General features: G+C 72.5%; 52 protein-coding genes (2 of these 52 running past the window's edge). 23 read left to right on the top strand and 29 right to left on the bottom strand.

Annotated features, from left to right (window positions below):
* Together GPA10_RS01740 and GPA10_RS01735 are read left to right on the top strand one after the other, a co-directional pair.
* Positions 1-710, top strand: partial view of an MFS transporter gene (locus tag GPA10_RS01740; protein ID WP_157163901.1) — the 3' portion only. Its footprint begins 649 nt before the window's first position; only the last 710 of its 1,359 coding nucleotides appear in the window; the start codon falls outside the window, past its left edge; its stop codon occupies positions 708-710.
* Between the two features lie 237 nt (positions 711-947).
* Positions 948-1,925: a sigma-70 family RNA polymerase sigma factor gene (locus tag GPA10_RS01735; protein ID WP_157163900.1), complete on the top strand. Its 978-nt coding sequence runs from the start codon at positions 948-950 to the stop codon at positions 1,923-1,925.
* Here GPA10_RS01735 and GPA10_RS01730 read toward each other — a convergent pair.
* A complete protein-coding gene (locus GPA10_RS01730; RefSeq protein ID WP_343040186.1) occupies positions 1,836-2,192 on the bottom strand; it encodes an STAS domain-containing protein in 357 nt (118 codons plus the stop codon). The genes GPA10_RS01735 and GPA10_RS01730 overlap by 90 nt on opposite strands.
* 137 nt (positions 2,193-2,329) lie before the next feature.
* Positions 2,330-3,091 (bottom strand): alpha/beta hydrolase, encoded by a 762-nt coding sequence (locus tag GPA10_RS01725; RefSeq protein WP_157163898.1) that lies wholly within the window; start codon positions 3,089-3,091, stop codon positions 2,330-2,332.
* Positions 3,092-3,193: 102 nt separating this feature from the next.
* On the opposite strand from GPA10_RS01725, the gene GPA10_RS01720 reads away from it, so the two are divergent.
* Complete coding sequence (locus GPA10_RS01720; protein WP_157163897.1) at positions 3,194-4,387, top strand: adenosine deaminase; 1,194 nt, start codon at positions 3,194-3,196, stop codon at positions 4,385-4,387.
* 132 nt (positions 4,388-4,519) lie between these two features.
* On the top strand, positions 4,520-5,017 hold the full coding sequence (locus GPA10_RS01715) for an ATP-binding protein (protein ID WP_157163896.1): 498 nt from the start codon (positions 4,520-4,522) through the stop codon (positions 5,015-5,017).
* A gap of 132 nt (positions 5,018-5,149) precedes the next feature.
* On the opposite strand, the gene GPA10_RS01710 is transcribed toward GPA10_RS01715, so the two are convergent.
* The 5 genes from GPA10_RS01710 to afsQ1 form a co-directional block, all read right to left on the bottom strand.
* On the bottom strand, positions 5,150-5,350 hold the full coding sequence (locus GPA10_RS01710) for a PspC domain-containing protein (protein WP_058848281.1): 201 nt from the start codon (positions 5,348-5,350) through the stop codon (positions 5,150-5,152).
* Positions 5,351-5,461: 111 nt separating this feature from the next.
* Complete coding sequence (locus GPA10_RS01705) at positions 5,462-6,070, bottom strand: VanZ family protein (protein WP_343040183.1); 609 nt, start codon at positions 6,068-6,070, stop codon at positions 5,462-5,464.
* A 61-nt stretch (positions 6,071-6,131) separates the two neighbouring features.
* Positions 6,132-6,740 (bottom strand): hypothetical protein, encoded by a 609-nt coding sequence (locus GPA10_RS01700; protein ID WP_157163894.1) that lies wholly within the window; start codon positions 6,738-6,740, stop codon positions 6,132-6,134.
* Positions 6,737-8,350, bottom strand: coding sequence for an ATP-binding protein (locus tag GPA10_RS01695; protein ID WP_343040182.1), 1,614 nt, complete (start codon positions 8,348-8,350; stop codon positions 6,737-6,739). Before GPA10_RS01695 ends, GPA10_RS01700 begins: the two co-directional genes overlap by 4 nt.
* Entirely contained in the window at positions 8,347-9,024 is a 678-nt protein-coding gene (afsQ1, locus tag GPA10_RS01690) for a two-component system response regulator AfsQ1 (protein ID WP_030562528.1), read from the bottom strand. The genes GPA10_RS01695 and afsQ1 overlap by 4 nt, the downstream gene beginning before the upstream one ends.
* 214 nt (positions 9,025-9,238) lie before the next feature.
* Between afsQ1 and GPA10_RS01685 the strand changes: the two genes are divergently transcribed.
* Complete coding sequence (locus GPA10_RS01685; RefSeq protein WP_058848285.1) at positions 9,239-10,003, top strand: SigE family RNA polymerase sigma factor; 765 nt, start codon at positions 9,239-9,241, stop codon at positions 10,001-10,003.
* 291 nt (positions 10,004-10,294) lie between these two features.
* On the opposite strand, the gene GPA10_RS01680 is transcribed toward GPA10_RS01685, so the two are convergent.
* From GPA10_RS01680 to GPA10_RS01665, 4 genes are all read right to left on the bottom strand, one after another.
* Positions 10,295-10,933, bottom strand: coding sequence for a uridine kinase family protein (locus tag GPA10_RS01680; RefSeq protein WP_157163893.1), 639 nt, complete (start codon positions 10,931-10,933; stop codon positions 10,295-10,297).
* Between the two features lie 148 nt (positions 10,934-11,081).
* Positions 11,082-12,311 carry an alpha/beta hydrolase family protein gene (locus tag GPA10_RS01675; protein ID WP_157163892.1) on the bottom strand — a complete coding sequence of 410 codons (1,230 nt, stop codon included), beginning with the start codon at positions 12,309-12,311 and terminating at the stop codon, positions 11,082-11,084.
* A 180-nt stretch (positions 12,312-12,491) separates the two neighbouring features.
* Entirely contained in the window at positions 12,492-13,166 is a 675-nt protein-coding gene (locus GPA10_RS01670; protein WP_157163891.1) for a response regulator, read from the bottom strand.
* Positions 13,163-14,431, bottom strand: a complete 1,269-nt coding sequence (locus GPA10_RS01665) for a sensor histidine kinase (protein WP_343040180.1) — start codon at positions 14,429-14,431, stop codon at positions 13,163-13,165. The genes GPA10_RS01670 and GPA10_RS01665 overlap by 4 nt, the downstream gene beginning before the upstream one ends.
* Before the next feature lie 262 nt (positions 14,432-14,693).
* On the opposite strand from GPA10_RS01665, the gene GPA10_RS01660 reads away from it, so the two are divergent.
* Positions 14,694-15,152, top strand: coding sequence for a hypothetical protein (locus tag GPA10_RS01660; RefSeq protein ID WP_246258607.1), 459 nt, complete (start codon positions 14,694-14,696; stop codon positions 15,150-15,152).
* A 39-nt stretch (positions 15,153-15,191) separates the two neighbouring features.
* Here the strand turns inward: GPA10_RS01660 and GPA10_RS01655 are convergent, their stop codons facing one another.
* The 4 genes from GPA10_RS01655 to GPA10_RS01640 all read right to left on the bottom strand — a co-directional run bounded on the left by GPA10_RS01655 (position 15,192) and on the right by GPA10_RS01640 (position 21,017).
* Positions 15,192-16,091, bottom strand: coding sequence for an aldehyde dehydrogenase family protein (locus GPA10_RS01655; RefSeq protein ID WP_058848290.1), 900 nt, complete (start codon positions 16,089-16,091; stop codon positions 15,192-15,194).
* A complete protein-coding gene (locus GPA10_RS01650; protein WP_058848291.1) occupies positions 16,084-17,529 on the bottom strand; it encodes an aldehyde dehydrogenase family protein in 1,446 nt (481 codons plus the stop codon). The genes GPA10_RS01655 and GPA10_RS01650 overlap by 8 nt, the downstream gene beginning before the upstream one ends.
* Before the next feature lie 5 nt (positions 17,530-17,534).
* Entirely contained in the window at positions 17,535-18,518 is a 984-nt protein-coding gene (gene deoC / locus GPA10_RS01645) for a deoxyribose-phosphate aldolase (protein WP_157164179.1), read from the bottom strand.
* A 165-nt stretch (positions 18,519-18,683) separates the two neighbouring features.
* Complete coding sequence (locus GPA10_RS01640; RefSeq protein ID WP_157163890.1) at positions 18,684-21,017, bottom strand: glycosyl hydrolase family 18 protein; 2,334 nt, start codon at positions 21,015-21,017, stop codon at positions 18,684-18,686.
* 126 nt (positions 21,018-21,143) lie between these two features.
* On the opposite strand from GPA10_RS01640, the gene GPA10_RS01635 reads away from it, so the two are divergent.
* Positions 21,144-21,869 (top strand): PH domain-containing protein, encoded by a 726-nt coding sequence (locus tag GPA10_RS01635; RefSeq protein ID WP_157163889.1) that lies wholly within the window; start codon positions 21,144-21,146, stop codon positions 21,867-21,869.
* A gap of 61 nt (positions 21,870-21,930) precedes the next feature.
* Here GPA10_RS01635 and GPA10_RS01630 read toward each other — a convergent pair whose 3' ends face one another.
* From GPA10_RS01630 to GPA10_RS01615, 4 genes are all read right to left on the bottom strand, one after another.
* Positions 21,931-23,151, bottom strand: coding sequence for a hypothetical protein (locus tag GPA10_RS01630; RefSeq protein WP_343040179.1), 1,221 nt, complete (start codon positions 23,149-23,151; stop codon positions 21,931-21,933).
* 129 nt (positions 23,152-23,280) lie between these two features.
* A complete protein-coding gene (locus GPA10_RS01625) occupies positions 23,281-24,951 on the bottom strand; it encodes a phospho-sugar mutase (RefSeq protein WP_343040177.1) in 1,671 nt (556 codons plus the stop codon).
* Between the two features lie 60 nt (positions 24,952-25,011).
* Positions 25,012-25,836, bottom strand: a complete 825-nt coding sequence (locus GPA10_RS01620) for a purine-nucleoside phosphorylase (RefSeq protein ID WP_058848372.1) — start codon at positions 25,834-25,836, stop codon at positions 25,012-25,014.
* A 386-nt stretch (positions 25,837-26,222) separates the two neighbouring features.
* The gene (locus tag GPA10_RS01615; protein ID WP_058848295.1) at positions 26,223-26,660 is read right to left on the bottom strand and encodes a gamma-glutamylcyclotransferase family protein; all 438 of its coding nucleotides are present in this window, start codon (positions 26,658-26,660) and stop codon (positions 26,223-26,225) included.
* A 155-nt stretch (positions 26,661-26,815) separates the two neighbouring features.
* Between GPA10_RS01615 and GPA10_RS01610 the strand changes: the two genes are divergently transcribed.
* The gene (locus GPA10_RS01610) at positions 26,816-28,264 is read left to right on the top strand and encodes an NAD(P)H-quinone dehydrogenase (RefSeq protein ID WP_157163888.1); all 1,449 of its coding nucleotides are present in this window, start codon (positions 26,816-26,818) and stop codon (positions 28,262-28,264) included.
* 226 nt (positions 28,265-28,490) lie between these two features.
* Positions 28,491-29,480 (top strand): DeoR family transcriptional regulator, encoded by a 990-nt coding sequence (locus GPA10_RS01605; protein ID WP_079086388.1) that lies wholly within the window; start codon positions 28,491-28,493, stop codon positions 29,478-29,480.
* A 420-nt stretch (positions 29,481-29,900) separates the two neighbouring features.
* Here the strand turns inward: GPA10_RS01605 and GPA10_RS01600 are convergent, their stop codons facing one another.
* Together GPA10_RS01600 and GPA10_RS01595 are read right to left on the bottom strand one after the other, a co-directional pair.
* Positions 29,901-30,464: a TetR/AcrR family transcriptional regulator gene (locus GPA10_RS01600; RefSeq protein WP_058848298.1), complete on the bottom strand. Its 564-nt coding sequence runs from the start codon at positions 30,462-30,464 to the stop codon at positions 29,901-29,903.
* A gap of 134 nt (positions 30,465-30,598) precedes the next feature.
* Complete coding sequence (locus tag GPA10_RS01595; protein WP_343040174.1) at positions 30,599-32,371, bottom strand: acetyl/propionyl/methylcrotonyl-CoA carboxylase subunit alpha; 1,773 nt, start codon at positions 32,369-32,371, stop codon at positions 30,599-30,601.
* 357 nt (positions 32,372-32,728) lie between these two features.
* Here GPA10_RS01595 and GPA10_RS01590 point away from each other — a divergent pair, with 357 nt between their 5' ends.
* A complete protein-coding gene (locus GPA10_RS01590; protein WP_343040278.1) occupies positions 32,729-33,151 on the top strand; it encodes a hypothetical protein in 423 nt (140 codons plus the stop codon).
* Here the strand turns inward: GPA10_RS01590 and GPA10_RS01585 are convergent.
* The gene (locus GPA10_RS01585) at positions 33,120-33,752 is read right to left on the bottom strand and encodes a nucleoside triphosphate pyrophosphatase (RefSeq protein WP_157163887.1); all 633 of its coding nucleotides are present in this window, start codon (positions 33,750-33,752) and stop codon (positions 33,120-33,122) included. The genes GPA10_RS01590 and GPA10_RS01585 overlap by 32 nt on opposite strands.
* An 83-nt stretch (positions 33,753-33,835) precedes the next feature.
* Between GPA10_RS01585 and mmpB the strand changes: the two genes are divergently transcribed.
* Positions 33,836-33,964: a morphogenic membrane protein MmpB gene (gene mmpB / locus GPA10_RS43290; RefSeq protein ID WP_281364639.1), complete on the top strand. Its 129-nt coding sequence runs from the start codon at positions 33,836-33,838 to the stop codon at positions 33,962-33,964.
* Positions 33,965-34,042: 78 nt separating this feature from the next.
* Here the strand turns inward: mmpB and GPA10_RS01580 are convergent, their stop codons facing one another.
* Complete coding sequence (locus GPA10_RS01580) at positions 34,043-34,249, bottom strand: acyl-CoA carboxylase epsilon subunit (protein WP_343040173.1); 207 nt, start codon at positions 34,247-34,249, stop codon at positions 34,043-34,045.
* A gap of 57 nt (positions 34,250-34,306) precedes the next feature.
* The gene (locus GPA10_RS01575) at positions 34,307-35,932 is read right to left on the bottom strand and encodes an acyl-CoA carboxylase subunit beta (protein WP_157163886.1); all 1,626 of its coding nucleotides are present in this window, start codon (positions 35,930-35,932) and stop codon (positions 34,307-34,309) included.
* A gap of 127 nt (positions 35,933-36,059) precedes the next feature.
* On the opposite strand from GPA10_RS01575, the gene GPA10_RS01570 reads away from it, so the two are divergent.
* The 5 genes from GPA10_RS01570 to hutH all read left to right on the top strand — a co-directional run bounded on the left by GPA10_RS01570 (position 36,060) and on the right by hutH (position 42,236).
* Positions 36,060-37,031, top strand: a complete 972-nt coding sequence (locus GPA10_RS01570; RefSeq protein ID WP_058848304.1) for a biotin--[acetyl-CoA-carboxylase] ligase — start codon at positions 36,060-36,062, stop codon at positions 37,029-37,031.
* Between the two features lie 204 nt (positions 37,032-37,235).
* A complete protein-coding gene (locus tag GPA10_RS01565) occupies positions 37,236-38,420 on the top strand; it encodes an adenylate/guanylate cyclase domain-containing protein (protein ID WP_058848305.1) in 1,185 nt (394 codons plus the stop codon).
* A gap of 75 nt (positions 38,421-38,495) precedes the next feature.
* Positions 38,496-39,290, top strand: coding sequence for an enoyl-CoA hydratase/isomerase family protein (locus tag GPA10_RS01560; RefSeq protein ID WP_157163885.1), 795 nt, complete (start codon positions 38,496-38,498; stop codon positions 39,288-39,290).
* Between the two features lie 67 nt (positions 39,291-39,357).
* A complete protein-coding gene (locus GPA10_RS01555; protein WP_157163884.1) occupies positions 39,358-40,515 on the top strand; it encodes a GGDEF domain-containing protein in 1,158 nt (385 codons plus the stop codon).
* 182 nt (positions 40,516-40,697) lie between these two features.
* Positions 40,698-42,236 (top strand): histidine ammonia-lyase, encoded by a 1,539-nt coding sequence (gene hutH / locus GPA10_RS01550; RefSeq protein WP_157164174.1) that lies wholly within the window; start codon positions 40,698-40,700, stop codon positions 42,234-42,236.
* 42 nt (positions 42,237-42,278) lie between these two features.
* Here hutH and GPA10_RS01545 read toward each other — a convergent pair whose 3' ends face one another.
* Positions 42,279-42,608: an LPXTG cell wall anchor domain-containing protein gene (locus GPA10_RS01545; protein WP_079086389.1), complete on the bottom strand. Its 330-nt coding sequence runs from the start codon at positions 42,606-42,608 to the stop codon at positions 42,279-42,281.
* Between the two features lie 111 nt (positions 42,609-42,719).
* Here GPA10_RS01545 and GPA10_RS01540 point away from each other — a divergent pair, with 111 nt between their 5' ends.
* The 3 genes from GPA10_RS01540 to GPA10_RS01530 all read left to right on the top strand — a co-directional run bounded on the left by GPA10_RS01540 (position 42,720) and on the right by GPA10_RS01530 (position 48,167).
* Complete coding sequence (locus tag GPA10_RS01540; protein WP_157163883.1) at positions 42,720-43,058, top strand: hypothetical protein; 339 nt, start codon at positions 42,720-42,722, stop codon at positions 43,056-43,058.
* A gap of 247 nt (positions 43,059-43,305) precedes the next feature.
* Positions 43,306-44,553 carry a L,D-transpeptidase gene (locus GPA10_RS01535; RefSeq protein ID WP_157163882.1) on the top strand — a complete coding sequence of 416 codons (1,248 nt, stop codon included), beginning with the start codon at positions 43,306-43,308 and terminating at the stop codon, positions 44,551-44,553.
* 251 nt (positions 44,554-44,804) lie between these two features.
* Positions 44,805-48,167: a S8 family peptidase gene (locus GPA10_RS01530; protein WP_425505638.1), complete on the top strand. Its 3,363-nt coding sequence runs from the start codon at positions 44,805-44,807 to the stop codon at positions 48,165-48,167.
* A 171-nt stretch (positions 48,168-48,338) separates the two neighbouring features.
* Here GPA10_RS01530 and GPA10_RS01525 read toward each other — a convergent pair whose 3' ends face one another.
* Positions 48,339-49,325: a helix-turn-helix transcriptional regulator gene (locus GPA10_RS01525; protein WP_157163881.1), complete on the bottom strand. Its 987-nt coding sequence runs from the start codon at positions 49,323-49,325 to the stop codon at positions 48,339-48,341.
* 147 nt (positions 49,326-49,472) lie between these two features.
* Between GPA10_RS01525 and GPA10_RS01520 the strand changes: the two genes are divergently transcribed.
* The 3 genes from GPA10_RS01520 (at position 49,473) to GPA10_RS01510 (ending at position 53,083) form a co-directional block, all read left to right on the top strand.
* Positions 49,473-50,525, top strand: a complete 1,053-nt coding sequence (locus tag GPA10_RS01520; protein ID WP_058848311.1) for an NAD(P)-dependent alcohol dehydrogenase — start codon at positions 49,473-49,475, stop codon at positions 50,523-50,525.
* A gap of 162 nt (positions 50,526-50,687) precedes the next feature.
* Positions 50,688-51,074 carry a VOC family protein gene (locus tag GPA10_RS01515; protein ID WP_157163880.1) on the top strand — a complete coding sequence of 129 codons (387 nt, stop codon included), beginning with the start codon at positions 50,688-50,690 and terminating at the stop codon, positions 51,072-51,074.
* A 365-nt stretch (positions 51,075-51,439) separates the two neighbouring features.
* Positions 51,440-53,083 (top strand): MFS transporter, encoded by a 1,644-nt coding sequence (locus tag GPA10_RS01510; protein WP_157164172.1) that lies wholly within the window; start codon positions 51,440-51,442, stop codon positions 53,081-53,083.
* 19 nt (positions 53,084-53,102) lie between these two features.
* Here GPA10_RS01510 and GPA10_RS01505 read toward each other — a convergent pair whose 3' ends face one another.
* The 3 genes from GPA10_RS01505 to GPA10_RS01495 all read right to left on the bottom strand — a co-directional run bounded on the left by GPA10_RS01505 (position 53,103) and on the right by GPA10_RS01495 (position 55,949).
* Positions 53,103-53,897, bottom strand: a complete 795-nt coding sequence (locus GPA10_RS01505) for an alpha/beta fold hydrolase (RefSeq protein WP_157163879.1) — start codon at positions 53,895-53,897, stop codon at positions 53,103-53,105.
* An 88-nt stretch (positions 53,898-53,985) separates the two neighbouring features.
* Positions 53,986-54,654 carry a peptide-methionine (S)-S-oxide reductase MsrA gene (gene msrA / locus GPA10_RS01500; protein ID WP_058852764.1) on the bottom strand — a complete coding sequence of 223 codons (669 nt, stop codon included), beginning with the start codon at positions 54,652-54,654 and terminating at the stop codon, positions 53,986-53,988.
* A gap of 176 nt (positions 54,655-54,830) precedes the next feature.
* Positions 54,831-55,949, bottom strand: coding sequence for a hypothetical protein (locus GPA10_RS01495; RefSeq protein WP_157163878.1), 1,119 nt, complete (start codon positions 55,947-55,949; stop codon positions 54,831-54,833).
* A 134-nt stretch (positions 55,950-56,083) separates the two neighbouring features.
* Between GPA10_RS01495 and GPA10_RS01490 the strand changes: the two genes are divergently transcribed.
* On the top strand, positions 56,084-56,152 hold the start of the coding sequence (locus tag GPA10_RS01490; protein ID WP_058852762.1) for a cystathionine gamma-synthase. It continues 1,089 nt past the right edge of the window; the window shows 69 of its 1,158 coding nt (coding positions 1-69); the start codon lies at positions 56,084-56,086; its stop codon lies beyond the right edge, outside the window.

Genomic DNA, 56,152 nt, shown 5'->3' with positions numbered 1-56,152 from the left:
GCTGGGGCGTCGCCGTGGTCGGGCTGCTCGCGGTGGCGTGCGCGCTCGCCTTCCGCGCGCTGCTGCCCGCCCCGCGCCACTTCACGCCGGGCACACTGCACCCGAAGTCCCTGGCCCGCACGGTCCGTTCGCACCTCTCCAACCCGCTGCTGTGCCGCCTGTACGCGATCGGCGCGCTGTTCATGACCGTCTTCGGCGCGGTCTACACCGTGATCGGCTACCGCCTCACCGAGGCGCCGTTCTCCCTCCCGCAGGGCGTCATCGGCTCGATTTTTCTCGTCTACCTCGTCGGTACGGCGTCCTCGGCCGCCGCCGGGAAGCTCGTGACCCGGCTCGGCAGGCGCGGCGCCCTCTACCTCGCCGTGAGCACCACAGCGGGCGGCCTGCTCCTGTCCCTGTCCGACACCCTGGCGGCGGTCCTGCTCGGCCTGGTCCTGATCACGGCGGGCTTCTTCGCGGGCCACGCCGTCGCGTCCTCGTCGGTGAGCCGCACCGCCACCACCGGGCGCGCCCAGGCCTCCGCGCTCTATCAGTCCGCGTACTACGTGGGCTCCAGCGCGGGCGGCACGCTCGGCGCCGTGGCCTTCCACGCGGGTGGCTGGGGCGGCACGGTCGGCCTCGGCGTCCTCGCCGTCCTCGGCGTCGTGACGATCACGCTGTACGGGAGCCGGGCGGCCCGCACGGAACGGCTGACGGCCCGCGCCGCCTAGGGCGGGGACGGCCCGCGCCGCCTAGGGCGGACACGTACGGCGCCGCCTGGTGCGGTCTGGTGCGCTCTGGTGCGGATGGGCACCGTCCCGTTACCGCAACCACCCCTGTGAACTGCCGTTTTCGCCGCTCGGCAGGCCAATGTCAGTGGGCTGCGGTAGCTTCCGAGGTGCTGGGACTTCCGTGGCCGCCATGGCACGGGCACACAGGGGCACGCAGAGGCACAGGGGTGGGTCGGTATGAGCGACAGTGCGACGGTGGAGCTGGACGCGGGGCTGGAGAAGCATCGCACCGAGCTGACGGGGTACTGCTATCGGATGCTGGGCTCGGCCTTCGAGGCCGAGGACGCCGTGCAGGACACGATGGTCCGCGCCTGGCGCAGCTTCGACAAGTTCGAGGGCCGCTCCAGCCTCCGCTCCTGGCTGTACCGCATCGCGACGAACGTCTGCCTGGACATGCTGAACGCGGGCAACCGCCGCGCCCGCCCCATGGACCTCACCGCCTCCACGCCCCTCGCCCAGGCGGCCCTCACCCCCCGCGCGGACAACGTCTGGCTCGAACCGATACCGGACGGCCGGGTCCTGCCCACCGTCGCCGACCCCGCCGAGGCCGCCGTCGCCAAGGAGTCGGTGCGCCTCGCCTTCATCGCCGCCCTTCAGCAACTGCCCGCCAAGCAGCGGGCGGTGCTCATCCTGCGCGAGGTCCTGGCGTGGAAGGCGAGCGAGGTCGCCGACCTGCTCGGCACGACGGTCGCCTCGGTCAACAGCGCCCTTCAGCGCGCCCGCGCCACCCTCGCCGAGCGCCCCGCCGACGACACGGCGACCTCCGACCCGCTGGACGAGGAACAGCGGAAACTCCTCGACCGCTACGTGAAGGCCTTCGAGGGGTACGACATGGCCGCCCTCACGGCCCTCCTCCACGAGGACGCCGTGATGACGATGCCCCCGTTCGACCTGTGGCTGCGCGGCCCGCAGGACATCACGGGATTCATGTCGACCATCGGCGCGGCCTGCGAGGGCTCCCGGCTCCTTCCGGTCGAGGTCAACGGCACGCCGGGCTTCGCGCAGTACAAGCCCGACCCGGACAACGGCGGGTTCATGCCGTGGGCGATCCAGGTCATCGAGATCTCAGCGGGCCGGGTCGCAGGATTCCACTGCTTCCTCGACACCCAGCGGTGGTTCCCGCTCTTCGGGGTCCCGCTCCACCTCGACGCATAGCTCCGCGAGGCCGACGAGACCGAGCAGCGCCCACAGGGCCGGGGTGGGGTCCCGCAACCGCAGCCCCACCCCCGCCCCGCGGGCGGCCAGCCGCAGCCGGGCCACGGCTTCCACGGTGACGAGGTCGGCGGTGGTGATCCCGCCGACGTCGCAGATCACCTCCCCGGTGCCGGGTGCGCGCGCGGCGGCGCACAGGTCGGCGACGAGCCGGGGAATGTCGTCCTGCCGGACCGGCCCGGCCACGGCGAGGAGGTTCGGCGCATGCACTTCGGAGACTGCCACATCAGGGGGACCGCGCCCGAGACCGGAACTCATCGGCAGGGCCAGGGACTTTTCCTGTGCCCCCCGTGCTCCCTGTGGCCCAGCCACCGCCCTGTGGCCCAGCCACCGCGGCAACCGAAACCTCAGCGCAGGGACTTGCCGAACCCCGCGGCCAGCGGCATCCGCAACCCCAGCGGCGGCGGCGCGGCCAACGCGTCCTCCACCGGCCGTGCGAGGGGGTGCCCGAACAGCGACCCCTGGACGAAGTTCGCCGCGAGGGCGAGCACTTCGGCGTGGTGCTGGCTGAGCCGGTGCCCGTCGGAGTGCACCTCGAACCGGCACACGTCCCGGTTCACCTTCTTCGCCCGCGCCGCGAGCCGGAACGACAACTCGGGGTCGGTCCGCTCGTCGTTGGTGCCGTGCACCAGGAGCACCCGCCGCCCCACGAGCTGCTTCACGGGCTCCGGCGGCGCGGCCACGTCCTCCTCGGGCAGCCAGGGGGCGAGCGCCACCACGGACTCGACGGCGGTGTGCCCGGCGGCCCGCAGCGCCGCGCGCCCGCCCATGTCGAGGCCGGCGAAGCACACGGGCACGTCCCCGTAGCGGCGCACGACCTCGTCGGCCGCCCACTCCGCGTCCCGCGCGAGCTGCGCCTCCGGGCCGTTCCAGCCGCCGACGCGATAGTGCACGGTGTGCACCGCGAGCCCGTCGTCGCGGCCCGCGCGGGCGAGGCCGCGCCCCAGCGAACGGACCGCCGCGGCGGCGAGGAAGGAAGGCTTGCGGGCGGAGGTCTCGTGGCCGCCGGGCAACAGGAGCGCCACCGCGCTCACCGTCGAGGGACGCGTGCCCACCACACGCCCGAGCCTGGCCGTACGCACGGGACGGGACGTCGCTTGCTGTGCCATGGCAGAACAGTGTCAGAAGTCATGGTGCATGCCACCCGTCCGCAGGGTCACTGTTACGTATCGACCAGTGAGATCTACGCGCGTAGGCGCTACAGTGCCGAGATGACGAGCCAGACCAGCAAGATCAGCGCAGCGGGCGGCCCCACGGGCCGCGCGAGTCACCCCGGCACCCCCGGCGCGGAGCAGATCCGGCGCGCCCCGAAGGTCCTCCTGCACGACCACCTCGACGGCGGCCTGCGCCCCGGCACCATCGTCGACCTGGCCCGGGACAACGGTTACGAGGGCTTGCCGGAGACCGACCCCGACAAGCTCGGCGTCTGGTTCCGCGAGGCCGCCGACTCGGGCTCCCTGGAGCGGTACCTGGAGACCTTCGCCCACACCTGCGCCGTCATGCAGACCCGCGACGCCCTCTTCCGCGTCGCCGCCGAGTGCGCCGAGGACCTGGCCGAGGACGGCGTCGTCTACGCCGAGATCCGCTACGCCCCCGAGCAGCACCTGGAGGCCGGCCTGACCCTCGAAGAGGTCGTCGAGGCCGTCAACGACGGCTTCCGCGAGGGCGAGCGCCGCGCCCGGGAGAACGGCCACCGCATCCGCGTGGGCGCCCTGCTCACCGCCATGCGGCACGCCGCCCGCGCCCTGGAGATCGCCGAACTCGCCAACCGCTACCGCGACGCGGGCGTCGTCGGCTTCGACATCGCGGGCGCCGAGGCCGGCTTCCCTCCCAACCGCCACCTCGACGCCTTCGAGTATCTGAAGCGGGAGAACAACCACTTCACCATCCACGCCGGTGAGGCCTTCGGCCTGCCCTCGATCTGGCAGGCGCTCCAGTGGTGCGGCGCCGACCGGCTCGGCCACGGGGTGCGCATCATCGACGACATCGAGGTCGCCGACGACGGCACGGTCCAGCTCGGCAGGCTCGCGTCCTACGTACGCGACAAGCGCGTCCCGCTGGAGCTGTGCCCCAGCTCCAACCTGCAGACCGGCGCGGCGGCCTCGTACGAGGACCACCCCATCGGCCTGCTGCGCAAGCTGCACTTCCGGGCCACCGTGAACACCGACAACCGGCTGATGTCCGGCACCAGCATGAGCCGCGAATTCGAGCACCTGGTCGACACGTTCGGCTACACGCTCGACGACATGCAGTGGTTCACCGTCAATGCGATGAAGTCGGCGTTCATTCCTTTCGATGAAAGGCTGGCCATGATCAATGACGTCATCAAGCCCGGTTATGCCGAACTGAAGTCCGAGTGGCTTTTCCGTCAGACCGCTTCCACCAGCGCATCTTCCGCCCCCTGACCGGCGGGACTACGCCAAAGGGACGGCCGGGGACACGAATCCCCGGCCGTTTTCGGATGTTTGCGGGGTGACCTTGAGGGTGTTTACGGTCGAGCACCGCTCAACGCCCCCGTCATCAAGGACGCATTGAAGATGAAGCAGTCTGCTGCCAAGACCCTCGGTGTCGCCGCCCTCGGTGCCGCCTTCGCCGCCACGGGCGCCGGTGCGGCGAACGCGGCCTCGGCCGTGCCGGATGTCGCGGGGACCGTGTCCACGGTCACGTCGGCGGCGCCGGTCGGCGAGCTCGCCGAGACCCTGCCCGACGGCGCGCCCGAGTCGCTCGCCGCAGGCCAGAGCGCGCTCGGCAGCGGCCTGACCGCCGTGCAGCCCACCCTCGACCAGATGGTGCCGCTCGGTGACGACGAAGGCGGGAACGGCGGCGCCGCCGACAGGGCCGTGCAGGGCACCAAGCCCGCTCCCGCCCCGGCCGCGGACCCGGTCTCCGGCCTCCTCGGCGGCCTCCCGGTCCAGCAGGTCCTGGCCAACAACGCCCTGCCCACGGGCGGCCTCCCCCTCAAGGCCCTCCCCACGCAGGCCCTTCCCACGCAGGGCCTCCCGACGGGCGCGCTCGGAGCCACGCCGCTCCTCTGATCCACGCCGCTCTTCTGAGTCGCGCAGCCCGGCGAAGCCGCGCCGCACACGCACGACGGGGCGCCCCCGCACTGGGGTGCGCCCCGTCGGCGTACCGCGACGGGCCCGGCGCGGGCCGGGCCGCGGCCGCCGTCACCAGGCCGTCTTCGTCCGGTTCTCGGTGGGCAGCAGGATCCACAGCGCGATGTACAGCAGGAACTGGGGACCCGGCAGCAGACAGGACACGACGAACACGACACGCATGGTCGTGGCGGACCAGCCGACGCGGCGGGCGAGAGCGGCGCACACTCCGCCGATCATGCGGCCTTCGGTGGGGCGGGCAAGGGCGGACATGGTGGCTCCTTCGCGGGCTGACTCGACGGGCTGGAGGCGTCGGCGGGACCGATGCCCCCTTACGAATCGACTGACCCCAAGGTAGGTCCGCGAAACGGGCAAAGCCTCAGGCTAGGGGGCGATACCGACCCTGGGAATCTTCGGGGTCGCCCCCTGAGAGGCCACCCCCTGAGAAGCCATCCCCGCAGAGGCGGCCCCCTGAGAAGCCGCCCCCTGGGAGGACCCCTGACCGCGGCGGACCCCGGTCGGCCGTCCGTCCCTCCGGCGCCGCAGCCGGGCCCGCACGGCGGGCACCACGGCCAGATGGGCCAGGGCGACACCCAGGGTGTTCAGGAGCAGCGAGTCGACGTCGACCACCTGGCCCGGCACCCCGGTCTGCAACAGTTCGATGCCCAGCGAGAGCAGCGCGCCCACGGCGACCGTGCGCGCGAGCGAAGCCAGCGGCGAGACGACGAGCCGCCCACCGGCCAGCGGCAGCAGCACCCCGAGCGGCGCCAGGAGCAGCAGCGCCCCGCCGATCTGCCGGGCCGCCTGCTCCGGGCCGCGCTCCAGGTCCGCCTTGATGCCCGCGAGAGGTTGCAGGTTCGCCGCGCTCACCCAGGGCACGTCCAGCGGGCGCAGCGTGATCCACGCGACGACCAGGAGATGCGCGGCGAGGAGTACCCCTCCCGCCGCGCGAAAGCGAATGGCGGCTCCGCGCCCGCCCGAGCCTTGACGCACGCCCCCCAAGACGCCGGGCGCGGCGGGATCGGTTCCGCAACTGCCCGTCCGCTTTGGGGAGCTACCGCTCCACCGACTGCGACGGCGGCGCCACCGTGCCGGGCCGGGAGCGCACCGCCTGCGTGCACTCGTAACGCAGCAGCGGGGTGCCCGCGGGGCCGCCGAGGACGACGGTGCCGTCGCTGTCCGCCACCGCGCCGTCCGCGTACGTACAGACGATCTGCGCGAGCGCCAGGGACGACAGGTCCGCGGGGCGGGTGCTCAGCCGCAGCGCCACGTCCGGATCGCCCCGCTGCGGCCCAGAGACGGTGATGCCGCGGCGCACGTCCGTCTCGTACCCGGCCTGCTTGGCGGTCTGTGACGGCGGCGCGGACAGCTCGTCGAGGAGCGTCTGCGCGATGCGGACCCGGTCGGTGGTGGCCTTCTCGCTGGGAATCCGCACCGTCCTGTCGACGGTCACGAGCTGGGACGCGCACACCAGGAAGATCTGTACGGGGACGCCCGTGGCCTCGTCCTGCGTCGAGACGCCCGAGCTCGACGCCACGCACGGCACCCGCGAGGGCGCGGGGCCGAAGTCCGTCGGCACCTCCGTGGAGCGGATGCCGCAGCCGCCGAGCGTGGCCACGAGCACGGTGGCGGCAAGCGCGGCCCTCAGCCGTCGCCCGGTCATGTCGTCTCCTCGCCTTCCTCGGGGCGGCCGCCGCCGGCCTCCGGACCTCCGTCGGACTCCGGGCCCCCGTCCCGGTCCGGGCCCTGCTCGCCCGTCAGCGGCGAGGGGTCCCGGGGCAGGCACAGCGTGAACACCGCGCCCCCGCCCGGCGAGTTCGCCGCGGTGATCTCGCCGCCGTGGATGTGCGCGTTCTCCAGGGCGATGGAGAGCCCGAGCCCGCTGCCCTCCGAGCGCGGCCGGGACGCGCTGGCCTTGTAGAAGCGGTCGAAGACGTGCGGCAGGACGTCCTCGGGGATGCCGGGGCCGCCGTCCCGTACCGCGATGAGCAGGCTCTCGCCGTCGATCCGCACCGAGACCTTCACCGGGGAGCCGCCGTGCTTGAGGGCGTTGCCGATGAGGTTGGCGAGGACGACGTCGAGGCGGCGCGGGTCGAGGCGGACCATGATGCCGCGCTCGGCGTCGAGCTCGACGGCGTCGAGCCAGGCGCGGGCGTCGATGCACGCGGTGATCTGGTCGGCGATGTCGACGTCGTCGAGGACGAGCTTCGCGGTGCCCGCGTCGAAGCGGGTGACCTCCATCAGGTTCTCGACGAGGTCGTTCAGGCGCCGGGTCTCGCTGACCACGAGGCGCACCGCGGGCTCGATCATCGGGTCGACGGAGCCGGTCTCCGCGTCCAGCTCCTCCTCCAGGACCTCCGTCACGGCGGTGATCGCGGTCAGCGGGGTGCGCAGCTCGTGCGACATGTCCGCCACGAAGCGGCGGCTCGCCTCGTCGCGGGCGCTCATGTCCGCGACCTTCTTCTCCAGGTTCTCCGCGGTGCGGTTGAACGTACGCGACAGATCCGCGAGCTCGTCCGTGCCCGACACCCGCAGACGGGTGTCCAGTTTGCCCTCGCCGAGCCGGCGCGCGGCGACCCCGAGACGGTGCACGGGTTTCAGTACGGTCGTGGCGGCCGCCTGCGCGAGCAGGGCGGAGCCGACGAGGGCGAGCGCCGTGGCGATCGCCAGGGACCAGCCGAGCGAGCTGAGGTCCTTGGCCTCCGGTTCTAGCGACTTGAGCATGTAGCCCGTGGGCCCGCCGCCGATCACCTTCGCCCCGCCGACCAGGTACGGGGTGCCGTGGTCCATGGTGCGCTGCCAGTACAGGTGGTACTCGCTCCGGTTGCCGGACGAGACCTCCTGCTGCTTCTTGACGGCGTCCCGCAGGGCCTTCGGCACCTTGGCGAGGGTGAAGGCGTCCAGGTCGGAGTAGCCGTACACGCGCTTGCCCGCGGCGTTCTCGCCGATCAGGAGCACGCTGTAGCGCTGGCTGCTGGTCGCCATCTGACTGGCGGCGACCTGTAGTTCGTCCTGCGTGGCATGGGGCGGGAGGGCGCCCGCGCGGGCCTGGAGCTGCTGCCGGAAGTCCTTCAGGGCCGCGTCCTGGGCGCGCGTGAGGACGGCCTCGCGGTTGAGCCAGTACGCGATGCCGGACGCGGACACGGCTGCGGTCAGCGCCACGAGGGCGAAGACGACCACGAGACGCAGCCGCAGACTGGTGAAGCGCAGGCCCGACAGGAACGCCTTGCGGGCCGCGGGCAGGCCGTGGAGCTTGTCGTGCGCTTTGGTCACTGAGGCGTGTCCAGCCGGTATCCCACACCGCGCACCGTACGGATCAGCGTCGGCGAGGACGGCACGTCCTCCACCTTCGCGCGCAGCCGCTGCACACAGGCGTCGACGAGCCGCGAGTCACCGAGGTAGTCGTGCTCCCACACCAGGCGGAGCAGCTGCTGCCGGGACAGCGCCTGGCCCGGCCTGCGGCTCAGCTCCAGGAGCAGCCGCAGCTCGGTCGGCGTGAGCTGGAGGTCCTCGCCGTTCTTCGTCACCGTCATCGCGGCCCGGTCGATCACCAGCGAGCCGAACGTCGCGGCGTCGTTGGCCTCCCGCTCGCCCCGGCGCAGGACCGCGCGGATACGAGCGTCGAGCACCCGTCCCTGCACGGGCTTGACCACATAGTCGTCGGCGCCGGACTCCAGGCCGACCACCACGTCGATGTCGTCGCTGCGCGCGGTCAGCAGGATGATCGGCAACTGGTCGGTGCGCCGGATGCGGCGGCACACCTCGAAGCCGTCGATGCCGGGCAGCATCACATCCAGCACGATCAGGTCGGGACGCTGCTCACTGAGCAGCTTCAGACCGTCCTCGCCGGTGGCAGCGGTGGCCACCCGGTGGCCCTGGCGCGTCAGCGAAAGCTCCAGGGCCGTCCGGATGGCGTCGTCGTCCTCGATCAGCAACAGGGAAGGCACAAACGTCATTCTGTCCCATGGTGCGGGCCCAGTTCGACTGTTGGTCGGCGTCTCACACCGCACCCACACGAGTCAGCGGGGCTCCCGCCGCCGCGCGAGAGTGCCACGACGCCTGTTGCAGGCCTGTGACAGTCGGCGGACACCGCCATGAAGTGGCTCCGGCAGAGTTCTGGTCACACGGAAATCCCAGAGACTCCACGACGGGGGGCGCGAGATGAACACGCTGCACAGCACCAGCTCAAGCGCAGTTGTCACGCGTCTGCACGACGTCGGCAGGAGTGCTGAGAAGCACGAGAAGTCCGGTGCCGTGAGCGGGCGGGGGTGCGCTCGCGGCACCGGGCGTCAGCACACCGCGTACATGACGGTGGTTGACGCACTCAAGGGCGGCGGCGACGGGGGAGCCGCGTACAGGGAGGCCTCGGGGGAGCGGACGCAGTCCCGGACGGGCAGCGAGGACGCCGAAGCGGCGTTCACCGCCTATGTCCAGGAGCGCCGTGCCTCTCTGTACGCAACCGCCTACCACCTGACCGGTGACCGGTTCGAGGCCGAGGACCTGCTCCAGAGCGCGCTGTTCTCGACCTACCGGGCCTGGGACCGGATCAGCGACAAGGCCGCCGTCGGCGGCTATCTGCGGCGCACGATGACGAACCTGCACATCAGCGCCTGGCGCCGCCGCAAGCTCAACGAGTACCCGACCGAGGAACTGCCGGAGACGGTGGGCGACACGGACGCGATGCGCGGCACCGAGCTGCGCGCGGTCCTGTGGCAGGCCCTCGCCCGGCTGCCCGAGCTCCAGCGCACCATGCTGGTCCTGCGCTACTACGAGGGCCGCACGGACCCGGAGATCGCGGACATCCTCGACATCAGTGTGGGCACGGTGAAGTCCAGCATCTGGCGGTCGCTCCGCCGGCTGCGCGAGGACGAGGTCCTCAGCTTCGGCCGTGACCAGGAGGAGTCCTTCGGCGAACTCGTCGCCTGAGTCGCCCAAGGACGGGGGGCCCGGGGATCAGCGTCCCGGGAAGAAGGGGGAGGGGCCGTCGCTTCGGGGGAAGCGACGGTGGCACCAGCGAGGCCCACGGGGGAACCGAGGGGGGTTCGGGGCCTCGCGCACCAGGGGGGAGCACGGGGGAGAGCACGGGGGAGCACAGGCAGCGGGACCGGAGGGCCGGGGGGTCTTTCCGGGCCCGCTGTTTGCTGTGCGCGTCGCCGTGCCGGGTGCGAGTACGCGTACGGGAGCGGGCCCGCCCGCGTCAGCCCGTGTCAGCCCGTGTCAGGCGGCCGTCGCGCGGGCCTTGACGCAGCGCCCGGCGGCGGCGTCCGTGAGGCGGCCGAGGGCCTCGTCCCTGCCGCAGGCGTGCGCGCCGAGCGCCGTCTGGCGGGCCACGATGGCACGCTCCGCGCGCATCAGCCGCCAGCCGCGGCGCAGCAGGAACGGCACGGACTTGCGGCCCTCGCGCAGATCGCGCAGGAGCCTGCGGCGGAACGTCGTCGAGGGGCGGCCGCGCAGACAGATCGCGTCCGCGAGGACACCCATCTCACGGCAGCGCTCCACGATGTCGGCGGCGAAGATGCCCTCCGCGATGAAGAGCGGCGTGCGCTCGATGTCGAGGGCCTCCTCGCCGACCCGCGAGCTGGACGCGATGTCGTACACCGGGACCCGGGTGCGGCCGGTGCGGCACAGCTCGCCGATCGCGGCGAGGGCGACGTCCGCGTCCCAGGACAGCGGCGAGTCCCAGTCGATGTCCGACGAGCCGGCGACCAGGGGCAGCGACGGGTCGGTGCACTCCTTGTAGAAGTCGTCGAGGCACAGCACGGGCAGTCCCGAGCGGGCCGCGAACGACGACTTGCCCGAGCCTGAGGGGCCGGCGAGCAGCACGACGCGGGTGGGTATCGGGGGATGGGAACCCAATTCTGTGAACCTTCTCACCAGGGGTAATGCCGACGGGCCGGAGGTCGCTGCCGCGTCTTCCGGCACCGCTCGTCGGCGGTGGTCCGGGTCATTATCAACCGGTGCCCCCGGGGTGCCCAGCCCCGGGGCGCCGCCAATGTCCGCCGGGTCAGCGCCCCCGCGGCGCCGGGTCGTGGAAGGCGACCTCCGGGTGGGCCCCGCTCGGTCCGTCGAGGACGGGCCGGGGCAGGCCGCGCAGGTGCCGGTCGAAGAAGGCGCGCACGTAGGTGTTGGTGATCTTCGCGGCGCGGTGCCCCGGCAGGCCGTCGGGATCATCCTCGCCGAGCTGCCCCGCCAGCGGGGCCAGGTCGGTGAAGGCGAAGTGGTCCGTGCCGGACACCGTCGCCCAGCGCTTCCAGCCGGTCAGGGCGCTCCAGGCGCGGTCCCAGGTGCGGTCCGCGCCCGCCGGGGAGTGGTCGGCCGCCGTGCCGAGCATCAGGACCGGCCGCCCGGAGAGGCCCGCCGCGGACCCGGCGTCGGCGAAGGGGCCGTCGAGGTTCGCCACGGCCCGGATCCGCGCGTCACCGGCGGTGGCCGCCGCGGCCCCCGCGCCGCCCAGGGAGTGCCCGGCCGCACCGACGCGCCGCGCGTCGATCAGCCCGCTGTGCCGCCACACCGGCCCCGCGCCGCCGTGCTCGCCGCGCTTGCCGAGCAGCGCGTCTAGGACGAAGGACAGGTCCTTGCCGCGTCCCTTCGCGGCGGCGGAGAAGGTGTTCCCGTCGACCCGGCCGCAGGCCGCGCACGGCAGGATCCCCTTGCCGGGGAAGGAGACGCCCACCGCCTCGTATGCGTGGTCCGTCACCGCGACGACGTAGCCGCGGCTCGCGAGGTCCTCGGCCGGACCCGTGAGCGTGGTGCCCGGTACGGAGAAGCCCGGGGAGAGGATCACCAGCGGATACCGGCCCGGGGCGGGCACGGCGCCGGTACGGCTGTGGGTGCGGGTGCCGCCGAGTACCTGCGCCGGCAGGTCGATGCCCCGGTCCTCCAGGAGGAGCCGGGCGCCCTCGGTGGTCATGTACCGCGACGGGGTCCCGGTGCCCTTCAGCGCGGGGTGGTACAGCGTCACCAGCAGCTCCCGGGCGCCCGCGCCCGGCACCCACGGGTCGCGGCGGGTGTGGTCGGCGAGGTGCAGCGTGGTCCGTCCCACGGCGTGCGGCCCGGTCGGCTCCGGCAGGGAGAGCCGGGCGGCGGCACGGGCGTTCCCGGCGGAGTCGGAGGCGGGGGCGGGCGCCGCGTGGGCCCCGGTGGTGGTGAGGCCCGCCGCCCCGCCCGCGAGGGCACAGACGAGGAGGGCGGCGACGGCTCCGCTGCGGCGGCGCGGCTGCGTGGACGTGAGCATGGACGTGAGCTCCTTCGCTGGCGGCACCGCGGGTCGGCGGTGTCTCGGCCACTTCACCGTAGGAACGGGACGGACCGGGCGGATCCCGCCGCGGAGCCAACTCCGCGCCTGGCTCGCAGGAGTGACCGGGGCTGTCGTCAGGGTGCGGGGCGCCGCCGTCAGGGTTCGCGACGGCCGTCGTCAGGGTGCGGGGCGGCCCGGTACGACGAGCCCGCACTCGTACGCGAAGACCGCCGCCTGGGTGCGGTCGCGCAGGTGGAGCTTGTGCAGGATGCGGCCCACGTGCGTCTTCACCGTCTCCTCGGCGACGGTGAGCGCCGCGGCGATCTCCGCGTTGGACAGGCCCTGCGCGATCCGGACGAGGACCTCGGTCTCGCGCCCTGTGAGCTCCTCGACGCGGGCGTCGGACCGCTGCCCGGGGCCCGCGCCGATGCGGGCGAACTCCCCGATGAGACGGCGCGTCAGATCGGGCGAGAGCAGCGCGTCGCCGCCCGCCACCACCCGCACCGCCTCGGCGAGCTCCCCGCCCGATGCGTCCTTGAGGAGGAAGCCGGTGGCGCCCGCGCGCAGTGCCTCGTACACGTACTCGTCGAGGTCGAAGGTGGTCAGGACCAGGATCCTCGGGTGTGCGTCCGGGGCCGCGGTGATGGTGCGGGTGGCTTCGATGCCGTCGACGCCCGGCATCCGGATGTCCATCACGATCACGTCGGGCCGCAGGTGCGCCGCGAGGGCCACGGCCTCGGCGCCGTCCCGTGCCGTGCCGACGACGTCGATGCCGTCGTGGGCGCCGAGCAGCACCGAGAAGGCGTCCCTGACCATTGCCTGGTCGTCGGCGATCAGCACGCGAATCGTCATGCGGGGGAGTCCTTGTCGGGGAGGTGATCCGGGAGGTGTACGGGAGCGGCGGGCGGTGGTGCCGGGGCGGGCAGGGCCGCGGAGACTTCGTACCCGCCGTCCGGTGTGGGACCGGCGGCGAAGTCGCCGTCGAGCATCGCGACGCGCTCCCGCATGCCGGTGACGCCGTGCCCGGCGCCCGGCGAGGGCGGCGCGGGCGTGGTGGCGGGTCCGTTGGAGACGCGCAGCGCCAGGCCGGCGCGGCCGTAGCCGAGGTCGACGGTGGCGGCGGCGCCCGGGGCGTGGCGCAGGGTGTTGCTCAGCGCCTCCTGGACGATGCGGTACGCCGACAGCTCCACCCCCGGGGGCAGCGCCCGGCGGTCCCCCGTGACGCGCGCGGTCACCGGGAGCCCGGCCGCCCGCACCTGGGCGAGGAGGGCGTCGAGGCGGGCGAGGGAGGGCTGCGGGGCGGTGTCGGCCGCCGGGCCGCCCGGGGCGTCGGCGCGCAGGACGCCGAGGAGTCTGCGCAGTTCGGCGAGGCCTTCCCGGGCGTTGGCGCGGATCGCCGCCAGCTCCGTGACCAGTTCGGGCGGCGGGTCCGGCACCCGGTGGGGCGCGGCCTCGGCCTGGAGGGAGATCAGCGACATGTGGTGGGCGACCACGTCGTGCAACTCGCGGGCGATGCGGGCGCGTTCCTCCAGGACGGTGCGGCGGGCGCGCTCGCGGGCGGTGGCCGCGATCTGCTCGGTGAGCCGCTCCCGGTCCACGCGCCGGCCCCGGCGCGCGGCGCCCAGAAGGACGGCGGCGGCGAAGAGCGCGCAGCCGCCCGCCACCGCGGTCCACGAACCGACGCCCGCGCCCGCCGACTTCAGGACCGCCCCCGCGCCCGCGCTGACGGCCGCCGCCACGGCCGCGGGGACCGGCGGGATCCGCAGGGCGAGGAGGAGGAGCACGCCCGCGTGCACGGTCCACGCCCACAGCTCGTTGGCGTGCGTCGGCGGGTGCCCGACGGCGATCCCGGCGAAGACGGCGAGCGAGAGACCGCACGCGAGGCCGGGCCGGTACAGGGCGAGCACGAGCGTGGCCGCGTGCGCGATCGCGAGCACCCGGGCGGTGGCATCGGCGCCGGTGGCGGCGAGCGCGACCGCGGCGAGCCCGACCAGGGCGTGCGGGAGCAGGCGCAGGGGGCGCGGCCAGGTCAGCGGCGGCAGGGGGTTCCGGGAGGCCATGAGGAGCACGGCACCGCGCAGGCGTCCCGGCTCGGGGCCGCGGGGGTCGTCGGGCACGGTGCGTCCTTCCGGCAGGCGGGGACCTCGGCCCGGTGCCGGTGCGGCCGAGGGCAGGGGCACCGGTGACGCTACGTGACCGGAAGGCGGTGCGGCGTCCCCCTGAGGAGGGTTTCCGGAGCGTAGCTCCACGGAGTTAGGCCTGCCCGGACCGCCCCGGAGAGGGCTGCGCGACGCATCCAGGTCTTTGATACGGACACCCCGCGTCAACTACTCTTCGTGCACGCTCGATTACTTACGTATGGTTCGAAGAGGCGGTCTGATGGCTCCACACCCTGCACGGCAAGCGGCGCGGCACCCGGCGCCGAAGAGTTTCTCCGCGTCCCGGGCGCTGCTGCGCGCAGGGCTCACGGTGTCCGCGGCGGGGGCGGCGCTCGGCCTCGGGACGACGGCTGCGGGCGCGGCGGCGCCACCGGCCCCCGGCCTGGAGACGACGGCGGGAGACGCCGGGGTGGCGGGCGTGGCCACGGCCGGGAACGCGCTGCTCGACGGGTTGCAGCGGGCCACGGTCGGCGGCCTCGGGCCGGTCAGGGACCTGCGGCTCAACCCGTTGGCCGATACCGGCACGGATCCGCTCGACAACTCGGTGGGCACGCAGATCGCCGACTTCAAGCCGGTGTCCACGGGCATGGTCACGAAGCCGCTGACGGAGGGCGGTTCGCTGGGGGAGCTGCCGGTGGCGGACAAGGTCCTCGGGGCGCTGCCCGGTCCGACCGGGTGAACGGCCGCCGCGGGGGCCGGGGCCCCCGCGGCGGTGTGCTCAGTACGCGGAGCCGGAGGCGCCGAGGGAGCCCGTCGGGTGCCAGACGGTCTTGGTCTCCAGGAAGGCGGTCAGGCGCCGGGTGCCGGGGGCGGCGGTGAAGTCCGCGTCGCTGTCCACAGCCTGTGGGCGCAGCACGCGCTTCAGGTTGTCCGCGGCCGCGATCTCCAGCTCCTCGGCGAGGCCGGCGTCGGCGCCGGCCAGGTCGATGCCGTTGACGTCCTGGTGGGCGGCCAGCGGCGTCGCCAGCTCGCCGGTCCTGCCGCTCAGTACGTTGACGACGCCGCCCGGCACGTCCGAGGTGGCCAGGACCTCCCCGAGGCTGAGGGCGGGCAGCGGCGCGCGCTCGGAGGCGACGACGACGGCCGTGTTGCCGCTCGCGATCACCGGGGCGACGACCGACACGAGACCCAGGAAGGACGACTCCTGGGGCGCGACGACGGCGACGACACCCGTCGGCTCGGGCGTGGAGAGGTTGAGATACGGCCCGGCGACCGGGTTCGCCCCGCCCACCACCTGGGCGATCTTGTCGGTCCAGCCCGCGTACCAGACCCAGCGGTCCACGGCCGCGTCGACGACCGCGGCGGCCTTGGACTTGGAGAGCCCCTCGGCGTCGGCGACCTCGCGGACGAACTGCTCGCGGCGGCCCTCCAGCATCTCGGCGACGCGGTAGAGCACCTGGCCGCGGTTGTAGGCCGTGGCGCCCGCCCATCCGCCGAACGCCTTGCGCGCGGCGACCACGGCGTCACGGGCGTCCTTGCGGGAGGACAGCGGGGCGTTGGCGAGCCACTTGCCCTTGGGGTCGGTCACCTCGTACACCCGCCCGCTCTCGGAACGCGGGAACTTGCCGCCCACGTACAGCTTGTAGGTCTTCAGGACACTGAGACGCGCGTCAGACATCGAGGTAAGCCTCCAGGCCGTGGCGGCCGCCCTCGCGGCCGAAGCCCGACTCCTTGTAGCCGCCGAAGGGCGAGGTCGGGTCGAACTTGTTGAACGTGTTGGCCCAGACGACTCCGGCGCGGAGCTTGTTCGCGACGGCGAGGATGCGCGAGCCCTTCTCCGTCCAGATACCGGCCGAGAGCCCGTACTGCGTGTTGTTGGCCTTGGCGACGGCCTCGTCGGGCGTACGGAAGGTCAGCACCGACAGGACCGGTCCGAAGATCTCGTCCCGGGCGACGGTGTGGGCCTGTGTGACATTCGTGAAGAGGGTGGGCGCGAACCAGTACCCGGAATCGGGCAGCTCGCAGGGTGCGCTCCAGCGCTCGGCGCCCTCGGCCTCGCCGGTGTCGGCGAGGGCGGTGATGCGGGCGAGCTGCTCGGCGGAGTTGATGGCGCCGATGTCGGTGTTCTTGTCGAGCGGATCACCGAGCCGCAGCGTCGTCAGGCGGCGCTTCAGCGCGTCGAGCACCTCGTCCTGGACGGACTCCTGCACCAGGAGGCGCGAGCCCGCGCAGCAGACCTGCCCCTGGTTGAAGAAGATGCCGTTGACGATGCCCTCGACGGCCTGGTCGACGGGGGCGTCGTCGAAGACGATGTTGGCGCCCTTACCGCCGAGCTCCAGGGTGAGCTTCTTGCCGGAGCCCGCGACGGTGCGCGCGATCTCCTTGCCGACGGCGGTGGAGCCGGTGAAGGCGACCTTGTTCACGTCCGGATGCGCGACGAGGGCGGCCCCCGCGTCGCCGTACCCCGGAAGGATGTTGACGACGCCCTTGGGCAGCCCGGCCTGACGGCAGATGTCGGCGAAGAACAGCGCGGACAGCGGAGTGGTCTCGGCGGGCTTCAGCACGACCGTGTTGCCGGTGGCGAGCGCGGGAGCGATCTTCCAGGCCAGCATGAGCAGCGGGAAGTTCCACGGGATGACCTGCCCGGCGACGCCGAGGGCCCGCGGGTCGGCGCCGTAGCCCGCGTGGTCGAGCTTGTCGGCCCAGCCCGCGTAGTAGAAGAAGTGCGCGGCGACCAGCGGGAGGTCGGCGTCGCGGGTCTCCTTGATGGGCTTGCCGTTGTCGAGGGTCTCAAGGACCGCCAGCTCACGGCTGCGTTCCTGGATGATGCGGGCGATCCGGAAGAGGTACTTGCCGCGCTCGGCGCCGGGCAGGGCCGACCACTTCTCGAAGGCCTTGCGGGCGGCCCGCACCGCGCGGTCGACGTCGTCCGCACCGGCCTGGGCGACCTCGGAGAGGACTTCCTCGGTGGCGGGGGAGACGGACTTGAAGACCTTGCCGTCGGCGGCGTCGGTGAACTCGCCGTCGATGAAGAGGCCGTAGGAGGGCGCGATGTCGACGACCGAGCGGGACTCGGGCGCGGGCGCGTACGCGAAGATCGATGCCGGGGTTTCCATGGGTGTCAGTCCACCGTCACGTAGTCGGGTCCGGAGTAGCGTCCGGTGGCCAGCTTCTGGCGCTGCATCAGCAGGTCGTTGAGCAGGCTGGAGGCGCCGAAGCGGAACCAGTGGTCGTCCAGCCAGTCCGCGCCCGCGGTCTCGTTGACGAGAACGAGGAACTTGAGGGCGTCCTTGGAGGTGCGGATGCCGCCCGCGGGCTTCACGCCGACCTGGACGCCGGTCTGCGCGCGGAAGTCGCGGACGGCCTCCAGCATGAGCAGGGTGTTCGCGGGGGTGGCGTTCACCCCGACCTTGCCGGTCGAGGTCTTGATGAAGTCCGCGCCCGCGAGCATGCCGATCCAGCTTGCGCGCCGGATGTTGTCGTACGTGGACAGTTCGCCGGTCTCGAAGATGACCTTCAGGCGAGCGGACCCGGACGCCTCCTTCACGGCGACGATCTCGTCGTGCACCTTCAGGTAGTCGCCCGCGAGGAGCGCGCCCCGGTCGATGACCATGTCGATCTCGTCGGCGCCCGCGGCGACGGCGTCGCGCACGTCGGCGAGCTTCACGCCGAGGGCGGCGCGGCCCGCGGGGAAGGCGGTGGCGACCGAGGCGACCTTGACGCCGCTGCCCGCCACGGCTTCCTTGGCCGTGGCCACCATGTCCGGATACACGCAGACCGCCGCCGTGCGCGGCGTCGTACGGTCCGTCGGGTCGGGGTGGACGGCCTTGGCGCCGAGCGCGCGGACCTTGCCCGGGGTGTCGGCGCCTTCGAGGGTCGTCAGGTCGATCATGGAGATGGCCAGGTCGATGGCGTACGCCTTGGCCGTGGTCTTGATCGAACGCGTGCCGAGCGAGGCGGCGCGGGCCTCCAGGCCCACCGCGTCCACGCCCGGCAGGCCGTGCAGGAAGCGGCGCAGGGTGCTCGCCGACGTGGTGACATCGGCGAAGGCGCCCGGGGTGGCCCGGCCGGCCTCTTCTGTCTTTGTGGGTGGAGTCGTCCGCATGGTCACGAGGGGAGCATATCTACGCGCGTAGCGGCTTGTACAGGGCGCCTTCGCCCACAGCGGCACCGCGAGCGCCACGGCCCCGCCACCCCCCGGTGGAGGAGGGGGCGGGGCCGGGCGGCCGGGGCCCGGGTGCGGTTCAGCCCGGCCCGTGTGCGGGTGGGTTTATTTCAGCCCGTTGTCCAGGGCCGTCATCAGCGTCCCCTGCGGGGTGTCGCCGGACATTTCCCAGATCATGCCGCCGAGGAGCCCCTTCGACTTGAGCCAGGTGGTCTTCTTGCCGATCGACCAGGCGTCGTCGAAGCTCCACCACTGGCCGCCGTTTCCGGTGTAGCCGTAAGTGGAGATCGACTGCTCGTCGTGGTGAATGGTCATGTTGGGGACATTCGTGAGCATGTTGTGGTATCCCCTGATTCCGGCCTCCTCGGCGAACTGCCCGGGAGCAGCGCCGTTGGCCGACTGCCACTCACCCTTGGCGCCGCCGTCGGCGACCTCCTTCCAGCCGCGCCCGTAGAACGGGAAGCCGATGGTGAGCTTGCGCGGATTGACGCCCGCGTCCAGATACGTCTTGACGGCGCGCTCGACGCTGAACTCGAAGGAGTACGGGTCCTGGGCGTCGCGGTACAGGTTCGCCTGGTGCCCGGTGCGCTTGGGCTCCCAGGAGTTGTCGCTGCCGGAGCCGTGGAAGTCGTACCCCTGGACGTTGGCGAAGTCCAGGTAGTCGAAGATCTTCTTGATGTCCCACCCGGCCTCGATCTTCGCGGGGTCGGCGGGGGTGAAGGCGGTGAGCAGCTTGTGCCGGCCGCCGGTGGCGTCGAGCTGCTTGCGGAACTCGGCGAGCAGCGCCGTCAGGTTGTCCTTGTCGGCGGGCCCGTAGTGGTTGCCGGGGTGTCCTTCGGACCCGGGCCACTCCCAGTCGATGTCGATGCCGTCGAAGACACCGGCTCCGGTGCCGGGTCCACCCGCGCCACCGGCGACGGGCAGGTCGCCCTTGATCCAGGTGTCGACGCAGGACTTCACGAACTTCTCCCGCGAGGCGGGCGTGGCCGCCGCGTCGGCGAAGAACTTGGAGAACGTCCAGCCGCCGAGCGAGACGACGACCTTCAGGTGCGGGTGCTTGGCCTTGAGCTTCTTGAGCTGGTTGAAGTTGCCGCGCAGCTTGCCCCAGCCGTCGTCCGCGACGCCGTCCACGGACTGGGCGGCGGAGAAGGCCCGCCCGTAGTCGGCCTCGGCGTCACCCGCGCCGGTGCCCTCGTCGGGGTCCTGCGGATTGCCGGAGACGCCCTTGGTCACACCGGCCTGGCAGGTGAAGTTCTTCGGGTCGACGTTCTCGAAGGCGTAGTTGATGACGTCGAGCTTGGCGGCGGCGCCGGAGGTGTCGAGGTTCTTCACGAAGTACTGGCGGCCGTAGATGCCCCACTGCGCGAAGTAGCCCACGGTGAGGTGGTTGCCGGGCCCGGCGGAGTCGTCCGTGGTGACCTGCACGGCGTTCGAGGCGGACGACTCGTTGTCGGCGGTGTCACGCGCCTTCACGGTGAAGGTGTAGGCGGTGGCGGGGGTGAGCCCCTCGACGGTCGCGGTGGTGGTGGAGGCGGGCACGGTCTTGGCGAGGGTGCCGCCGCGGTAGACGTCGTACGCGGCGACGGCGACGTTGTCCGTGGACTTCTCCCAGGACAGCGAAGCCGAGACCTGTGTCTTGCCGGTGGCGCGCAGATTGCCGGGCGCACTCGGCGGTGTCGGGTCGGTCGAGGGGTCGACGGTGGTCGCGGTGACCGCGGGGCTCAGGGGGCTGGTGTTGCCGCGCCGGTCCTTGGCGCGGACGGTGAAGGTGTAGCGGGTGGCGGGGGTCAGGTCGGCGACGGTGGCGCTGTTGGTCGCGGAGGAGGCGACCACGCTGTCACCGCTGAGGACCTCGTACGTGGTCACGGGGTAGTCGCCCGCGCCGGCCGGGGGCCAGGTCAGGGAGATGGTGCGGGACGTGGTGGTGGTGACGGTCGGGGCGCCGGGCGCGGACGGCGGCTTGTCCGGGGTGCCGTCGCACTTGTCGCCGTTGATCGTGCATCCGGTGGGCGTGCCGATCGGGCCGTTGCCGGTGAAGAAGTAGCTGTACGGCTCGGTCGTGCCGTTCGCCGGGACACGCCCGTTGTAGTACGCGTTCTTCACGGTGACGTGCCGCCCGGAGACGGTGGCCTCGCCGTGGGTGTGCCCGCTGACGGAGACGCCTGCGGGCAGGTCGAACTCCAGCGTCCAGCCGGACGCCGCGGCGGAGCCGCTGTTGCGGACGACGTACTTGCCCTGCCAGGACGAGCCGCTGCCCTCGGTGCTGAACGTCGCGGTGAGGGTGCCCGCGGCCGGGGCCGCGCTGGCGGTCAGGGCGGTGAGCAGGGAGGCCGGCAGCAGCAGGGCCGCGAACAGGACGGCGGTCCGGCCGCGCAGGGCTTTGGCGGCTCTTCGTAAGAGTCCTGGTGTTTTCCTGGTTCCTCTTCCGGTTCGGGTCATGACTCTCCTGGGGTGAGAGATCTTCATTAGGCGTACATGACAACTCTCGACCGTACTAGGTCTGGACCAATCCCCATACCCCCGCTGCGCGCGGCCCCGCCCGGGACGTCAGGCAGAATCGGCCCCATGACGAGCGACCCGCAGCCCACACCGCCGGAGCAGGGCCCGGCGGACTCCGTGCCCGAGGACCCGGCTCACCGGGACGCCGCGCGCCAGGACGCCAAGCCGCCGGTGGACCCGGCGTACAAGGACCGCGTGCACCGGTCACCCGCGGCCATCGCCGGTGGAGTGCTGCTGCTCGCGATCGGCGTCTGGCTCGGTGTCGACGCGCTGATCAGGGGCGAGGGGAACACGCCGTGGATCGCGCTCGCGGGACTGCTCTTCGCGGTGCCGCTGGTCGTCGCCTACACCGTGCGGCCCGCGGTGTTCTCCAACGAGGACCGGCTGCGCGTCCGCAACCCGTTCCGGACGATCGTCCTGCCGTGGGGCGCGATCTCCGGCCTGCGCTCCGGGTACTCGAACGAGGTCTTCACGCAGGACGGCACCAAGTTCCAGCTCTGGGCCATCCCCGTGTCCCTGCGGGGCCGCAAGAAGGCCGCGCGGCGGCACGCCCAGCAGGTGGCGTCGGACGACCCCGTGGCGAGCCGCGTCCGCCCCGGCGCCCCGGGCGCGACCCCGCCGAACACCCGGGACGCGGGCGACCAGGCGATGGACGACCTGCGCGAGATCGCCGAGCGGCGCGAGCACGCCGAGGCCGCACAGGGCGAACCCGTGGTGCGCTGGGCGTACGAGATCCTGGGGCCGTGCGCGGCGGGCGCGGTGCTGCTCGCGGTGCTGATCGCGGTGGGCTGAGGGCTCGGGGCGGCTCCGGAGGCGCCCCAGGGGACCCGGAGGCGCCCCAGTGCCAGGGGCCTCAGGGCGGCCCCAGCCACACCAGCAGCATGTGCCCCCCGAACGCGGCCGAGGCGAGGGCCGCGGCCGTGAGCACGGTGGCGGCCGCGCGCACCCGGACCCGGGCGAGGGCGAGCGCCACCGGCAGCAGCAGCGGGAAGGCGGGCAGCAGGAAGCGGGCGCGCGGGAAGTAGACGCCGCTGGAACCGAGCACGATCGCGACCATCAGCCCGGAGAAGACCAGCAGCGGCAGCGGCTGACCCCCTCCGGCCAGGGAGAGCACGTACAGCACGAGGGCGCCGATGAGCACGGCCGTCACCATCACCAGGAACAGCTGTGGGCGCTCCACCAGGAACAGCTTCTTCATCCAGCGCAGGGTGCCGATGCCGCCGTCCCACTCGTTGTGCCACAGCCTCTGCACGGCGAAGTAGCCGTCCCAGCGGCCGAGGCGCGCCCCCACCCAGCTCACGTACGCGAGCCAGCCGAGGGGCGCGAGGACCGCTCCGGCCAGGGCGCGCGCGGCGAAGCGGCGGCGCAGCGCGAGGAGCGCGGCCACCGACACGGCGGCGGCGACGGCCACCCCCGTCGGGCGGGTCAGGCCCGCCAGCGCCGCGAGGGCTCCGGCCCACACCCAGCGGCCCGTGAGGACCGCGTACAGGGACCACGCGGCGAGCGCCGTGAACAGCGACTCCGTGTAGCCCATCCACTGCACCAGGGCGACCGGCAGACATGCCCACGACGTCACCAGGAGCACGCCCACGCGCCGCCCGTGCAGCCGGTCGCCGACCTTGAAGATCCCCCACGCGGCGAGGAACGAGGAGACGAGGGAGACCGCGAGGCCGACCGCGCCGCGCGGCGCCCACGGCAGGAGCGCGTCGCCCGCCCGCAGCAGGAGCGGGAAGAGCGGGAAGAACGCCAGGTTGTTGCGGTCGTAGGCGCGGCCGAGCGTGTCCGCGTAGCCGTGCGCGGCGATCCGCAGGTACCAGTCGCAGTCCCAGGACTCCGCGAGCAGGTGCCACAGCTCGCGGTGCTCGCGATGGGCCCAGACCGCGAGGACGACCAGACCGAGGGCGCGCACGGCGCCGTACGCGAGGAGCGCGGGCGCCGCGTGCCGCAGCGCCGCGGCGAGACGCCGGTGCGCGGCCGCGAGGGGCGCGCTCCCGGGGGAGCGGCGGGACGCGGGGACGCGGGACGGCGCGGGGGCCGCGGGGGGCGAGAGGTCGGCTTGGGGTCCGTACGGCACTTCTGCTCCCGGTACGAGAAGGTGCGCTACCGGTCGACCCTTCCTGAGGGACCGGCAGCGCACCGGGGAGCAGCGTCAGTTGTCGCGGCGGAACCACCCGTTCGGATGATGGCCGCCCGGAGTCCGGGCTCAGATGCCCGCGGCCTCCGCGAGGTCCCGCTTCAGGGCGGCGAGCAGCTCCGCTGCCTTCTCGCGGGCCTGCGGCAGCCCGTCGCGCCCGGTCACCGGGACCACGACCTCCAGGTAGCACTTGAGCTTCGGCTCGGTGCCGCTGGGGCGCACGATGACGCGGGCGCCGTCGAGCGTGTACCGCAGGCCGTCCGTGGGCGGCAGCGTCGCGGTGCCCTCGGTGAGGTCCTCGGCGGATGTCACGGCGAGACCGGCGAGCCGCTCCGGCGTCCGCTCGCGCAGACGGCGCATCGCGGCGGCGATCAGGGACAGGTCCCGCACGCGGACCGAGAGCTGGTCGGTGGCGTGCAGGCCGTGCTCCACGGCGAGGTCGTCGAGCAGGTCGAGCAGGGTGCGGCCCTCCTCCTTCAGCTCGGAGGCCAGCTCCGTGATCAGCAGGGCCGCCGTGATGCCGTCCTTGTCGCGTACGCCCTCGGGGTCGACGCAGTAGCCGAGCGCCTCCTCGTAGCCGTACCGCAGGCCCTCGACGCGGGCGATCCACTTGAAGCCCGTCAGCGTCTCCTCGTGGCCGAGGCCCGCCTTCTCGGCGATGCGGCCGAGCAGCGACGAGGACACGATCGACTCGGCGAAGGTGCGCGGCCCGTCCGCGGCGACACCGCGGCGCACCAGGTGCGCGGCGAGCAGCGCGCCCACCTCGTCGCCGCGCAGCATCCGCCAGTCGCCGTCGCCCACCGGGACGGCCGCCGCGCAGCGGTCCGCGTCCGGGTCGTTGGCGATCACCAGGTCCGGGCGCGCCGCGCGGGCCGCGGCGAACGCCAGGTCCATGGCGCCCGGCTCCTCCGGATTGGGGAAGGCGACCGTCGGGAAGTCCGGGTCGGGCTCCGCCTGCTCCGCGACCAGCACCGGCTCGGGGAAACCGGCCCGCGCGAAGGCCGCGAGGAGGGTGTCCTTGCCGACGCCGTGCATGGCCGTGTAGACGGTGCGGGCGCCGCGCGGGGAGCCGGGGGCCAGGACGGCGTCCGTACGGGCCAGATAGGCCTCCAGGACGTCCTCGCCGAGGGTTTCCCAGCCGCTCTCGGGGCGCGGTACGTCGTGCAGGCTCCGCACCGCGGCGATCTCGGCGGCGATCTCCGCGTCGGCGGGCGGCACGATCTGCGAGCCGTCGCCCAGGTACACCTTGTAGCCGTTGTCGCGCGGCGGGTTGTGGCTGGCGGTGACCTCGACACCCGCGACCGCGCCCAGGTGCCGTATGGCGAAGGCGAGGACGGGGGTCGGCAGGGGGCGGGGAAGGACGGCGGCGCGCAGGCCCGCGCCGGTCATCACGGCGGCGGTGTCCCGGGCGAAGTCGGCCGACCTGTACCGCGCGTCGTAGCCGATCACCACGAGGGCGTCGGGGCCGTGGCCCTTCGCCTTGAGGTACGCGGCCAGGCCCGCCGCCGCGCGGACGACCACGGAGCGGTTCATCCGCATGGGGCCCGCGCCCAGTTCGCCGCGCAGGCCCGCGGTGCCGAACTGGAGGGTGCCCGCGAACCGGGCCGCCAGGTCGTCGGCCGCCGCGGAGTCGCCCGGCGCGGCGGCGATCAGCTTGGCCAGTTCCTCGCGGGTCTCCCGGTCCGGGTCCTCGTCGAGCCAGGCCTGCGCCCGCGTGATGAGTTCTCCGTGGTCCTGCACGTGTGGTCAGCCTCTCCGTGAGCTTTTTCCGTCAGCTTCCCCGACCCTGCGGGCGGCGGATCAGATGCGGCCGAGTACCTGGCCGAGGAGCTCACCCATCCGGGTGGCGGAGTCGCGGCCCGCCTGGAGGACCTCCTCGTGGTTGAGGGGCTCGCCCGTCATGCCCGCGGCGAGGTTGGTCACCAGGGAGATGCCGAGGACCTCGGCGCCCGCCTCGCGGGCCGCGATGGCCTCCAGGACCGTCGACATGCCGACCAGGTCCGCACCGATGGTGCGGGCCATGCGGATCTCCGCCGGGGTCTCGTAGTGTGGGCCGGGGAACTGGGCGTACACGCCCTCTTCGAGGGTGGGGTCGATCTCCTTGCACAGCGCGCGCAGCCGCGGCGAGTACAGGTCGGTCAGGTCCACGAAGTTCGCGCCGACGATCGGGGAGGTCGCCGTCAGGTTCAGGTGGTCGCTGATCAGCACCGGCTGGCCGGGGCGCATGCCCTCGCGCAGGCCGCCGCAGCCGTTGGTCAGGACGACCGTCTTGCAGCCCGCGGCGACGGCGGTGCGGACGCCGTGGGCGACGGCGGCGACGCCGCGGCCCTCGTAGTAGTGCGTGCGGCCCAGGAACACCAGGGCGCGCTTCTCACCGACCTTGAAGGAGCGGATGCGGCCGCCGTGGCCCTCGACCGCCGGCGGCGGGAAGCCGGGCAGCTCGGTGACCGGGAACTCGGCCTCGGGGGCGCCGAGGGCGTCCACGGCCGGTGCCCAGCCGGAGCCCATCACGAGGGCGACGTCGTGGGTCTCTGCGCCGGTCAGCTCGCGCAGGCGTGCGGCGGCGGCGTCGGCGGCGGCGTAGGGGTCGCCCTGGATGTCTTCCGGGATAACTGAAGCGTTCACGCCGACGAGGGTAGCCGGTTCGGCCCTACGCGCGTAGATGACGATGCTCACGGGATCGCGATCGTTGCCTTGTCGTTTCCCACGAGGGGTGGGCGGCTGTGCCCTCGCGGGTGCGCCCCAGTCCCGCCCCTTCTCCGTAACCAGGGGCGCTGCGCCCCCTGGACCCCAGCTCTTGTCGGCGCTGCGCGCCTCGTCCTCAATCGCCGGACGGGCTGAGAACGGCAGCGTTTCAGCCTGTCCGGCGTTTGAGGACGAGCGCGCCGGCGCGATGAAAGGGCGGGCGGGTGGGGAAGGAAGCCCGTCCGGCGATTGAGGACCCGAGCGCGGAGCGCGAAGGCGCCCACCCGCCCCCCGGGGGAAAGGGCAAGTCAGTCCGGGGCCTGCTGTCAGCAGGGGCGTTTGCGGAGGCTCATGACGTAGTCGTGGGGGGCACCGGCCGAGTCGGCGGCGTCGGCGATCTCCCCGAGGTAGCGGGCGGACGGCAACCCGCCCTCGTACCCGTTGAGGACGTACACCCAGGCGGGCTCCTCACCCTCAAGGGTGTGCACCCGCACCCGCATCCGCCGGTAGATGTCGAGCCCGACCCCCTCCCACCGGTCCATGGAGTCCTCGTCCATCGGCGCGATGTCGTAGAGCGCGACGAACACCTGCGACCGCGGCGCCTCGACGATGGTCGCGAGCGCGCCTTCCCAGCCCATGTGCTCGCCCCCGAACGTCAGTCGCCAGTCGTTGAGCCAGCCGGTCGCGCGCAGCGGCGAGTGCGGGGCGCGGCGCGTCATCAGCCGCGCGTCGAGATTGCCGGCGTACGCGGCGTAGAGCGACATGGGTCCGAGGGTACGGCAGCCCGGAGCCCCCCTCCCGCCGCACCGGTCACCGTGGTGGCGGCGACGGCGGCGGGAGGGCGGCCGGGGAAGCGCTCACCGCAATGGCCGCCGCCGGACAGGCCCCGGGGGTACGGGCCGCTCGGCCGTGCGGGACAATGGAGTACGTGACTCGGATCGTGATCATTGGTGGCGGACCCGGCGGATATGAGGCGGCCCTGGTGGCCGCCCAGCTCGGCGCGGAGGTGACCGTCGTCGACTGCGACGGTCTGGGCGGGGCGTCGGTGCTCACCGACTGCGTACCGTCGAAGACTCTGATCGCGACGGCCGAGGTGATGACGACCTTCGACTCCTCGTACGAGGAGCTGGGCATCATCGTCGAGGACGACACCCCGCACATCGACCAGGCGGCCCGGGTCGTGGGCGTCGATCTCGGCAAGGTCAACCGGCGCGTCAAGCGGCTCGCGCTCGCGCAGTCGCACGACATCACCGCCTCCGTCACGCGCGCCGGCGCCCGCGTCCTGCGCGGCCGGGGCCGTCTGGAGGGCCAGCAGGCCATGGACGGGTCGCGGACCGTCGTCGTGCGCGCCGCCGACGGGACCGAGGAGCGGCTCACCGCCGACGCCGTCCTGATCGCCACCGGCGGCCACCCGCGCGAGCTGCCCGACGCCCAGCCCGACGGCGAGCGCATCCTCAACTGGACGCAGGTGTACGACCTCGACGAGCTGCCCGAGGAGCTCATCGTGGTCGGCTCGGGCGTCACGGGTGCCGAGTTCGCCGGTGCCTACCAGGCGCTCGGCTCGCGGGTCACGCTCGTGTCGTCCCGTGACCGGGTGCTCCCGGGGGAGGACCCGGACGCCGCCGCCGTCCTGGAGGACGTCTTCCGGCGCCGCGGCATGAACGTGATGGGGCGGACGCGTGCCGCCTCCGCCAAGCGCGTGGGCGACCGCGTCGAGGTCACCCTCGCCGACGGCCGGGTCATCTCGGGCTCGCACTGCCTGATAGCCGTCGGCGCCATCCCCAACAGCGAGGGGATGGGCCTGGAGGAGGCCGGGGTCAAGGTCAAGGACTCCGGGCACATCTGGACCGACCGGGTCTCCAGGACCTCCGCCCCCGGGGTGTACGCCGCCGGTGACGTCACCGGCATCTTCGCCCTCGCGTCGGTCGCCGCCATGCAGGGCCGCATCGCGATGTACCACTTCCTGGGCGACGCGGTCACCCCGCTGAACCTGAAGACCGTCTCGTCGAACGTCTTCACCGACCCCGAGATCGCGACCGTCGGCTACAGCCAGGCCGACGTCGACGCCGGCAAGATCGACGCCCGGGTCGTCAAGCTCCCGCTGCTCCGCAACCCCCGCGCGAAGATGCAGGGCATCCGGGACGGCTTCGTCAAGATCTTCTGCCGTCCGGGTACGGGGATCGTGGTCGGCGGTGTGGTCGTGGCGCCGCGCGCGTCGGAACTGATCCACCCGATCTCGATCGCGGTCGACAACAATCTGACGGTCGAACAGATCGCCAATGCCTTCACCGTGTACCCGTCGCTTTCGGGCTCGATCGCCGAAGTCGCGCGGCAGCTGCACACCCGGAAGGCCGCGGGCGAGGCCTGATCCCTCCGCCCCCGCCGGGCGCCCGCCGGGCGGCATTCGCGCCGGTCCGGGCGGCCGGGGCGGACGCGGCCGACTCCACGCAGGTCACAGCCCGTTGTCGCGCATTCGCCCGGCATAGGCGGGGAGACTACCCCCTATACCACTTCCACCCCTACCGAGCGAACAACTTCTGTAATTCGGCGCAAACTGCTGAAAGCAGACGGTCGTTGGGGTTACTGTCAGTTTCGTGTTCGCTGCAGAACGTCGCCAATTGATCCTCGAAATGGTGCGGGCCAACGGAGCGGTGTCGCTCCGTGAGCTCGCCCGCGTCGTCCAGACCTCCGAAGTGACCGTACGGCGGGACGTGCGCGCGCTGGAGGCAGAAGGACTCCTCGACCGCCGGCATGGCGGTGCGGTATTGCCGGGCGGATTCACGCGGGAGTCCGGCTTTCCGCAGAAATCACATCTCGCGTCCGCCGAGAAGACGGCCATCGCCGATCTCGCGGCGGGTCTCGTCGAAGAGGGCGAAGCCATCGTCGTCGGGGCGGGGACCACCACGCAGGAGCTGGCCCGCCGGCTCGCGCGGGTGCCCGGCCTCACCGTGGTCACCAACTCCCTCCTGGTGGCCCAGGCGCTCGCCCACGCCAACCGGGTGGAAGTCGTCATGACCGGCGGCACCCTGCGCGGGTCCAACTACGCCCTGGTGGGCAGCGGGGCCGAACAGTCCCTGCAAGGGCTCAGAGTGTCGCGGGCGTTCCTGTCGGGCAGCGGCCTGACCGCCGAGCGCGGCCTCTCCACCTCCAACATGCTGTCGGCCAGCGTCGATCGTGCGCTGGTGCAGGCCGCCGCGGAGGTGGTGGTCCTCGCCGACCACACCAAGCTCGGTACCGACACGATGTTCCAGACCGTGCCGACGGACGTCATCACCCGGCTCGTCACGGACGAGCCACCGGTGCACGACGACCGCGCGGCCACCGAGTTGCAGGCCCTGGCGGACCAGGGCGTGCAGATCGCGGTCGCCGGGGCGTCGGCGGGCCCCGGCCAGGCCCCCGGGGTTGACTCCGTCCCGGCGGGCCGACAGCAACGCAGGGACGTGCCGCTGCCCGGCCAACGGCGGGGGCACGGGGGCCACGGTGCGGGGCCGGGCGCGGGGCCGCAGCTGCGGAGTGCTTCTGTCCTCGGGGAGCAGTCGCCGGGGGAGCGGGCCGCCAGGGTGGCGGACCTGCGTCGGCGTTAGCCGGCTTCTACCTGGCCCCTGGGCCCTGGGGTGGAGAATCCCTTGGGCCCCTGGGGCTCGGCGCAGGGAGGGGGCCTGCGGGGCCGACGTCTTGTCGCGCTGCGCGCTCGTCCTCAAACGCCGGACGGGCTGATAATCCCGCGCGCTCGTGCTCAGGCGTCGGACGGGCTGGTGATCCCGTGCGCTCGTCCTCAAACGCCGGACGGGCTGATAATCCCGCGCGCTCGTGGTCAGGCGTCGGACGGGCTGATGATCCTGTGCGCTCGTGCTCAGGCGTCGGACGGGCTGGTGATCCCGTGCGCTCGTCCTCAAACGCCGGACGGGCTGATAATCCCGCGCGCTTGTGCTCAGGCGTCGGACGGGCTGGTGATCCTGTGCCCGGTGGGGACAGTCCTGCGTCGGTGGGCGGGGTGTCAGGGCTCAGGTCGAGGCTGCTCGTTCCGGCTTGAGGCCTCGTAGGGTCAGCGTCAGGAGGCGGTCCGCCAGTTCCGGGTCGTCGGGGGACTCCTCTGCGGCCAGGGCGATCGCGTTCGTGAGCTGGAGCAGGTCGTCGATGGAGACGCCCTCCCTGATCGCGCCCGACTCCTGGGCGCGGGCCAGGAGCCCGGTGCCCGCCTCGTGCATCGGGCGGCTGCACCGCGCCAGCGCGGAGCTGTCGTCCCTGGACGCCGACATCAGGGCCCGCGCGAGACCGCGGTACTCACCCGCGTGGGTGATGATGGCGCGGAGCCACTCCACCAGCGCCGCGCAGGGCTGCGGCGCGTCGAGGAGGGCGTTCGACCGCGTGAGCAGGTCGCACACCGCGTCCTCGAAGACCGCGCTCAGCAGGGCGTGGCGGGTGGGGAAGTGGCGGTACAGCGTGCCGATGCCGACGCCCGCGCGGCGGGCCACGTCCTCCAGGGACGTGTCCGTGCCGTGTTCGGCGAACGCGGCACGGGCCTCGCTCAGGAGCCGCTGGTGGTTGCGGCGGGCGTCGGCACGCATGTCTCGTCTCCTCGCGGGGCGCCCCGGACCCCGCTCCGCAAGCGCCGGAGGGGCTGATCGATTCAGCCCGCCCGGCGTTCGCGGACGAGGCGCGGAGCGCCGACAAGCGGGGGTCTGGTGGACGCGGCCCCCAGTCAGTCCTTGATCTCGCAGATTACTGCGCCCGACGTCAAGGAGGCGCCGACTTCGGCGAGGAGGCCCTTGACCGTGCCGGAGCGGTGCGCGTTCAGGGGCTGCTCCATCTTCATGGCCTCCAGGACCACGATCAGGTCGCCCTCCGCGACCTCCTGGCCCTCCTCGACCGCGACCTTGACGATCGTGCCCTGCATCGGCGAGGCGAGCGTGTCGCCGGACGCCGCGGGGCCGGACTTCTTCGCGGCCCGCCGCTTCGGCTTGGCACCGGCCGCGAGGCCCGTACGGGCGAGCGACATGCCGAGCGACGACGGCAGCGACACCTCAAGGCGCTTGCCGCCGACCTCGACGACCACCGTCTCGCGGCCCGTCTCGTCCTCGGCCTCGGTGTCCGTGGCCGCGGCGAAGGCCGGGATGTCGTTGACGAACTCGGTCTCGATCCAGCGCGTGTGCACCGTGAACGGGTCCGTGGAACCCGTCAGTTCGGGGGCGAACGCCGGGTCGGCGACGACCTTGCGGTGGAAGGGGATGGCGGTCGCCATGCCCTCGACCTCGAACTCGGCCAGGGCGCGCGCGGCACGCTGCAGGGCCTGCTGCCGGGTGGCGCCGGTGACGATGAGCTTCGCGAGCAGCGAGTCCCACGCCGGGCCGATGACCGAGCCGGACTCGACGCCCGCGTCCAGGCGCACGCCCGGACCCGTCGGCGCCGCGAACGACGTCACCGTGCCGGGCGCGGGCAGGAAGTTGCGGCCCGGGTCCTCGCCGTTGATGCGGAACTCGAAGGAGTGGCCGCGCAACTCGGGGTCGCCGTAGCCCAGTTCCTCGCCGTCGGCGATACGGAACATCTCCCGGACCAGGTCGATCCCCGCGACCTCCTCGGTGACCGGGTGCTCCACCTGGAGGCGGGTGTTGACCTCCAGGAAGGAGATCGTGCCGTCCACGCCCACCAGGAACTCCACGGTGCCCGCGCCGACGTAGCCCGCCTCGCGCAGGATCGCCTTGGACGCGCGGTACAGCTCGGCGATCTGCTCCTCGGAGAGGAACGGCGCCGGGGCCTCCTCGACGAGCTTCTGGTGGCGGCGCTGCAAGGAGCAGTCACGGGTGGAGACGACCACCACGTTGCCGTGGGTGTCGGCCAGGCACTGGGTCTCCACGTGCCGCGGCTTGTCCAGGTAGCGCTCCACGAAGCACTCGCCGCGGCCGAAGGCCGCGACGGCCTCGCGCACCGCCGAGTCGTACAGCTCCGGCACCTCTTCGAGGGTGCGGGCCACCTTCAGACCGCGGCCGCCACCGCCGAACGCCGCCTTGATCGCGATCGGCAGGCCGTTCTCCTCGGCGAACGCCACCACCTCGTCGGCGCCCGCGACCGGGTCCGGCGTGCCCGCGACCAGCGGGGCGCCCGCGCGCTGCGCGATGTGCCGCGCCGCGACCTTGTCGCCGAGGTCCCGGATCGCCTGCGGCGGCGGGCCGATCCAGATCAGGCCCGCGTCCAGGACCGCCTGGGCGAACTCCGCGTTCTCGGAGAGAAAGCCGTAACCGGGGTGGACCGCGTCCGCCCCGGAGTCCTTGGCGGCGGTGAGCACCTTCGCCATGTCGAGATAACTGGTCGCCGGAGTGTCACCACCAAGGGCGAACGCCTCGTCCGCGGCCCGCACATGCAGTGCGTCCCGGTCGGGTTCCGCGTAAACGGCAACGCTCGCGATCCCGGCATCCCGGCACGCTCGGGCGACCCGGACAGCGATTTCGCCACGGTTGGCGATGAGCACCTTGCGCACGATGGCTCCCTCCTTGAAACAAGCCGAGTTTAGGGACTGCCGACACGACCCCACGACCCGTCCCCAGTGGTGAGCTTGCCCACACGGAGCGTGATCCGAGGTCAGCTCGATCCCCGAAATCCCTTGTCGCACCGTGGTACGCAGGGCCCTTCCCCCGCAGCCTAGCCCGGTGGTGTGGCCAAGGTCTCTGTGAGGCCGTGCTGCGGCGGACGGTCATTCTTTGTGGAGTCCCTACGAATGGCCCAATGATTCTTTGCCTTGGGTGCGGCCCTTGTCCCTGGGTTTACCCGTTAGTAGTGTCCGGATGTCTCGTACGTACTAGGGGTAACAGCTGCCGGTAGAGAGTGGGTGGACGCCGTGGCGCGCAGGCCGGTGGCGTGGCTGGGCGCGGTCGCGCTCTGGGCGGAGGCGGTCGGTGTCGCGCTCCTCAACTGGTTCCTCGGCCTCGTCGTCGACGAGCAGGACATGTCCCTCGCCGGGCTCGACCCGCACGCGATGACCGTCTCCACCTGGATCGCGGGCGGCGTCTTCGGGCTCTATCTCGCGCTGTGCGGCCTGATCCTCGCCCGCACCGCCGTCCGCGACCGCGGGCCCGGCAGTGTCGGGAAGACCGTGCTCATCAGCGCCGCCGTCGTGCACGGGCTGCTCGGGGCCTTCGCCGTCGGCCTCGTCGGCTGGCTCGCCTTCGTCCTCATGATGGCCGTGCTCGGCCTGATCGTGCTCACGCTCGTCGCGTACGACCGTGCCTTCAGGCCGGGTCCGGCGCCCACAAGTCCGTGATGTTCACGTCCAGTTCGGCCAGGAGGCGGCGCAGCAGCGGCAGCGAGAGGCCGATCACGTTGCCGTGGTCGCCCTCGATGCCCTCGATGAACGGCGCCGAGCGGCCGTCCAGCGTGAACGCGCCCGCCACGTGCAGGGGTTCACCGCTCGCCACGTACGCGGCGACCTCCGCGTCGGACGGCTCCCCGAAGCGCACCACGGTCGACGCCGTAGCCGACACATGGCGGCCCGCGGCCGTGTCGTAGACGCAGTGGCCCGTCTGGAGTACGCCCGCGCGTCCGCGCATGTCCTTCCAGCGGGCCGTGGCCTCCTCGGCGTCCGCGGGCTTGCCGAGCGCCCGGCCGTCCAGTTCGAGCACGGAGTCGCAGCCGACGACCAGGGCGCCCTGCGTGTCCGCCCGCGCGGCCACCACCGACGCCTTCGCCTCCGCCAGGGCCTTCGCCAGCTCCGCGGGGGTCGGCGCGGTCACCGCGTCCTCGTCGACGCCGCTGACGATCACCTCCGGCGCGAGGCCCGCCTGCCTGAGCAGGCCGAGGCGGGCGGGGGACTGGGACGCCAGGACGAGACGGCGGGGGGTGGTGCGGCCGGAGTGATCGCTCATGCGGTCAGCCTAGCGACCGGGCCGCGGCAACCTGAGTACGCGTACTCAGGCGCCGGGCCGGGCGCCGCCGCACCATCAAGGACATGCTGTGGTCCGACCCGGAGAACGACCCGCCCAAAGACATGCAGGACATGCAGGCGAAGATGCGCCGCGCGGGGGTGCTGCTCGCCCTCGCGATGGTGGTGGCCATGTTCGTCCTGGGGCTGATCTGAGAGCGCCCGCCGGACTGCTCCGGAACTGAGCGCGCCCGCCTGACGGCCCGGGAACTGAGATCCAGTCGCCGGGCTGTCTCACGCCGGCCAGTACGTGCGCCCCCACGCCGCCGGGCCCGGTGCGGGCAGCCGCTCGCGGGCCACGCGCGCCGGGTCCGACCAGGCGGCCGGGGCCCGGCCCGCGCCGGACGGCGCGTTCGCCGCCGCCGCGGCGCGGGCCTGGACCACCGCCAGGGCGGCTGCCAGCTCCTCGGGGGTCGGGTTGCCTCGTACGACCTTGATCACGGGTGCGTTCCTCCGAGGGGTGGGTGCGGTGCCGGGGGCCGGGTCGTGGGCGGGGGACTACAGCGGGATGTTGCCGTGCTTCTTCGGAGGCAGCGATTCCCGCTTCGTCCGCAGTTGACGCAGGCCCCGCACCAGGTGCGAGCGTGTCTGTGACGGCAGGATCACCGCGTCGACATAGCCCCGCTCCGCCGCCGTGTACGGGTTCAGGAGCGCGTCCTCGTACTCCTGGATCAGCCGGGACCTGGTGTTCTCCTGCTCCTCCTGCTCCCCGGCCGCCGCGATCGTCCGGCGGTGCAGGATGTTCACCGCGCCCTGCGCCCCCATCACCGCGATCTGCGCCGTCGGCCACGCCAGGTTCAGGTCGGCGCCCAGGTGCTTGGAGCCCATCACGTCGTACGCCCCGCCGAACGCCTTCCGCGTGATCACCGTGATCAGCGGGACGGTCGCCTCCGCGTACGCGTAGATCAGCTTCGCGCCCCTGCGGATGATGCCCGTGTGCTCCTGGTCCACGCCCGGCAGGAAGCCCGGCACGTCCACGAACGTGATCACCGGTACGTTGAACGCGTCGCACGTCCGCACGAAGCGTGCCGCCTTCTCGGACGCGTCGATGTCCAGGCAGCCCGCGAACTGCATCGGCTGGTTCGCCACCAGGCCCACCGGGTGGCCCTCCACCCGCCCGAAGCCCGTGATGATGTTCGGCGCGAACAGCGGCTGCGTCTCGAAGAACTCCGCGTCGTCCAGGACGTGTTCCAGGACCGTGTGCATGTCGTACGGCTGGTTCGCGCTGTCCGGGACCAGCGTGTCCAGGGCCAGGTCCTCGGGGGTCGGCTCCAGGTCCGCCTCCTCGGGGAACGCCGGGGGCTCGCTCAGGTTGTTCGACGGGAGGTAGGACAGCAGCGACTTGACGTACTCGATGGCGTCCTTCTCGTCGCCCGCCATGTGGTGCGCCACGCCCGACGTGGAGTTGTGCGTGCGCGCGCCGCCCAGCTCCTCGAAGCCGACATCCTCGCCCGTCACCGTCTTGATCACGTCCGGGCCCGTGATGAACATGTGCGACGTCCGGTCCACCATGACCGTGAAGTCCGTGATCGCGGGGGAGTAGACCGCTCCGCCGGCGCACGGGCCGACCACCAGGCTGATCTGGGGGATCACACCGGAGGCATGCGTGTTGCGGCGGAAGATCTCGCCGTACATCCCGAGCGCCATCACGCCCTCCTGGATGCGCGCGCCGCCCGAGTCGTTGATGCCGATCACCGGACAGCCCGTCTTCAGCGCGAAGTCCATCACCTTCACGATCTTCTGGCCGAAGACTTCGCCGAGGGCTCCGCCGAACACGGTGAAGTCCTGCGAGAACACCGCCACCGGGCGGCCGTCCACGGTGCCGTAGCCCGTCACCACGCCGTCTCCGTACGGGCGGTTCTCCTCCAGGCCGAAGCTCGTGGAGCGGTGCCGCGCGAATTCGTCGAGCTCCACGAAGGAGCCCTCGTCCAGGAGCAGTTCCACGCGCTCCCGCGCGGTCAGCTTGCCCTTCGCGTGCTGCTTCTCCACCGCCCTCGCGGAACCCGCGTGCTTCGCTTCCTCGATACGGTGGCGGAGATCCGCCAGCTTGCCCGCGGTCGTGTGGATGTCGAACTTCTCGCGGGGCGGCGCGGACTGCTCGTTGGGCACTTGCGGCTCGGACATCGGGTCGCGGCTCCCTGCCTGCTCAGAGGGGACGGTGACGGCTCTCGACTGCTGGCTACCGACTCGTAGGGTATCGGCGCGGATACGGCTGTGCAGTGCGGCGTTTACCACACCTAGGGTGGCTTGCATGACGCCGTCCCATGACTCAAGCAATGACCCAGGCCGCGACTCGGGCCGTGGCGCGGACCCTGGCTCGGATCGTGGCTCGGGCCCCGGCTCCGGCCGTGGTCCGGTCGGGGGCACGCCTTCGTCGGGCCGGTGGTCCGACCTCGGCCGCCCGCCTCTCGACGCCCATGCCCTGCGCCGTGCCCTCGTCCGCGACGGCGGACTGTGGACCTCTCTCGATGTCGTACCCACCACCGGGTCCACCAACAGCGACCTCGCCGCCCGAGCGGACGAGCTCCCCGAGGGGGCGGTCCTCGTCGCCGAGGAGCAGAGCGCCGCTCGTGGGCGGCTCGACCGGCGGTGGAGCGCGCCCGCGCGCTCGGGCCTCTTCTTCTCCGTCCTGCTGAAGCCCGACGACGTGCCCGTCGAGCGGTGGGGGTGGCTGCCGCTGCTCACCGGTGTCGCCGTCGCCGCCGGGATCTCCCGCACCGCGGGGGTCGACACCGCCCTGAAGTGGCCCAACGACCTGCTCGTCACCGTCGGCGGCGAGGAGCGCAAGGCCGGGGGCATCCTCGCCGAGCGGGCCGGGTCCGTGGGCGGCGGGGGTGTCGTCGTCGGCATCGGCGTCAACGTCACGCTGCGCGCGGAGGAGCTGCCGGTGCCAGGGGCGGGGTCGCTCGCCCTGGCCGGGGCCGTGCACACGGACCGGGATCCGGTGCTGCGGGCCGTGCTGCGGGAGCTGGAGCGGTGGTACGGGGAGTGGCGGGCCGCCGGGGGGGACCCGGGGGCCGCGCGCCTTCAGGAGGCCTACGCGGCGGGGTGCGCGACGCTCGGGCGGGTGGTGCGGGCGGAGCTGCCCGGGGGGCGGGACGTGGTGGGGGAGGCGGTGGCCGTGGACGGGGACGGGCGGCTTGTCCTCGCCACGGAGGACGGGGTGCGGGAGCCCGTCGGGGCGGGGGACGTGGTCCATCTCAGGCCTGCCTCCGGGGCCTGAGGGTCTCCCCCCTCACGGCTCCCGCCAGCGCTCACCGCTTCCCCCTGGTGGCAAGGGCGCGAGCCCAGGCGTGCGGAAGGGGAAGCGCGGCGTCAGGGTGGGGTGACGGAGTGTGCGGTGGAGTCGGGAGTGAGGTGCGGCACACCTGCCGTAAAGTTGGCGCCGGTCGATATCTGACCGCGGCAGATCGGAAGGGCAGCAGGCGTGACCGTCGACGACACCGGCTCCGGCCAGGGCACACCCCCGGGCCCCGACGGTGACCCCCGCCCGGCGGCAGCCCCCACCCCGGCGTCCGAGAAGCCCGATGACCCCGACCTCGACGGCGGTGACGAGGACGGGGCCGGCAAGGACCCCCTCGCCCTGCGCCTCGAACAGCTCATCCTCGGCGCCGACCGCCGCTACACCCCCTTCCAGGCGGCCCGGAGCGCAGGCGTCTCCATGGAACTCGCCTCCCGCTTCTGGCGAGCCATGGGCTTCCCTGACATCGGCCAGGCCAAGGCCCTCACCGAGGCCGACGTCCTGGCCCTGCGGCGGCTCGCGGGCCTCGTCGAGGCGGGGCTCCTGAGCGAGGCCATGGCCGTCCAGGTGGCCCGGTCCACGGGACAGACCACCGCCCGCCTCGCCGAGTGGCAGATCGACTCCTTCCTGGAGGGCCTCACCGAGCCCCCGGAACCGGGCATGACCCGTACCGAAGTCACGTATCCGCTGATCGAGCTGCTGCTGCCCGAACTGGAGGAGTTCCTCGTGTATGTGTGGCGGCGTCAGCTCGCCGCCGCCACCGGGCGCGTCGTCCAGGCCGCCGACGACGAGGAGATGGTCGACCGGCGCCTCGCCGTCGGCTTCGCCGACCTCGTCGGCTTCACCCGGCTCACCCGGCGGATGGAGGAGGAGGAGCTCGGCGAGCTCGTCGAGGCCTTCGAGACCACTGCCGCCGACCTCGTCGCCGCGCGCGGCGGGCGTCTCATCAAGACCCTCGGTGACGAAGTCCTCTACGCCGCCGACGACGCCGGCACCGCCGCCGAGATCGCCCTGCGCCTCATCGAGACCATGGCCAACGACGAGACCATGCCCGAGCTGCGCGTCGGCATCGCCTTCGGCACCGTCACCACACGGATGGGCGATGTCTTCGGCACCACCGTGAACCTCGCGTCCCGGCTCACCTCGATAGCTCCGCGTGACGCCGTCCTCGTCGACGGGGCCCTCGCCGAGGAGCTGGTGCGCACCGGCGACGCCCCCGCCTCCGAGACCGAGGCCGCCGCCCTCGCCGAGAAGGCAGAGAAGGCGGGCGAGGAACCGCCCGCGTACCGCTTCGCCCTGCAACCCATGTGGCAGCGGCCCGTGCGCGGGCTCGGCATCGTCGAGCCCTGGCTGCTCGCCCGCCGGGGCTGAGCCGCCGGGTACCCAACGGGCGCGGCGGCTGACATGATCCCCGGGTAACGGTCGTTAACCGGAGGTGGAGGGGTCATGGGCGAGCAGCGCTTCGGGGAGTTCGTGGAGGTGCGGCGGCACGGGCACGTGGCCGAGCTCGCGCTCGACCGGCCCAAGGCCATGAACGCCGTCTCCAGCGGCATGGCCCGGTCCATCCGGGACGCTTGCCTGGCGCTGTCCGGAGACCAGAGCGTGCGGGTCGTCGTCGTCAGCTCCACCCATGAGCGCGCCTTCTGCGTGGGGGCCGATCTGAAGGAGCGGAACTCACTCAGTGACGCCGAACTGGTGCGGCAGCGGCCCATTGCCCGTGGTGCCTACACGGGAATTCTCGAACTGCCCGTGCCCACCATCGCCGCCGTGCACGGGTTCGCCCTGGGAGGCGGGTTCGAGATCGCGCTGTCCTGCGATGTGATCGTCGCCGATCCCACCGCCGTGGTCGGGCTGCCCGAGGTGTCCGTCGGGGTCATTCCCGGTGGCGGCGGTACGCAGCTGCTGCCGCGGCGCGTCGGTGCCGCACGCGCCGCCGAACTCGTCTTCTCCGCCCGGCGCGTGGAAGCCGCCGAGGCCAGGGAACTCGGGCTCGTCGACATCGTCGCGGGCGTCGGCGAGGACCGCGACGAAGCCCTCGCTCTCGCCGCCCGTATCGCCGCGAACTCCCCCGTCGGCCTCCGCGCCGCCAAGCGCGCCCTGCGGCTCGGGCACGGGCTCGACCTGGCCGCGGGACTGGAGGTCGAGGACGCCGCCTGGCGCTCCGTCGCCTTCTCCGGGGACCGCGCCGAGGGCGTCGCCGCCTTCAACGAGAAGCGGAAGCCGGAGTGGCCCGGCGAGTAGCCCCCTGGAGGCCGCTGTGCTGGGGCGCCGGGAGAGCCATCGTGTGAAATGTCCGTAACCTGGAGCAATGGGTGAGGACGTTCGACTGCGTGCGGTCGTGGCCCTGGCACAGGGCATGGCCGCCGCGCACACTCCGCGTGAGTCCTGGCGGGCCGCTGCCCAGGGCGCGATGATCGCCCTCGGCGGCAGCTTCGCCGCGCTGTCGGTGTGGGAGCGCGAGCGCGGTCGTCTGCGCGTGCTCGTCAACGCCGGTGAACGTACGCCCGGCGAGGAGGAGTTCCCCGACGGCGAGGCCTATCCCGTGCACCAGTTCCCCGAGATCACCGAGTTCCTGCACGAACGCTGGGCCGGGGGCGGGGAGCCGCATGCCTGGGTGGAGACCGCCGACGGGGACGGTGGCGGGGCCGGTGGGCACGGTGCCGGGTACTGCCATCAGCGCGTTGCCGCCCTGCGGCGGCGCGGGCGCGGCAGCTGCGTCGTCGCGCCGATCGTGCTGCACGGGCGGGCCTGGGGCGAGCTGTATGTGGCGCGGGCCGCGGGGGCGCCCGCCTTCGAGCGCGGCGACGCAGACTTCGCCTCCGTCCTCGCCTCCGTCGTCGCCGCCGGGATCGCCCAGACCGAACGCCTGGAGGAGGCCCGCCGCCTCGCCTTCACCGACTCCCTGACCGGGCTCGCCAACCGGCGCGCGGTGGACCTGCGGCTCGACGAGGCCGTGGAGCGGCACCGGGCCGATGGCGCCGTCGTGAGCCTCGTCGTGTGTGACCTGAACGGGCTCAAGCACGTCAACGACACCCGCGGGCACGCCGTCGGCGACCGGCTCCTCGAGCGCTTCGGGTCGGTGCTCTCGCTGTGCGGCGCGATGCTGCCGGGCGCCCTCGCCGCGCGCCTCGGCGGGGACGAGTTCTGTCTGCTCTCGGTGGGGCCCACCGCCGACGAGGTGGTCCGGGTCGCCGACGAAGTGTGTGTACGGGCGGACGAGTTGGAGCTCGGTGACGGGGTCGCCTGCGGCGTCGCGTCCACCGGCGACCCCATCGGGGCCGTGCGCAGCGCCCGGCGCCTGTTCCGGCTCGCGGACGCCGCCCAGTACCGGGCGAAGGCCGCGCGCGCCGGGAAGCCGGTGGTCGCCGGGCGTGCGGGCGTCGGCGGCGATGATCCGGTCGTCCGGCTCGCCGACTCCGTACGGCCGCCGGGGGCGGGGGAGCGGCGCCGGTTCCGGGGGCGGTAGGGCGCCTCTGCCGGAGGTCGGGCGGAAGCCCCCGTGCCGTCCCGCGGTCACGCGTGGGAAGGGGAGGCGGTCACGTGTGGGAGGGGGAGGCGGTCACGCGTGGGAGGGGAGGGGGTAAGGGGCGGAGCGGGAACGGACTCGTGACACGGCGGGATTCAGTGCGTACGCTCCTGAATATGGATATGCAGACCGTGGTCCTTGGAACCACCGGCACGACCGCAGCGGACGTCGTGGCCGTGGCCCGCAGCAACGCGCGGGTCGTCATCGGCGAGGACGCCGTCGCCGCCCTCGCCGCGGCCCGCGAGATCGTGGACGCGCTCGCCGCCAAGCCGGATCCCGTCTACGGCGTCAGCACCGGCTTCGGCGCGCTCGCCACCCGGCACATCGGCCCGGAGCTCCGCGCCCAGTTGCAGCGGAACATCGTCCGCTCGCACGCGGCGGGCATGGGGCCCCGCGTCGAGCGCGAGGTCGTGCGCGCGCTGATGTTCCTGCGTCTGAAGACCGTCTGCTCCGGGCACACCGGGGTGCGGCCCGAGGTCGCGCGGACCATGGCCGACGTCCTGAACGCCGGGATCACCCCGGTCGTCCACGAGTACGGCTCGCTGGGCTGCTCCGGCGACCTCGCCCCGCTCAGCCACTGCGCCCTGACGCTGATGGGCGAGGGCGAGGCCGAGGGCCCGGACGGCACCGTGCGGGCCGCCGGCGCGCTGCTCGCCGAGCACGGCATCACGCCCGTCGAGCTGCGTGAGAAGGAGGGCCTCGCGCTGCTCAACGGCACCGACGGCATGCTCGGCATGCTGATCATGGCCCTCGCGGACCTGGACGTCCTCTACAAGTCCGCGGACGTCACCGCAGCCCTGAGCCTGGAGGCGCTGCTCGGCACCGCCAAGGTCCTCGCCCCCGAGCTGCACGCCATCCGCCCGCACCCGGGCCAGGCCGCGTCCGCCGCCAACATGGCCGCCGTCCTCGCCGGTTCGGGTCTGACGGGGCACCACCAGGACGACGCGCCGCGGGTGCAGGACGCCTACTCGGTGCGCTGCGCCCCGCAGGTCGCGGGCGCGGGCCGGGACACCCTCGCGCACGCCCGTACGGTCGCCGAGCGCGAGCTGGCCGCCGCCGTCGACAACCCCGTCGTCCTGCCGGACGGCCGCGTGGAGTCCAACGGCAACTTCCACGGCGCCCCGGTGGCGTACGTGCTCGACTTCCTCGCCGTCGCCGCCGCCGACCTCGGGTCGATCGCGGAGCGCCGCACCGACCGGCTCCTGGACAAGAACCGCTCGCACGGCCTGCCGCCGTTCCTCGCGGACGACGCGGGCGTCGACTCGGGCCTGATGATCGCCCAGTACACACAGGCCGCCCTGGTCAGCGAGCTGAAGCGGCTCGCCGTACCGGCGTCGGCCGACTCCATCCCCTCCTCCGCCATGCAGGAGGACCACGTCTCCATGGGCTGGTCCGCCGCGCGCAAGCTGCGCACCGCGGTGGCGAACCTGCGCCGGGTCATCGCCGTCGAGCTGTACGCCGCGACCCGCGCCGTCGAGCTGCGCGAGGGGCTCACGCCCGCGCCCGCGAGCCGCGCCGTCGTCGAGGCCGTCCGCAAGGCCGGTGTCGAGGGGCCGGGGCCCGACCGCTTCCTGGCGCCCGACCTCGCGGCGGCCGACGCCTTCGTGGGCGAGGGGCGGCTCGTCGCGGCCGTCGAGGCGGTGACCGGGCCGCTGGCCTGATCGACCGCCGTCGCCGCGCGCGTCACGGGGCCGGTGCGGCGCTCAGAGCGCTTCCGCGCGCTCTCTGCGTACCGAATACAGCACGAACCCCGCACCGAGGCCCAGGAACGCCGTGCCCCCGGCCACGTACGGAGTCGTGTCGATGCTGCCGGTGTCGGCCAGGTGGCCTTCGTGGGCTGTTTCGTACGGTGCTTCGCGGGCCGTCTCGTACGGCGCTTCGCGAGGTGTTACGGCCGCGGATCCGGCCGAGTGTCGTGCGGTGTCGCCGGAGGTGGCCGGCGTCGCTGTCGCTTTCGCGGAGGGGACGAACCACAGGGCGATGAGCAGAGCTCCCGCCAGGCCTGCGGTCAACAGCGGTCGACGTGCGATCACGGGAAGTGGATCCCCCTTGTGGTGCTGGCGAATTGGCCGTCCGGGGCGATGCTAGTGAAAGGCGCGGGTCGCGGGAAAGCCGTGCCCCTGCCTGGCCTTACGCTCCGGCCTATGAGTACGTACGAGACATCACGCTTTGTGCGACTGCGCGTCGAATTGGTGGTCCAGGTCGACGGGTCCGAGGACCTGCGCGGGACCGCGCTCGGGCGCATCGCCCAGGACACCCATATGCCCGCGGCCGAGCGGGAGCATGCGGAGGCCGCCGTGAAGGAGGACGACGCGGAGGCGCTCGCCTACCTCGTGGACCCCGTCGACCTGATCGGCGAGGTGCCCGGAGTGGAGCTCACCCAGGCCTCCTGGAGCAGCGAAGTGATCGACTACGACCCCGATTCGCCGGATTGGGACCCGGACGAGCATGATGGCGCCGAGGACGACGACGAAGAGCCGTAGGACCTGTCCGACGGGTCGGCGCACCGCGGCCCGGGAAGCCTTCTCCACCTCAGGAGCCCCGGGCGGCAGCCGCCGCCCGGGGCTCCGTCGTCCCCCCGGTGCAGGGCGGTCCCGGCCGCAGCGGTCGACGTGTTGTTCCCCACATCCGCGGCGGAAATGGAACGGGACGCACCGGGCAAGGCGTTAGGCGGGGTTGCGGGGGGACCCGCGGGGTCTTGGGGATTCGGCGACGATGGAGAAGCGAGTAATGACGGACAGCAAGCGGCGCAGGGGTCTGACGGCCGTGTCCGCCCTGGTCGGCGGGGTGCTGGTGCTCTCTGCCTGTAGCGACGACGGCGGCGGCGACAAGAGCGGCGGCGGCAAGGAGTCGCAGAGCCAGGTCGACGAGGCGGCGGCGAAGAAGACATCCGAGGCCAAGATCAGGATTGCGCCGGAGAACGGCTCCGACAACGCGAGCATCAACAGTGACGCCAAGGTCACGGTGAGCGAGGGCACGCTCGCCGACGTGACCATGAAGGCCGACGGCGGTGCGGCGGTCGAGGGCCGGATATCGGCGGACCGGAAGACCTGGAAGCCCAGCAAGCAGCTGGAGCGCGCCACCACCTACAAGATCTCCGTGACGGCGAAGGACTCCGAGGGCCGCAAGGCGCACGAGAACTCGTCCTTCACGACCGTCTCGAAGGCCAACAGCTTCATCGGCAGCTTCACGCCCGAGGACGGCTCCACCGTCGGCGTGGGCATGCCCGTGTCGATCAACTTCGACAAGGCCATCACGGACAAGAAGGCCGTGCAGTCGGGTGTCGAGGTGTCCTCCACCGGCGGCCAGAAGATCGTGGGGCACTGGTTCGGCAACCAGCGCCTGGACTTCCGCCCCCAGGACTACTGGAAGGAGAACTCCACGGTCACGCTGAAGCTGTCCCTGGACGGCGTCGAGGGCGCCGACGGGGTGTACGGCGTACAGCAGAAGACCGTCACGTTCAAGATCGGCCGCAACCAGGTCTCGGTCGTGGACGCCAAGACCAAGCAGATGAAGATCATGCGGGACGGCAAGGTCGTCAAGACCATCCCGATCTCCGCGGGCTCGCCGGACAACAAGACGTACAACGGCAAGATGGTGATCTCCGAGAAGTTCAAGGAGACCCGCATGAACGGCGCCACCGTCGGCTTCACGGACAGCGACGGCAAGGGCGAGTACGACATCAAGGACGTACCGCACGCCATGCGCCTGTCCAGCTCCGGCACCTTCATCCACGGCAACTACTGGGGCGCCTCGTCCATCTTCGGCAGCGCGAACACCAGTCACGGCTGCATCGGCCTGCGCGACGCCAAGGGCGCGGGCGACAAGTCGACGCCGGGCTCCTGGTTCTTCGAGAACTCGATCACCGGTGACGTCGTGGACGTCCGCAACACCGGAGACAAGGTCGTGGCCCCGGACAACGGTCTCAACGGCTGGAACATGAGCTGGTCGCAGTGGACGGCGGGTTCCGCCGTCTGACGGGAACCGACCCCTCCGGGCCTCTGGCCTGCGGCATCGGCACGCGAAGGCGGCCCGCACCCGAGCAGGGTGCGGGCCGCCTTCGCAGGTGCGGACCGCGGTGGGCGGGAATCCGCTTTGTTGCGGGGCCATGTTGAACCGGCCAACAACTGCAACTAATCACTTCTGCCTCTTAGTTGAGCAGATATCGTCCCCCTCGTCATACTGCGTGACTCAGAGCTTTCACCTGAGGGGGAAACTTGCTCAGACAAGTGCGGAAAGCAAACAGACCGGTCGGCGGCCGACGTGTCGCCGCGGCCGGTGTCGCCACCGCCGCTGCCGTGGCGCTCGCGGCGGGCATGACCAGCCCGGCGGGCGCCGTCCCGGACGACCACCGCGTGACCGGCACGGTGGCGGACGACGTCCGGGTGCCGGTCCGGCACCACATCACGCTCCTCACGGGGGACCGCGTCACCGTCGACACCACGGGACGCGTCACCGCCTTCGACCCCGCAAAGGGCCGTGAGCGGATACCCGTGCACACCTCCCGGCGCGACGGGCACACGCTCGTCGTCCCCGCCGACGCCCAGCGCCTGATCGCCGACGGCACGCTCGACCAGCGTCTGTTCGACATCACCGAGCTGAGCAAGAAGGCCAACCGCACCGCCCAGAAGCAGGGCCTGAAGGTCATCGTCAGCTACAAGGGCGCCGCCGCGGGCGCCAAGGCCGACGTGCGCGAGGCGGGCGGCACCGAGCTCCGCCGCTCCCTGAAGACCCTCAACGCCGACGCGGTGCTCACGCCCAAGCGGGACGCGGGCAAGCTGTGGCAGGCCCTGACGGCCGAGCGGGACGGGGCGCGCACCACCGCCGCCGGCATCAGCCGCGTCTGGCTGGACGGCGTGCGCAGCGCCAACCTCGACAAGAGCGTCAAGCAGATCGGCGCGCCCACGGCCTGGGACGCCGGGTACGACGGCAAGGGCGTCAAGATCGCCGTCCTGGACACCGGCGTCGACGCCACCCACCCCGACCTCAAGGACCAGGTCGTCGCCGCCGAGGACTTCACGCCCTCGCCCGACACCAAGGACCGCGTCGGCCACGGCACCCACGTCGCCTCCACCGCGGCGGGCACGGGCGCCAAGAACGGCGCCTACAAGGGCGTCGCGCCCGGCGCCAAGATCCTCAACGGCAAGGTGCTCGGCGACACCGGCTCCGGTGACGACTCCGGGATCATCGCGGGCATCGACTGGGCCGCCGCCCAGGGCGCCGACGTCGTCAACCTGAGCCTCGGCGGCCTCGACACCCCCGGTGTCGACCCGCTGGAGGCCCAGATAGACAAGGTCTCCGCCGAGAAGGGCATCCTCTTCGCCGTCTCCGCGGGCAACTCGGGGTCGCCGGGCTCCGTCGGCTCGCCCGGCAGCGCGGACGCCGCCCTGACCGTCGGCGCCGTCGACGACGCCGACAAGCTCGCCCGGTTCTCCAGCCGGGGCCCGCGCGTCGGCGACGGCGCGATCAAGCCCGACGTGACCGCGCCCGGCGTCGACATCACCGCGGCCGCCGCCCCCGGCAGCGAGATCGAGAAGGAGGTCGGCCAGAACCCCGAGGGCTATCTGACGATCTCCGGTACGTCGATGGCCGCCCCGCACGTCGCGGGCGCCGCCGCCCTGCTCAAGCAGCAGCACCCGGACTGGAAGCAGCCCGAGCTGAAGGGCGCGCTCGCCGCCTCCACGAAGCCCGGCAAGTACACCGCCTTCCAGCAGGGCTCCGGGCGCGTCGCCGTGGACCGGGCCATCAAGCAGACGGTCGTCGCGGACCCGGTCTCCATCAGCTTCGGCACCCAGCTGTGGCCGCACACCGACGACAAGCCCGTCACCAAGAAGCTCACCTACCGCAACCTCGGCAAGGAGGAGGTCACCCTCGACCTCACCGCCGAGACTCTCGACCCCCAGGGCAAGCCCGCCCCCGACGGCTTCTTCACCCTCGGCGCGAAGAAGGTGACCGTCCCCGCGGGCGGCACCGCCTCCGTCGACGTGACGGCCGACACCCGGCTCGGCTCCACCGTGGACGGCGCCTACTCCGCGTACATCGTGGCGAACGGCGGCGGCCAGAGCGTCCGCACCGCCGCCGCCGTCGACCGCGAGGTCGAGTCGTACGACCTGACGGTCGAGCACATCGGCCGCGACGGGAAGCCCGCGCCGTACACCAACACCACGATCGGCGGCCTGGCCGGCCTCGGCAAGGGCCTGTGGCTGCCGGTGCACGACCCGTCGGGAACCGCGAAGCTGCGGGTGCCCAAGGGCACGTACGCCCTGGACGCCGCTGTCTTCGTCGACCCCGTCGACAGCACCAAGGGCATCGACTGGGTGGTGCAGCCGAAGCTGACCGTCGACAAGGCGGCCAAGGTCACGGTGGACGCGCGCACCGCCAAGCCGGTCGACATCAGCGTGCCGTCGTCCGCCGCCAGGGCGGAGTTCGCCTCGCCCTCGTACGGGATCACCGTCGGCGACTACTCGTCCTCCTCGGGCTGGCTCCTCGACACCTACGACGGGTTCCGCAGCGCGCACCTCGGCCCGCAGTTCACCGGCGGCACGCTCTTCCAGCAGTGGGACGGGCACTGGTCCCGGGGTGAGAAGGCGCAGTACGACACCGTCTCCGGCGGCCCCGTCAAGCAGCTCGCGACCGGTTACACCAAGGACTACCGCGAAGCCGACTTCGCCACGGTGAAGGCGGGCCTCGGGGCGTCCTCCAGCGGCAAGAAGGGCGCGGTCGCGGCGTTCGGCGAGCTGCCCCAGGGCATCGGCGGCAGCGCGATCAGCATCCCGCAGAAGACACCGAGCACCCGCACCCTCTACCTGTCCACGCTCGACAAGGTCACCTGGGGCCTGGAGTTCGAGCAGCAGGGCGGGGTGGACCCGGACGGCTGGCCGGTCGTCGACGCCTTCTACACCCTGGGCAAGCCGCAGGCGTTCACCGGCGGCAAGACGTACACGAAGACGTTCAACACCGCCGTCTTCGGGCCGCGCGTCGGCGGCAGCTACGGCGTCTCCCGCGAGGGCGACAAGATCACCGGCTCCCTGCCGCTGTTCGCCGACGGCAAGACCCACGCGGGCGGCTCCACATACAGCTCGGTGAAGACGACCCTGACGCGGAACGGCGACCTGGTCGGCGAGAACGACGACCCGCTGACCGGCGAGAAGAGCTTCAAGGTCCCGGCCGGCGACGCCGAGTACAAGCTGTCGACGTCGGTGCGGCGCGGGGTCGCGGTGTCCGCCGCCTCCACGCGGGTCGACGCCAGCTGGACCTTCCGCTCGAAGCGGGCGACCGCCGTCACCGAGCTGCCGGTCTCCGGCGTGCGCTTCAACGCGGCCGTCGGCCTCGACAGCCGGGCCCCCGCGGGCGCCAAGCAGTCGGTGCCGGTGACGGTTCAGGGCGCCGCGGCCGGTGACCAGCTCAAGTCGCTGTACACGTACGTCAGCTACGACTACGGGCAGACGTGGGAGCAGGTGAAGGTCAAGAACGGCAAGATCGAGGTCAAGAACCCCGAGCAGGGCAAGGGGATCTCGTTCCACGCCAAGATCACGGACAAGAAGGGCAACAAGTCCACGGTCTCGATCTACAACGCGTACTACGGGAAGTGACCCGCCCCCCGGGTGCCGGGACCTTCCTGAGTACCGGAGTACTCCTGGGCCCCGGGAAGTGATCTTCCCGGGGACCCGCTCCTGAGCCCGAGCCGGTACGCAGGCCGGGCACCGGGCAGCACGCCGCGCGGCGCCGGACGGACTCGGCGCCGCGCGGTCGGATGCGGGCCGCTAGCGGTGCGCCGGGCGTTCGACACCCCAGCTGGACAGCAGCGCGAGCCCTTCCGCCGACGGCGACGCCGGTTCCGCGTGGTACGTCACCAGGGACTGGTCGTGGTCGTCGGGCAGGCGCAGCACCTCGAACGACAGGGTCAGCTCGCCCACCACGGGGTGCCGCAGCCGCTTCACGCCGTGGCTCTTCTCCTTCACGTCGTGGGTGGCCCACAGGCCCCGGAACTCCGGGCTCTTCACGGAGAGCTCGCCGACCAGGGCGGAGAGCCTCGGGTCGTCGGGGTAGCAGCCCGCCTCCATGCGCAGGAAGCTGACGATGTCCGACGCCTTCTGCTCCCACGTCTCGTGGAACAGCTCGCGCATCGACGCGTTCAGGAACGTGAGCCGCGCCCAGTTCCGCTCCTCGCGCGGCAGCTCCCCCCAGTCGCCGAAGAGCGCCGCCGCCATCCTGTTCCAGCCGAGGATCTCCGAGCGGCGGCCGAGGAGGTAGGCGGGCACGCCCTCCATCGCGTCCATCAGATGCTGCAACTCGGGCCGCAGGTGCTGGGCGCGGGTGGCCTTCTTCTTCTTGTGCGCGGTCGGCTTCGCCAGGTGCGTGAGGTGCGCGTGCTCGGCCTCGCTCAGGCGCAGGGCCCGCGCGATGGAGTCGAGGACCTCGCCCGACACGTTGCGGCCGTTGCCCTGTTCCAGGCGGGTGTAGTACGCCACCGACACCCCGGCGAGCTGCGCCAGCTCCTCGCGTCGCAGGCCCGGGACGCGCCGGTGCCTGCCGTAGCTCGGCAGGCCCACGTCGTGGGGCTGGAGGCGGGCCCTGCGGGTGCGCAGGAACTCGCTCAGCTCGGCGCGCGGGTCTAGGGTCTCCGGCTGCTCCTGCCGCTGCCCGTGTCCCTGCCGCTGCTCCTGCCAATGCCCTTGCTCCAACCCCTGCCGCTGCGGGGCGGTGGCGGGAGTCTCGGCGGGATGGCCCGCGGGCGCGTTCTCGTCCATACGTCCAGTATCCGGCCTCCTCCGGGCACCGGCCTGTCCCTGGCAGTAGTAGGCAGAGCAGTGGTACGCACAGCCGTGCCACGCCCCCCGTACGTAGGCACGATGGAGTGCTGGGTGACTGTTTGCCCAGGTGACAGCCTCGAAGTCATGACCGCACAGACTCTGAACGTACCTGCCTACGCTGCCGCGTCCGCCAAGGCGCCGCTGGAGCGCACGACCATCGAGCGGCGGCCCGTCGGCCCGTCCGACGTCCTCATAGACGTCAAGTACGCCGGTATCTGCCACTCCGACATCCACCAGGCCCGCGACGGCTGGGGCGAGGGCATCTTCCCGATGGTGCCGGGCCACGAGATCGCCGGTGTGGTCGCGGAGGTCGGCGCCGACGTCACCAAGTACAAGGTCGGTGACCGCGTCGGCGTCGGCTGCATGGTCGACTCCTGCCGCGCGTGCGCGAACTGCCTGGCCGGACAGGAGCAGTACTGCGACAAGGGCAACATCCAGACGTACAACGCCCTCGACAAGAACGGTGAGCCCACCCTCGGCGGCTACTCCGCGAAGATCGTCGTCGACGAGGCCTTCACGCTGCGCATCCCCGACGGCCTCTCCCTGGACGTGGCCGCGCCGCTGCTCTGCGCGGGCATCACCACGTACTCGCCGCTCGCCCACTGGAACGCGGGCCCCGGCAAGAAGGTGGCCGTCGTCGGGCTCGGCGGCCTCGGCCACATGGCCGTCAAGATCGCGCACGCCATGGGGGCCGAGGTGACCGTCCTGTCGCAGTCCCTGCGCAAGAAGGACGACGGCCTGCGCCTCGGCGCCGACCACTACTACGCGACCAGCGACGACAGCACCTTCGAGCAGCTCGCGGGCTCCTTCGACCTGATCGTCTCCACGGTCTCCGCGCCGCTGCCGTTCGACCGGTACCTGGGCCTGCTCAAGACGGACGGCGCCCTGGTGAACGTCGGCGCCCCCGAGGAGCCCGTCTCGCTGAACCTCTTCCCCCTGATGCTCCAGCGCAGGACCCTCGCGGGCTCCGCCATCGGCGGCATCGGGGAGACCCAGGAGATGCTGGACTTCTGTGCCGAGCACGGCCTCGGCGCCGAGATCGAGCTGATTCCGGCCGAGCGGATCAACGAGGCGTACGAGCGGGTGCTCGCCAGCGATGTGCGGTACCGCTTCGTGATCGACGCGTCGACGATCTGACGCCGCCGGTCCGGCGGACGGCTGCGGCGGCCGGAATTCGTCTGCGACCACGGGCCTAGGGCACGGAGCGCAGCGGGCACCGACCCGCCGACCGATGTCCGGGCCGGGGGCGCGGACCTACCGTGGTCGATGTCAGGCAGTGACTACGAGGAGGTCCGCACGATGACCATCGAGTTGAACCACACGATTGTCGCGGCCGAGGACAAGAAGGCCTCGGCGCAGTTCCTCGCCGACATCCTTGGTCTCGAAGTCGGCCCGCAGTACGGTCCGTTCATCCCGGTGACCATCCCCAACGGCGTCACGCTCGACTACTACGAGGGCGACGGCGAGCCGTTCGTGGCGCAGCACTACGCCTTCCTGGTCTCCGACGCGGAGTTCGACGCGATCTTCGGGCGCATCAAGGACCGCGGTCTCACATACTGGGCCGACCCGTACCACAAGCTGGAGAACCAGATCAACACGAACGACGGCGGCCGGGGCGTGTACTGGGACGACCCGAACGGCCACAAGCTGGAGATCCTCACCAAGCCGTACGGGTCGGGGGAGTAGGGGCGGGACCTCCGGGGGGAGGGGAGGGGGAGGGGGCGAGCCGAGGCGCCTCCTCCCTTATCCGTAGAGGTGCCCCTCCCTCATCCGTATGGAGGTACCCCCGCGCCGGGCCTCCCGGCTGCCGACCGCCTCTCCGCTTCCGGGACCACGTGTGAATCCGTTGCGCCCGGGAACGGGCGCAACAGGGAATCGTCGCCTTGCCGCTCCCCAGGGGGCGGCTTAATTTTGCGGCGGCACAGCTTTCTCCCGGTCGTCAGGAGGGGACAGGGTTCATGGCGAGAGGCTCTCCACGCGGAACGGCCCGGCGCCCCGGCGGGCAGGAGCAGGACGCGGTGCCCAAGGGCCGCTCCGCGGCGACCGACCGCATGGCGCGCACGCTCCTGCGCCGCCGCAAGAAGTCGCTGAGCCCCGAGGACGTCACGGTCTCCGACCAGCCGATGGTGCGGCGCGCGGTGTCGGCCGCCGCGCTCGGCAACACCATGGAGTGGTTCGACTTCGGCGTCTACGCCTATCTGGCGGGCACGCTCGGCAAGGTCTTCTTCCCGTCGAGCTCGCCCGGCGCCCAGGTCGTCTCCACCTTCGCCACCTTCGCCGCCGCCTTCGTCGTACGACCCCTCGGCGGGCTCGTCTTCGGGCCGCTCGGCGACCGCATCGGCCGGCAGCGCGTACTCGCCGCGACCATGATCATGATGGCGGCCAGCACCTTCGCGGTCGGCTTCCTGCCGTCGTACGCCTCGATCGGCTTCGCCGCCCCGCTGCTGCTCCTGCTGTGCCGCCTCGTCCAGGGCTTCTCCACCGGCGGCGAGTACGCGGGCGCCACCACCTACATCGCCGAGTACGCGCCCGACCAGCGGCGCGGATTCCTCGGCAGCTGGCTCGACTTCGGCACCTTCGTGGGCTACTCCCTCGGCTCGGGCCTGGTCACCGTCCTGACGCTGACGCTCGGCTCGGACGGCCTGGAGAGCTGGGGCTGGCGCATCCCGTTCTTCATCGCGGGCCCCCTCGGCATCATCGGCCTCTACATGCGCCTGAAGCTGGAGGAGACCCCCGCCTTCAAGCAGGAGGTCGCCTCCGCGGCGGAGGCCTCTTCCGCGGCGGCCTCTTCCGCGGCGGCCGGGCGGGGGGACGGCGGCGAGCGGGGCGGCGGTGAGCAGGGCGGCAACAAGCAGGGCGGCGACGAGCAGGGCGGCGACCCCGTGGAGGAGGCCCGCCAGTCCGGCAAGGGCCGCCTCAAGGAGATCTTCACCCGGCACTGGCAGGCGGTCCTCATCTGCATGGGCCTGGTGCTGCTCTACAACGTCACCAACTACATGGTCACGTCGTACCTGCCGACGTTCATGACGGTGACCCTCGGCGAGAGCGACACCACGGCGCAGCTCCTCGTGCTCGGCACCATGCTGCTCGTCGCGCTCGCCATCACCACCGTGGGCCGCGGCTCCGACCGGTGGGGCAGGCGCCCGATGTTCATGGGCGGCAGCATCGCCATGATCATCCTGGCGGTGCCCGCGTTCCTCCTTATCCGGGAGGGCGGCATCCTCTTCCCCGCGTTCGGCTGTGTGATCCTCGGGCTGCTCCTGGTGTGCTTCGCCGGTACGGCGGCGGCCACCCTGCCCGCGCTGTTCCCGACCCGGCTGCGGTACGGCGCGCTGTCGATCGCCTTCAACATCTCCGTGTCCCTGTTCGGAGGCACCACCCCGCTGTTCGCCTCGTTCCTGGTCGAGCAGACCGGCAACACCCTCATCCCCGGCTACTACCTGGTGGTGGCCGGAGTGATCGGTCTGGTGTCGACGTTCTTCCTGCACGAGACGGCGGGACAGCCGCTGCGCGGCTCGGGCCCGATGGTCGAGACGGAGGACGAGGCCCGCGAGGTGGTCGCCCGCAGCCGCGTCGAGGAGGGCCGGCACGCCCGGGACCTCTGGCTGCGGCTGTGGCATCCCCGCGGGGGCGGCGGGAAGGCGTCGAAGTCCGGCAGGCGGTCCGGTGAACGGGAACGCGAACGGGACGAGTGACCTGCTTCCCGCCCTGCCCTCAGGAGCCGGCCAGGAACCCGAGGACCAGGGGTGTGGCGACGTCCGCGAACTCCTCGAAGTAGGCGTGCCGGGCGCCGGGCAGGAGCTGTGTCCTGGCGGCCGGTACGCGGCCCGCGATGAGGGCGGCGTTCGCGGTCGGGTTGAAGGTGTCGTCGCCGCCGTGCACGACGAGCGTCGGCGCCTCGATCCGCGTGAGCGCGTCCCACGCGTCGTGCCGGGCGCTGGCGCGCAGATGGCGGCGGCGGGCGTGCGCGGGCATGCCGGGGTCGCCGAGGGTGGTGAACTCCGTCTGTCCCGCGGCTTCCCGTGCGGCGATCCACGCGGGCGTGTACATCAGCTCCAGGAGCACGCGCCGGGCCGCGGCCGGGTCGGCCTGCGCGAGCGCCCGCCGCACCTTTGGCCCGCGCTCGACGCCGTGCGGCGCCCCCGGCGACGTACAGCCGAGCACGAGCCGCCCGACCCGGTCCGGGTGGTCGGCGGCGAGCCACTGCGCGACCCGGCCGCCCATCGAGGTCCCGTACACGTGCGCACGCCCGATCCCGGCGTCGTCGAGGACGGCCAGCACGTCGGCGGCGAACCCGCGGGTGCTGTAGGTGTCGGTGTCGGGCCTCTCGCTCTCGCCGGTCCCGCGCCAGTCGACGGTGACGGTCGTGTACGCGGCGGCGAAGTCCGCGACCACGGGGTCCCACCACCGCCGGCTGTTGGACTGCCCGCTGAGCAGCACCAGGGGTTCACCGGTGCCGCGCAGCTCGTAGTGCAGGGCGGTGCCGTCGGGGGCGTACGCGTGCGGCATGGCTGGGTGGGCGTCCTGGTTCCGGTCCGGGTGCGGGGCGGCGGGGTGCGGCGGCGGGGTGCGGCGGCGAGGTGCGGCGGCAGCGCGCTCAGGCGCCGTCGGCGGCCTTGGCGACGCCGATCGGGCAGCTCACGCCGGTGCCTCCGATGCCGCAGTAGCCGCCCGGGTTCTTGTCCAGGTACTGCTGGTGGTGGGCCTCGGCGGGCCAGAACGTGCGGCCCTCGGCGGGCAGCAGCGCCGTGGTGATCGTGCCGTGGCCGGAGGCGGTCAGGACCTGCTGGTAGGCGTCGCGGGACGCGACGGCCGCGGCTTCCTGGGCGGGGGAGTGGGTGTAGATCGCGGAGCGGTACTGCGTGCCCACGTCGTTGCCCTGGCGGAAGCCCTGGGTCGGGTCGTGCGACTCCCAGAAGAGCTTGAGCAGCTCGGCGTAGGTGACCTTCGCCGGGTCGAAGACGACGCGGACGGCCTCCGCGTGGCCGGTGAGGCCGGAGCAGACCTCTTCGTAGGCGGGGTTCTCGGTGTATCCGCCCTGGTAGCCGACGAGGGTCGTCCAGACGCCGTCCGTCTGCCAGAACTTGCGCTCGGCTCCCCAGAAGCAGCCGAGCGCGAAGTCGGCCACCTCCAGGCCCTCGGGGTAGGGGCCGACCAGCGGGTTGCCGAGGACGGTGTGCGCCGAGGGCACCTCGAACTCGGGCGTCGCGCGGCCCTTCAGGGCCTCCTCGGGCGTGGGGAGCACGGGCGTGCGGCCGAAGATCATGTGCTTCTCTCCTCGTGGCGGGGCGTGGGGCGCGGCAGGGCTGCCCGTAGGGGGAACGACGGGGCGGCCGGGGACATTCCTGCCGGTCACGCGGGGCGCCCGGTGTTGTTCGGCGGGGGCTGGGGCTGGAGCTGGCGCTGGGGTCGAGGCTGGGGTCGGGGCGGCTCCGGGTCGGCTCAGTGGGGGAGCGTGGCCGGGCTGCCGCCGTTGGCCTCGTACCCCGCGACGGCCAGGGCGCGGTAGACCGCGTAGTCCGCCGCCGGGTCGCCCGACACGGTCCACGGCAGCGCGCCCACGTGGCCGTCGACGTGCACGAGCTGGTGCATCGCCTCGCCCCAGCGCTCGCAGCGGACCAGGAAGAACACCAGGAGATGGCGGACGTGCGCCAGCATCGGGTCGCCCGCGCGGGCCGTGTGCACCGCGAACTGGGCGCCCTCGATCGCCTTCGTCACGACCTCGCTCTCGTAGAACCCGCGGACCAGATTGACCTCCGGCAGGTGCTCGTACACCGCGAACAGCGGGAGCGCGGCGAGCAGCGAGCCCTGCGGGGCGCGCGTCGCCGCGGCCTCCGCGAAGGAGTACGCCTCCTCGCGGGTGCCGTGCCACTTCTCGCACCAGTAGTGCAGCGCCGCCAGATGCGCCCCCATGTGCGCCGGGGCGCGGTCCAGGATCTTCAGCCACAGCTGCTCGAACTCCGCGCGCGGGTACGCGAGGCCACGCGCGATGGACAGTTCCACGATGTACGGGATCGGGTCGCCGGGGGAGAGCAGGGCCGCCTGCCCGCAGGCCTCCTTGGCCTCCTCCAGGATGATCCGGAACTCGTCCGTCCCCGGGGTCGCGGTGCGCCAGGCCTGCTGCACCAGGAACTCCGCGTGCACCGCGGCGCCGCCCGCGTCCTTCGGGTTCTCCGCCCGCCACACCCGCAGCCACTGCCCGCCGGGGGCGTCGCTGACCCCGCCGGGCCGCTGCGCGAGCTCCAGGGAGGCGGCGCCCGCGAAGGCCTGCACGCGCTGCCAGCGCTGCTCGCCGTGCACCTCCGTGCCCGCGAGGAGCTGGGACGCGGCCCGCCAGTCCTGCGTACGCTGCACCAGGTCCAGGACCTCCAGGAGGTCGGCGTCGGGGCCCGGCATGCGGATGTCGAGCTCCTCCTGGCGCGCGAAGCCGTAGTTCGCCGGGTCCGCCGCGTCCGGGGAGCTCGGGTGCACCTGACGGATGCCGCCGCGTCTGCGCAGCAGATACGGCCCGAGGACCGCCCCGATCATGACCAGGGCCATCAGGACCCAGAGAATCTCCATACGGACAAGCGAACCAGAAGCCGGTGACAATTGGCCAACCTGGCCGTGCCCCCCGGCCGAACCGCCCGGGGCCCGGCTGCGGCCCGCCCGGCCCGGACGCCCCGCGGCGCCGCGTCGCATTACGCTCAGGCCGCATGAGTGACTCGCACAGCAGCCAGAGCTTCGAGACCGTCGCCATTCACGCGGGCAACACCGCCGACCCG

Origin of the sequence: Streptomyces typhae (genome assembly GCF_009755605.1) — a bacterium.
GTDB lineage: Bacteria > Actinomycetota > Actinomycetes > Streptomycetales > Streptomycetaceae > Streptomyces > Streptomyces typhae.
This window is presented reverse-complemented; position numbering and strand designations above follow the sequence as displayed.

What these genes read in the sequence shown, in the direction of transcription:
- GPA10_RS01735 (WP_157163900.1), top strand. Translation starts at nt 948, where the DNA reads ATGAGCGACAGTGCGACGGTGGAGCTGGACGCGGGGCTGGAGAAGCAT.
- GPA10_RS01725 (WP_157163898.1), bottom strand. Translation starts at nt 3,091, where the DNA reads ATGGCACAGCAAGCGACGTCCCGTCCCGTGCGTACGGCCAGGCTCGGG.
- GPA10_RS01720 (WP_157163897.1), top strand. Translation starts at nt 3,194, where the DNA reads ATGACGAGCCAGACCAGCAAGATCAGCGCAGCGGGCGGCCCCACGGGC.
- GPA10_RS01715 (WP_157163896.1), top strand. Translation starts at nt 4,520, where the DNA reads ATGAAGCAGTCTGCTGCCAAGACCCTCGGTGTCGCCGCCCTCGGTGCC.
- GPA10_RS01710 (WP_058848281.1), bottom strand. Translation starts at nt 5,350, where the DNA reads ATGTCCGCCCTTGCCCGCCCCACCGAAGGCCGCATGATCGGCGGAGTG.
- GPA10_RS01700 (WP_157163894.1), bottom strand. Translation starts at nt 6,740, where the DNA reads ATGACCGGGCGACGGCTGAGGGCCGCGCTTGCCGCCACCGTGCTCGTG.
- GPA10_RS01685 (WP_058848285.1), top strand. Translation starts at nt 9,239, where the DNA reads ATGAACACGCTGCACAGCACCAGCTCAAGCGCAGTTGTCACGCGTCTG.
- GPA10_RS01675 (WP_157163892.1), bottom strand. Translation starts at nt 12,311, where the DNA reads ATGCTCACGTCCACGCAGCCGCGCCGCCGCAGCGGAGCCGTCGCCGCC.
- GPA10_RS01670 (WP_157163891.1), bottom strand. Translation starts at nt 13,166, where the DNA reads ATGACGATTCGCGTGCTGATCGCCGACGACCAGGCAATGGTCAGGGAC.
- GPA10_RS01660 (WP_246258607.1), top strand. Translation starts at nt 14,694, where the DNA reads ATGGCTCCACACCCTGCACGGCAAGCGGCGCGGCACCCGGCGCCGAAG.
- GPA10_RS01655 (WP_058848290.1), bottom strand. Translation starts at nt 16,091, where the DNA reads ATGTCTGACGCGCGTCTCAGTGTCCTGAAGACCTACAAGCTGTACGTG.
- GPA10_RS01650 (WP_058848291.1), bottom strand. Translation starts at nt 17,529, where the DNA reads ATGGAAACCCCGGCATCGATCTTCGCGTACGCGCCCGCGCCCGAGTCC.
- deoC (WP_157164179.1), bottom strand. Translation starts at nt 18,518, where the DNA reads ATGCGGACGACTCCACCCACAAAGACAGAAGAGGCCGGCCGGGCCACC.
- GPA10_RS01640 (WP_157163890.1), bottom strand. Translation starts at nt 21,017, where the DNA reads ATGACCCGAACCGGAAGAGGAACCAGGAAAACACCAGGACTCTTACGA.
- GPA10_RS01635 (WP_157163889.1), top strand. Translation starts at nt 21,144, where the DNA reads ATGACGAGCGACCCGCAGCCCACACCGCCGGAGCAGGGCCCGGCGGAC.
- GPA10_RS01615 (WP_058848295.1), bottom strand. Translation starts at nt 26,660, where the DNA reads ATGTCGCTCTACGCCGCGTACGCCGGCAATCTCGACGCGCGGCTGATG.
- GPA10_RS01610 (WP_157163888.1), top strand. Translation starts at nt 26,816, where the DNA reads ATGGAGTACGTGACTCGGATCGTGATCATTGGTGGCGGACCCGGCGGA.
- GPA10_RS01600 (WP_058848298.1), bottom strand. Translation starts at nt 30,464, where the DNA reads ATGCGTGCCGACGCCCGCCGCAACCACCAGCGGCTCCTGAGCGAGGCC.
- GPA10_RS01585 (WP_157163887.1), bottom strand. Translation starts at nt 33,752, where the DNA reads ATGAGCGATCACTCCGGCCGCACCACCCCCCGCCGTCTCGTCCTGGCG.
- mmpB (WP_281364639.1), top strand. Translation starts at nt 33,836, where the DNA reads ATGCTGTGGTCCGACCCGGAGAACGACCCGCCCAAAGACATGCAGGAC.
- GPA10_RS01575 (WP_157163886.1), bottom strand. Translation starts at nt 35,932, where the DNA reads ATGTCCGAGCCGCAAGTGCCCAACGAGCAGTCCGCGCCGCCCCGCGAG.
- GPA10_RS01570 (WP_058848304.1), top strand. Translation starts at nt 36,060, where the DNA reads ATGACGCCGTCCCATGACTCAAGCAATGACCCAGGCCGCGACTCGGGC.
- GPA10_RS01560 (WP_157163885.1), top strand. Translation starts at nt 38,496, where the DNA reads ATGGGCGAGCAGCGCTTCGGGGAGTTCGTGGAGGTGCGGCGGCACGGG.
- GPA10_RS01555 (WP_157163884.1), top strand. Translation starts at nt 39,358, where the DNA reads ATGGGTGAGGACGTTCGACTGCGTGCGGTCGTGGCCCTGGCACAGGGC.
- hutH (WP_157164174.1), top strand. Translation starts at nt 40,698, where the DNA reads ATGCAGACCGTGGTCCTTGGAACCACCGGCACGACCGCAGCGGACGTC.
- GPA10_RS01540 (WP_157163883.1), top strand. Translation starts at nt 42,720, where the DNA reads ATGAGTACGTACGAGACATCACGCTTTGTGCGACTGCGCGTCGAATTG.
- GPA10_RS01535 (WP_157163882.1), top strand. Translation starts at nt 43,306, where the DNA reads ATGACGGACAGCAAGCGGCGCAGGGGTCTGACGGCCGTGTCCGCCCTG.
- GPA10_RS01525 (WP_157163881.1), bottom strand. Translation starts at nt 49,325, where the DNA reads ATGGACGAGAACGCGCCCGCGGGCCATCCCGCCGAGACTCCCGCCACC.
- GPA10_RS01520 (WP_058848311.1), top strand. Translation starts at nt 49,473, where the DNA reads ATGACCGCACAGACTCTGAACGTACCTGCCTACGCTGCCGCGTCCGCC.
- GPA10_RS01515 (WP_157163880.1), top strand. Translation starts at nt 50,688, where the DNA reads ATGACCATCGAGTTGAACCACACGATTGTCGCGGCCGAGGACAAGAAG.
- GPA10_RS01510 (WP_157164172.1), top strand. Translation starts at nt 51,440, where the DNA reads ATGGCGCGCACGCTCCTGCGCCGCCGCAAGAAGTCGCTGAGCCCCGAG.
- GPA10_RS01505 (WP_157163879.1), bottom strand. Translation starts at nt 53,897, where the DNA reads ATGCCGCACGCGTACGCCCCCGACGGCACCGCCCTGCACTACGAGCTG.
- msrA (WP_058852764.1), bottom strand. Translation starts at nt 54,654, where the DNA reads ATGATCTTCGGCCGCACGCCCGTGCTCCCCACGCCCGAGGAGGCCCTG.
- GPA10_RS01495 (WP_157163878.1), bottom strand. Translation starts at nt 55,949, where the DNA reads ATGGAGATTCTCTGGGTCCTGATGGCCCTGGTCATGATCGGGGCGGTC.